Genomic DNA, 57,149 nt, shown 5'->3' on the forward strand with positions numbered 1-57,149 from the left:
AATGATGCCTATGGGCATGACACCGGCGATCAGGTGCTCAAGGTTCTGGCAGAACGCATCGCATCTGCCGGTGGAAACGGACAAAACACCATCGCCCGGCTTGGCGGGGACGAATTCGTCATCGTGCTCGAAGACCAGACCTCCAGAATGGCTCTGCGGCAGTTGGCCCGCAAGTTGATCGCCAGCATCGGCAGCCCGATAGAATCCAACACGCGCGTCTTCCGCATGGGATGCAGTATCGGCATCGCCATTGCCACCGGAGACAGGGCCGGCCGCCGCGACATTCTGGTTGATGCCGATGTCGCAATGTACCACGCCAAGAGCCGCAAACCGAAACGCAGCGACTACGCCTTCTTCCGGCCGATCATGCTGGATGAACTCAACAGCCGCCGGAATCTGGTTGCCGCGTTGCGGACAGCCGTCTCGGAGCAGAAGTTCGAGCTGCACTACCAGCCCCGCTTTTGCACCATGACGCGCCGGCTGATTGGCTTCGAAGCGCTGTTGCGCTGGCGCAACCAGCACAACCGTCCCGTTCCGCCAAGCCGGTTCATTCCCATTCTGGAGGAAACAGGCCTGATCGATCAGGTCGGCGAATGGGTGCTTGCGGCAGCTTGCGAACAGGCCAGGTCATGGCCAGGTCATCTCAGCGTGGCCGTCAACGTCTCGCCGGTCCAGGTCGGCAATGCACGCTTTGCGCAAAAGGTCACGGATATCCTGGCACGGACCGGTCTGCCGGCACAGCGGCTGGAGCTGGAAATCACGGAATCGGTGTTTCTGGACAACGAAAAGGCTGCCGTGGAGCGGCTCAACGAATGGCGGGCCCTTGGCGTGCGGGTGGCGCTGGACGACTTCGGCAAAGGCTACTCGTCATTTGAGTATCTCAGCTGGGTGCCGGTCGACATTCTCAAGATTGACCGCAGTTTCATCGCCCGTTTTGATCCCAATGAGCCGAACCTGCGCGTCAAGGAGATCATGCGCAGCATCATAGACCTTGGAAAATCTCTCGGCATGCTGGTGATCGCCGAGGGTGTCGAAAGAGAAGACCAGATGGAGCTTTTGCGCAGCATTGGCTGCCCGCAGGTGCAGGGCTATCTTCTCGGCCAGCCCATGCCGCTTTCCGATGTTCTTCTTCTGCTGAACAGGACGTCTGCGCCAGTCTGCAGCCACCAGGCCGGATGATCACGCGGGCCGGTCCACAACGGGATTACGGCGCGCTGCCTCCCCGCACAACACGCCCTCTCAACTTTCGTCATGCCACGACCTGATCGTGGCATCCATTCCCTGAATTCACCGCACGGGGACAGGCGCGGATGGAAACCTGCAAGCTGCGCCGTATCGAGACGCAACGGCATGGGTGCCACGGTCGAGCCGTGGCATGACGGAGTGATGGTTGAGCGCTCTGCTCACCTCAAGCCTTGCACCGGGATCCCCGCCTCCATCGGACAATCCCCCGCCGCGCTGCCTCCCCGCACGGCACGCCCTCTCAACTTTCGTCATGCCACGACTTGATCGTGGCATCCATTCCCTGAACTTGCTGTCGGGGACAGGCGCGAATGGAAACCTGCAAGCTGTGCTGTATCGAGAGGCAACGGCATGGATGCCACGGTCGAGCCGTGGCATGACGGAGTGATGGTTGAGCGCTCTGCTCACCTCAAGCCTTGCACCTTGCACCGGGATCCCCGCCTCCATCGGACAATCCCCCGCCGCGCTGCCTCCCCGCACGGCACGCCCTCTCAACTTCCGTCATGCCACGACTTGATCGTGGCATCCATTCCCTGAGCTCGCCGCACGGGAACAAAACACGAATGATGCGCTGTGTGGAGAGGCAACGGCATCGATGCCTCCGTCGAGCCGTGGCATGACGGGGATGGGTTGAGCGCACTGCCTCCCCGCACGGCACGCCCTCTCAACTTTCGTCATGCCACGACCTGATCGTGGCATCCATTCCCTGAATTCACCGCACGGGGACAGGCGCAGATGGGAACCTGCAAGCTGTGCCGTATCGAGAGGCAACGGCATGGATGCCACGGTCGAGCCGTGGCATGACGGAGGATTGGGGTGAGCACCCAGTCCATATCCCCCCAATACAAATCAGGCCCCCGGTTTCCCGGAGGCCTGAGAGGATCTTGCGGTGCAGTCCGGGTCAGGCCGTGAAGGGCCGGGTGCCGGAGGCGTCCTTGATTTCGGTCGGCAGGCCGATGCGGTTGAGGATGGCGAGGAAGGGCTTGGGGTCAAGCTCCTCGACATTCTTCATCGTACCCACGTCCCAGGTGCCATCCGCGATCAGCATGGCAGCGGCGACCGGCGGCACGCCGGCGGTGTAGCTGATGCCCTGCGAACCGACTTCATTGTAGGCTTCCTTGTGGTCGGCCACGTTGAAGACGAGCACTTCGGCCGGCTTGCCGTCCTTCTTGCCCTTCACCAGCGTGCCGATGCAGGTCTTGCCGGTGTAGTCGGGCGCGAGCGAGGACGGGTCCGGCAGCACGGCCTTGACCACCTTCAGCGGCACGACTTCCACGCCTTCCGCCGTCTTGACCGGCTGTTCGGACAGGAGGCCGAGGTTCTTCAGCACGGTGAAGACGTTGATATAGTGGTCGGAGAAGCCCATCCAGAAGCGCACGTCCGCCTGCGGATAGTTGGCCGAGAGCGAATGCACCTCGTCATGGCCGGTCATGTAGGTCTGCTGTTCGCCGACGACCGGCATGTCCCAGACCTTGCCGACCTCGAACATCTTGTTCGACTGCCAGGCGCCCTGCTGCCAGGAATAGACCGTGCCGGTGAACTCGCGGAAATTGATTTCCGGATCGAAGTTCGTGGAGAACCAGCGGCCATGGGAACCGGCGTTGATGTCGATGATATCGATCGACTCGGGCTCAGGCACATATTCGTCGATGGCAAGGCGCGCATAGGCGTTGACGACGCCCGGGTCGAAGCCGACGCCCAGAATGGCGGTGACGCCCTTCTCAGCGCAGCGCTCGCGGCGCTGCCATTCGTAATTGCCGTACCAGGGCGGCGTCTCGCAGATCTTCTTCGGGTCTTCGTGGATGGCCGTGTCCATATAGGCGGCACCGGTCTCGATGCAGGCTTCCAGCACGGTCATGTTGACGAAGGCAGAACCGACGTTGATGACAATCTGCACGCCGGTCTTGCGGATCAGGTCCGCAACGGCGGCAGTGTCCATCGCATTGAGGACATGGGCTTGAAGAACGCCCTCGACCTTCAGGCTGCCTTTTTCGCGGACGCTGTCCAGAATCCGCTCACACTTCGCAACGGTGCGCGAAGCAATATGAATGTCGCCGAGCAGGTCGTTGTTCTGCGCACATTTATGCGCGACAACCTGCGCTACGCCACCGGCGCCGATGATGAGTACGTTGCGCTTCATTTCGCCCATAGTCCTCCTTGGGTCTCTAAGGGTTGTACAGCCTCAGTGTGAGGCTGAAATCACGACAGGGCCGCCGTGAAATCGTCATAGGTGAAGTCGCGGGCAAGGCGCACGGAGCCATCCAGCTCCTTCACCGCAATCGCCGGCATCTTCACGCCATTGAACCAGTTCTTTTTGACCATCGTGTAGCCAGCCGCATCCTGAATGGAGAGCCGGTCACCGGCAGCCAGCGGCTTTTCAAAGCGGAACTCGCCGAAAATGTCGCCCGCAAGGCAGGACTTGCCGCAGACCATCCACTCGTGATCACCCGCATTCGGCTCGACCTTGGCGCTCTGCCGGTAGATCAGCAGATCCAGCATATGCGCCTCGATGGAGCTGTCGACGATGGCAAGGTTCTTGCCGTTGTGCAGCGTATCCAACACGGTCACTTCCAGCGTGGCGGACTTGGTGATCGCCGCCTCGCCGGGCTCCAGATAGACCTGCACTTCGTTTTCGCCCGCAAAGCGCTTCAGCCGCTCGGCAAACTTCTCCAGCGGATAGCCCTCGCCGGTGAAATGAATGCCGCCGCCGAGGCTGATCCATTCCATCTGGCGGATGAGGAAGCCGAAGCGCTGCTCGATATGGCCAAGCATGCCGTCGAAACGGTCGAAATCGGCGTTCTCACAGTTGTTGTGGAACATGAAGCCGGTGATCTTGTCCGCGACCTTTGCGATCGTCTCCGGATCGTGCTCGCCAAGGCGCGAGAACGGGCGGGCCGGGTCAGCGAGATCAAAGTCCGAGGTCGAGACACCCGGATTGACGCGCAGGCCGCGCACATGGTTCGCCGACTGGCTCTCGAAACGCTCCAGCTGGCCGATGGTGTTGAAGATGATCTTGTCGGACGAGGCAATCACCTCGTCGATCTCATCCGGCGCATAGGCCACCGAATAGGCGTGCGTCTCGCCGGGGAATTTCTCCCGGCCGAGCTTCACCTCATAAAGCGAGGAAGAGGTTGTGCCGTCCATGTAGTTCGACATGAAATCGAACACGGACCAGGACGCAAAGCACTTGAGCGCCAGCAGCGACTTTGCGCCGGAGGCCTCACGCAGCCATGCGATCTTCTCCATGTTCGGCAGAAGCTTCGACTTGTCGATCAGATAATAGGGGGTGGAAATCATCTCGTGCCCTTTGCGGATCCGGTCCTGAGGACAGGGACAAAACCTGTTGGGGGGCTGTTACCCCCTTTGGGCGCAACACTCAATGAAAATCGGTACCCGGCGATGAATTACGCGCCTTTTCCTTGCCCTGGGGCAAATAGCAGCAACATCAGCGCAAGGCCTCACACCGGAGGCCTTGGTAAAAAAGAGAAAGCTGCGGCAGCTGCAACGCAAGAAAAATTCAAAACTGATTTTCAACACATACCGCAGCACAGGGCTGCAGGCAGCGGCGATGCAGCAAAACGAACGGGTTTCAGAAGGTTACAAAAGCAGCGGCCGCGTTTTTCTTGAGCCAGCCAATGAAACCGGTGCGAGCCTTCCGGCACAACAGGAGGAGCGGGCGTTGAAAAGCTCACCGTCAGGCCTTGCGCTCCCAGCCGCCGCCATCGCGCTGCTGCCAGTAGGTGACCTCGGCCCCCTGCCCCTTGAACAGCTTCCAGTGCTGGCGCGCATCCGCCAGAGCCTCATGATCGTTGCCATCGAACAGGACGACGACGCGGCCATAGCCCTCGATGGGCGGCGGCGCGGCCCGGTCCACCAGAAAGCGCACCTCGGCCCCGTTCGGATTGTCCGGCCCTGTGGTCAGGAACACCGGCTGATGCTCGGGGAAGCCGTCGGCGATGGTACCGTGGGGCAGAAACTCATGATCGGAGAAACTCCACAGATGCGCATCCAGTGCGGCGCAGCGCTCATCCGAGCCGCATTGCACCACGACTTTCCAGTCCCGTTCCAGGCATTTCATCAACAGGCCCGGCAGCACGTCTTCCAGCGGCTGACGGGTCAGGTGGTAGAACAGGACTTCCGTGCTCACTGATGATTCCTCACATGATTTCCGGTGCGCTTGCGGCCTTCCGCGCAGCGCGGTGAAAAGTTGCGGGTTATCCCCGGCAGCGCCCCAGCCTGCCATGCTTGCGCCACGTTTGCAGACCTTTTTGCCCCGCCCGCCGCGCAGGCGCCCCATTGGTGATGCGCAGGTGCAACATCACCGGGCAATAAGCGCAAAACGTGCTGTGCCGGAATGGACATGCGGACAGACATCTAGCATTAACCGCTCGCAAATGCGCGGCCGGTATGGTGAAGCAACCGGAAAACATTCAGGTCGATTCTGAATGAACCGGCGCAGAAGTGTCAGGGCCGTTTGCGGCCATTTCCCCGGGGGTTTTCATGCTTGTTCGCGTTGCGTTGTTCTTCACCATGGTCATGGGTCTGGCCGGAGCAACGGCAGCACTGGGTCTTGTGGTGACGGAGAACACCACGCAGTGCCAGACCTACAAGGCCTGCTGAGCCCCTGAACCGGGCATGACGCGGGTCTGCAGACCTGCTGCATCCTGTGAAGAAGCGTTTTGATAACCCGCCGGAAAACCGGCGGGTTTTCTGTTGAGATGCTGTGGATAACGCGTACCGCCTTTGACCTGCGGCGCCGTTGAGATTGGATCCTGAAGACCCTCACTCCCCGCTCTTCCGGCGCATTGCAGCAGCAAGGTGATCAACGCCGCGTGCGGCAAATTCCTGCGCGACGGCTTGGCGGTTTGCCTCGGGATGGTTCTGGTTCAGCTTGGACTTTGCCTCGATCCGCAAGATGGAGATTTCCAGCGCAACGATCTTGCTGATCATGTCCTCAAGATAGTCGGCCGGGGCATCGCCCATCTTCCAGGCGCCCTCCCCGTTCAGCGGTTTCTCGAAGCGGCTGGTCAGAAGGCTGACGATCCGGCGCTTGGCCGCCGCCTCCCGCAGCCAGCGAATATGGCCGTGGACATGCACCACCTGATAGTTCCAGGTCGGCACCGCCCGGTGCGTCTCGGCTTTGCTGGGGTACCAGTTGGGGCTGACATAGGCATCGCCGCCCCGGAAGATGGCCAGCACCGGCGCACCGTCCGGCACCTCTTCGTGCATCGCATTGGCCAGCGCCACATGGCCGGCGAGCCTGTCCCCGGACAGCAAAAGCGGCAGATGGTTGGCGCAAAGTCCGCCCGGCGTGTCAGCCACCACCGCCGCCAGCGGAAATGTGCTGATCAGGCGTTCGATTTCATCGGGATCGGCTTCGGCAAAATGCGCGGGCGTATACATCGCGTCCCCCGGCGGAAGTGGAACCGGGGCGGCAGCAGCTGGGCCGCCGCCCCAAAACAGCTAGGAGCTGTGTCAGCCTTCGTAGTGGTCGCGCACCAGCTGGTCGAGCAGGCGCACGCCGAAGCCGGACGCCCAGCCCTGGCTGATCTCGTCCTTGACGGAGCCCATCGCCGTTCCCGCCACATCCAGATGCGCCCAGGGCACATCATTGACGAAGCGCTGCAGGAACTGTGCTGCCGTGATGGAGCCAGCGGTGCGCCCGCCGGTGTTCTTCACATCGGCATTGGGGGTGTCGATCAGCTTGTCATAGGCCTTGGACAGCGGCAGGCGCCAGACGCTTTCGCCGGTCGTCTCGCCAGCGGCAAACAGGCGCTGCGCCAGTTCGTCGTTGTTGGAGAAGAGGCCTGCATTCTGGTTGCCGAGGGCGATGATGACGGCGCCGGTCAGGGTGGCCAGATCAATCATGAACTTCGGCTTGAAACGCTCCTGCGTGTACCAGAGCGCATCGGCCAGCACGAGACGGCCTTCGGCATCGGTGTTGAGGATCTCGATGGTTGTGCCCGACATGGCACGCACGATGTCGCCGGGACGCTGGGCGTTGCCGTCCGGCATGTTCTCGACGAGGCCGATGATGCCGATGACATTCACCTTGGCCTTGCGGGCCGCCAGCGCATGCATCAGGCCGGTGACGGCAGCTGCGCCGCCCATGTCGCCCTTCATGTCTTCCATGCCGGCCGCCGGCTTGATGGAAATGCCGCCGGTGTCAAACACGACGCCCTTGCCGACGAAGGCGACCGGGGCTTCATCCTTCTTGCCGCCGTTCCAGCGCATGATGACAAGGCGCGGCGGGCGGACGGAGCCCTGGGCCACGCCAAGAAGCGCTGCCATCTTCAGCTTCTTCATTTCCTTTTCGGTGAGGATCTCGATCTCCACACCCAGCTTTTCGAGCTTCGCAGCGCGGTCCGCGAACTCCACGGGTCCGAGCACATTGGCCGGCTCATTGACCAGATCGCGCGCCAGCAGCACGCCGTCACCGACAGCTTCCGCATCGGCAAAGGCCTTCTTGGCAGCCTTGGACTCCGGGCCGATGATGTTGAGCGTCAGCTCGACCGGCTGGCCGTCCTCATCCTTCTTCGTCTTGTAGGCATCGAAGCTGTAGGAGCGCAGCTTTGCTCCAAGCGCGAACTGGGCGGCGGCCTTGGCGCTCACCTCGCCGCCGCCGGGCAGCTCCAGATAGACGATGGCATCGGCAGCACGGGCGCCGGCCAGCGCCGCCTGCACGGAACCGCCCAGCTTCAGCCAGTCGGTATCCTGCATGTCCTGCGCCTTGCCGAGGCCGAAGACGAAAAGACGGTCGAGATCAAGCCCGCCGGGCGCCACGAGATCCAGCTTCGAGCCGCGCTTGCCCTTGAAGCCGCCGGCACTGGCCGCACGGGCAAGACCACCCGGCAGCGCATCCAGCAGGCCTGCGGCCAGCGGACCGGCGGCCAGAGAATCGTCAGCCAGAACGACAGCGGCAGGAGCCGGCGCAGCGGAGGCCTTGCCGAATTGGATTTTCGTAAGCTTGTTCATTTTTCCATCTTGGGTTCACTCGCCCGTAAAAGACGGGCCAGGATGCGGTAAATTCCAGCAATGTGGCCTGATATGCCTTGTGCAGCAAGCCTTTGCCGAATAAATCTGCAATCGGGCAGTCTGCTGCAGTCCGGCATCCGGCGGCTTTGAAAGGCCATGATCGGGTGGAACAGGTCTGCGGTTGAACCGCGTTGCAGTCCGGCAGAGAGCATGAAGACACTCGAACGTTACATCATCCGCCGGTCCGTTTTCGTCTTTACGATGACCCTCGCGGCCATGACCGGCGTGGTGTGGGCGACCCAGGCCCTGCGCCAGCTCGATCTGGTCACGTCCAAGGGCCAGACCATTGTCCAGTTCATCTCCATCACGATGCTGGCGATGCCGTTTCTGGTCGTCATCGTGGCGCCTTTCGCGCTGATGATTGCCCTGATCCTCGTTCTCAACGCCCTGTCGAGTGACAGCGAGTTGATCGTCATCAATGCCACGGGCGGCTCCCGTTATCTGGTGCTCCGGCCAGTTCTCATCTTCGCGCTCGGCATCGCCCTCTTGACGGGCGCCATGTCGCTTTACGTGGCGCCGGAGGGGCTGGCACGGCTGCGCGATGAAATCACCCGCGTGCGGGTCGATCTTGTGGCGAATATCGTCAAGCCCGGCCGCTTCATTTCCATGGCCGATGGCCTGACATTCCATATCCGCAACCGCTCCGGTGATGGTGCGCTGGATGGGCTGCTGCTGCATGACACACGCGATCCGGCCACGATCTTCACCTATGAGTCCGAGGTCGGGCACATTGTCGAGGTGCAGGGGCTAACGCTGCTGGTGATGCAGAACGGCACGATCCAGCGCCGTCCGAAGACGAGCGGCGACATCTCGATCGTCCGCTTCCAGTCCTATGCCTTCGACCTGTCGAGCCTTGTTCCGGAAGCGGTTGAGCCAGTCTACAAGGCCAGCGAGCGCTCCACATGGGCTCTCATCAGCAATCCGGCGCCTGACGAGTTTTCACAGCGGTATCCGGAGCGGATCGCGGCGGAACTTCACAACCGTTTCAGCCAGCCGCTTTATGCCATTGCCTTTGGCCTGATCGTCTTTGTCTTCCTTGGCCAGGCCCGCACCACGCGTCAGGACCGCGGGCTTGCGCTGCTGGGAGCGCTTGGCGGCTGCATCCTGCTGCGCACGGCAGGCTTTGGCGCGACATCGCTTGCAAGCGGCTCGGCTGCGATCATCGCGGCCTATTATACCGTGCCGGTGCTCGGCATCGTGCTGCCGGCCTGGTTCATTCTCCAGTCCGACACGGGGGCGGCCCCCCGCTGGCTTGCAAAGCTGGTTGAACGCATGACAGACTTCGGCGAGCGCCTGCAGAACCGTCTCAGCCGCCGCCTGTCGAAGGGAGCCTGACCGGAATGCTTGGGCCGACCCTCTCCCTTTATTTCTCCCGCCGGTTCCTGCGGTCCATCCTCGGACTGTTCCTGCTGGCTGCGATCCTGATTTTCCTGTTCGATGTGCTGGAACTGCTGCGCCGTGCCGGTGAGCAGGGTGATATTTCCGTGCTGCGTGTCAGCATCATTTCACTGCTGCGCGTGCCGCTGCTGCTGGAACAGGTCATCCCCTTTGCCGTCCTTTTCGGCTCCATCTCCGCCTTTGTCACCCTGAGCCGCGGCCTGGAGCTGGTCGTCACCCGGGCGGCGGGCATTTCGGTCTGGCAGTTCGGCGCACCGGCCGCTCTGGTGGCTCTCGTGCTCGGCGGCCTGTCGGTCGTGCTCTACAATCCGGTCGCCGTATGGATGCAGCAGCAGTCCGACAGGGTTGCCGCGGGTCTTTTCGGCGGTGAGGACAGTTTCCTGCTGCAGACGACCAACGCGGTGTGGATGAGGCAGGATGGTCTTGACGGCGAATCAGTGCTCAATGCGGAGCAGCTGCTGGCACAGGGCACGACGCTGCGCGGCGTCACCGTCTTCACATTCAACCGGCAGGGGCGCTTCGATGAGCGGATCGAAGCCCGTGAAGCGGAGCTGAATGACGGCTATTGGGTGCTCAAGGACGCGGTTGTCTACCGCACCAATGCCGATCCGCAGCGCCACAACACCTATCAGGTCAGCACATTCCTGACGCCGACGGAAGTGCGCGAGAGCATTGGCTCACCCGAATCAATTTCATTCTGGAACCTGCCGCGCTTCATTGAACTGGCCAGCCGCGCCGGTCTTCCGGCCTATCGGTATACGCTGCAATATCAAACGCTTCTGGCTCGTCCCCTGCTTTTATTGGCGATGGTGCTCATCGCAGCAGCAGTTTCTTTAAAGGTTTCGCGCTTTGGTGGTCTCGGAAAGATGATTCTGGGTGGAATCGCCGCCGGGTTCGTGCTTTACGTTCTCTCTGAGCTCGCACGCGATCTCGGAGGGGCCGGTATCGTCCCCCCAGTGATCGCTGCTTGGGCCCCGGGAGTGTTTGGAGTTCTCATGGGTTTGACGATCCTGCTCAATCAGGAAGACGGCTAGATGGCGAACAAGATGCGTCTCAAGCCGGGCCTCCTGAATTCGGGTGCCTGTGCCCCGGTTCGCGGACTTTTCATCCGCGGCCTTGGTACCGTTATTGCCTGCTCACTGATCACCGCTCCCTGGGCCGCGCCTGTGGTTCTGGCGCAGTCGCCCGCGTCTGCGTCCGTCTCTGCCAACGTGAATCCCAACGCGGAGATGCTGCTGGAAGCGGATGATCTCACCTATGACTACGACCGGGACAAGATCCTGGCGCGCGGCAAGGTGCAGATCTTCTATGACGGCTACACGCTGGAAGCGGACGAAGTCATCTTCGACCGCGGATCCGGGCGTATGTTTGCCAAGGGCAACGTCAAGATGGCGGAGCCGGATGGCAACATCGTCACGACGCAGGAAATGGAACTGACGGACAACTTCGCCGAAGGTTTTGCCCGCTCATTGCAGGTGGATTCGCCCCAGCGCACACGGTTCATCGCGGAAAGCGCGAACCGTGAAGGCGGCAACGTGACCACCTTCAACAACGGGCTCTACACCGTCTACACCCGCCAGCCGGCTGAAAAACCGCCGCTATGGCGCCTGCGTGCCCAGAAGATCGTCCACAATCAGGAAGAAAAGGTTATCCGGTTCGAGGATACCCAGCTGGAGTTCTTCGGCACCCCGATCGCCTATGTTCCCTACCTGTCGATGCCGGATCCTTCGGTCAAGCGGAAGTCCGGCTTTCTGACGCCCTCGGGCTCGGTCTCGTCCAACCTGGGTTACGGCCTGACCGTTCCCTACTACTGGGCGCTTGATCCCCATTATGATCTGACCGTCTCCGCGACCGGCTTCACCAAGCAGGGGGCGCTTGGAACTGCCGTTTGGCGGCAGGAGCTTGAGGGAGGCAAGTACCTTATTTCAGGTGCGCTGATTTCGCAGCAGGATCCTTCGGCCTTTACGACATCCAGCGGCAACCGGCGCTGGCGCGGCGCCTTGCACACCGAGGGCAACTATGTGCTCTTTGACAGCTGGTCGCTGGGGTGGAACCTCACCTACAAGTCCGACCGGGCTTTCCTGTCGGACTATTCGCGCGCAGAGCTTGGCAGCACCAGCGACGTTTCGCAGGTCTCCATCAGCCGGTACAAGGACCGGAACGCTGCCAGCATCTATGCCTACGCCTTCTCGATTTCGCAGGAAGATTACAACACCACGACAAACGCACCGATTGGTCAGTTTGCGAAGGTGGGGTCGAAGCTGCAGGACAAGCAGCCGTTCGTCTTCCCGGTGGCTGATGTCAATTACGTGTTCGACCAGCCGATTGCGGGCGGCGAACTGTCTTTCGACAGCAACTTCACAAGCCTGACCCGGGCTGAGACTGACGCCTATTCCGTCAACGGCGTGAACCGCTACCGTGGTGTGGACGGCACATTCTCGCGCTGGAGCGTGAACACCCAATGGCGGCGGACCCTGATCGATCCGATCGGTCAGATGTTCACGCCCTTCGCCTATGTACGCGGCGACCTGTTCTTCCTCGGCTCGCAGGACAAGAACGTGACCCCGCTGACGGATGAAGCCTTTGTGGGCCGCGTCCTTCCTGCCGTCGGCATGGAGTACCGCTATCCGTTCATTGCCAGCTTCAACGGCGGCAACCAGATCTTCGAACCGATCGCGCAGATTATCGTGCGGCCGGATGAGCAGAGAATCGGAGAGCTGCCGAACGAAGACGCCCAGAGCCTTGTCTTCGATACGACCACCCTGTTCGAATATGACAAGTTCTCGGGCTATGACCGTGCGGAAGGCGGCACCCGTGCGAACCTTGGCTTCAGCTACAAGCTGCAACTGGACAGTGGCGAGTATCTGAGCACCCTGTTCGGCCGGTCCTTCCATCTGTCGGGCCGGAACTCCTTTGCCAAGGCAGATCTGTTCGGCTCTTCGCTGGATTCCGGTCTTGATACACGCCAGTCGGATTATGTGGCCGGCTTTGCTCTGGACACACGGCGCGGTGTCACGCTTGGATCACAAGCACGCTTTGACAGTGATGATTTGTCCTTGCGGCGCCTTCAGATGCAGGCAACGGGATCCTATGGCCCGGTTGTCAGCACTCTGGCCTATGCCTTCCTCGACAAGCAGCCCAATCTTGGCATCGACAAGAAGCGGGAAGAGATCCTGGCCTCCAGCAGTCTGCGGATTGCAGAGAACTGGCGGCTGTTCGGCGGCGTGCGCTATGACCTGAAGAATGAGAACATTGTTCAGGACTCCGGCGGCCTTGGCTATGATGATGAAGGCTTCTCCATGTCGCTTTCCTATCAGCAGGACCGCAGCCGCAACAATGGCGAGACGGTGAACCGGACATTCTTCTTCCGGTTCGGCCTGCGCACGATTGGTGACACGCAGGTCTCCAGCAGCGGCGGCCTGTAAACCATTCAGGGCAGCAGGTTTCTGCTGCCCTGCAAGCTTGTCCATGACGTGGCATTTTTCGTCTTGATGCGTTCACGAAATGGTGGCCAGCACTTGCGTAAACGGCTCAATTTGGCCATTGTTTCAGGGCATTGCGTGGATAAAAGCATTGACCGTGACTGACTAAGCCTTGTTACGGGTCAAATTCATGTCCACGACGTCATAAGGGAGACGCCGGGAGCACGTGCCGGCTGGGATGAGATGAAAAAATCACTGATGATCGCCTGCGCCGCCCTTTGCCTTGTGGCGGCAACTCCTGTCGGCGTGTACGCCCAGTCTGCCATCAAGGTGGTTGTGGATGATCAGGCCATCACCTCGTTCCAGATCGGGCAGCGGGCCCGCCTTATTTCCCTGACCGAACGCAAGAGCGGCGCTGCGGCCACCAAAGCGGCTCAGGATGAGCTCATTGACGAGGTGCTGAAACTCAAGGAAGCCAAGCGCTACGGCATCTCGGTTTCCAAGAAGCAGGTCGACGATGCCTTTGCAACGATTGCGTCACGCGTCAAGCTGACCCCTGCCAACTTGTCCGCAGCCTTGCGCCAGAGCGGTGTTGATCCTCAGACGCTGCGCGATCGCCTGCGCACGGAAATCGCCTGGTCACAGATACTTCGTCAGCGTTTCCAGGGCCGGGTCTCGGTCAGCGAATCCGATATCGCAGCTCAGTTGCAGAAGCTGAGGAACGAGAAGGACCAGCCTCTCAAGAGCATCGAATACAGGCTCGAGCAGGTGATCTTCGTCGTGCCCGAAAAGGCTTCGGGCAACTTCAAGGCGCAGCGCAAGAGAGAGGCCGACCAGTTCCGCCAGAGCTTCACCAGCTGCGAACAGGCTGCTGAGAAGGCACGGGCCTTCAATGAAGTCGTCGTCAAGACTGTTGGCTTCCGTCTGGAGACCGAGCTTCCGGGTGACATGAAGGACGTGATTGCCAAGACGGAAGTTGGCCGCCTGACCCCGGCCCAGGTCACCCCGCGCGGGCTTGAAATGATCGCCGTTTGCGGCAAGCGTGAGCTGGCGTCTGATGTGGCGGCCCGCACCGAGATCGAGGACGAGCTGCGCCAGAAGGAAGGCGAGCAGCTGACCCGGCGCTACATCCAGGATCTGCGCCGCCAGTCGGTGATTTCCTACAGGTAACAAACCGGGCAAGGCTCCGCCGATGGCTGACATCCGTCTTCCGCTTGCCGTGACAAGCGGCGAACCCGCAGGCATCGGACCGGATGTCACCCTGCAATGCTGGGCAGAGCGGAGCCTTATGGCGCTGCCGCCCTTTTATGTCCGGACAGATCCCGAACTTTTGCGCAGCCGAGCCGCGCGGCTCGGCCTTGACGCGCCCATCATCGAAGTTGCCCCGGAAGATGCCTGCGAAGCCTTTTCCAGCGCGCTTCCTGTGGTTGCGGACGGTCACAGCATGGCTGATCTGCCGGGAACACCGGATCCAGCCACCGCCGCCGCCGTCATCGCCTCGATTGACGCCTGTGTTGCCGATGTGCGCGAAGGCCGGGCTGCGGCCGTCGTCACCAACCCCATCGCCAAGAAGACGCTCTATGACGCCGGCTTCCGCCATCCCGGCCATACCGAATATCTGGGAGAGCTGGCCGGACAGTTTGGGGCCGGTCCCCATACGCCCGTGATGCTGCTGGCGGGGCCCGAACTGATGGTGGTGCCCGTCACCGTCCATATCCCGCTCAGTGCCGTTCCCGCCACGCTGACGGCTGACCTCATCCTCGAGACCGCACGCATTGTGGACAGGGACTTCCGCAAGCGCTTTGGCCTTGCAAGGCCACGCATCGCCGTTGCCGGGCTTAACCCGCATGCTGGCGAAGGCGGCAGCATGGGACGGGAAGATATCGATATCATTGCCCCTGCCCTTGAGCAGCTGCGGCATGAGGGCATGGATGTCAGCGGTCCCTGGCCGGCCGATACGCTCTTCCATCCGGAGGCCCGCAAGACCTATGACTGCGTACTCGGCATGTATCACGACCAGGTTCTGATCCCGGTCAAGACCATCGCCTTTGACGACACGGTGAACGTGACCCTCGGCCTGCCCTTCGTGCGCACCTCGCCCGACCATGGCACGGCTTTCGATATCGCAGGCACAGGCAAGGCAAGGCCGCAGAGCCTTGCGGCCGCGTTGCGCATGGCCGCCGTCCTGGCTGAGCCGGAGAATCTTGAATGAGCCAGATCGACGGCCTGCCGCCCTTGCGCGAGGTGATCCGTACGCACGGCCTCGACGCGAAGAAGTCGCTCGGCCAGAATTTCCTGCTCGACCTCAACCTGACCTCGCGCATTGCCCGTTCCGCCGGAGACCTGTCCGCCTGCACCGTGGTCGAGGTCGGCCCCGGCCCCGGTGGCCTGACCCGGGCGCTGCTCGCCAATGGCGCACGCAAGGTGGTGGCCATCGAGAAGGACAGCCGCTGCCTTCCGGCCCTTGCCGAAATCTCGGCGCATTATCCGGGCCGCCTCGAGGTGCTCGAAGCCGATGCGCTGACGATTGATCCGGCCGCGTTGAGTGAAGGCTATCCGGTCAAGATCGTCGCCAACCTGCCCTATAATGTCGGCACCCAGCTCCTGCTCAACTGGATCACCTCCCCCACCTGGCCGCCATTCTGGGAATCGCTGACGCTGATGTTCCAGAAGGAAGTGGCCGAGCGCATCGTGGCGACGGTTGAGGATGATGCCTATGGCCGGCTGGGCGTGCTGGCGGGCTGGCGGACGCGGGCGAAGATCCTGTTTGACCTCAATCCGCAGGCCTTCACACCGCCGCCGAAAGTCACCTCGTCGGTGGTGCATCTCACGCCCAATCCCGCGCCCCTGCCCTGTGATCTGAAGGATCTGGAGCGGGTGACGGCGGCTGCCTTCGGTCAGCGCCGCAAGATGCTGCGTGCCTCGTTGAAGGGGCTGAAGGCGGATGCGGAAACGCGCATCAATGATTGCGGCCTTGCCCCGACGGCACGGGCGGAAGAAATTGATATCGCCGGTTTCGTGGCTCTGGCCCGGCGCTTTGCCGAGGCCTGAGCGAGACGCCTGATCAAAAGCTGAGCGGTCAGCCGAGCAGGCGCCGGGCACCGCGCCAGATGAGCCACTGGCGCCGCAGCTGGGACAGGGAGACCTCGGAGCGCAGCGGATCATACCCCTTCTGCTCCATCTTCCCCAGAAACGCCTCGACGAGCACAACCGGCAGGAAGGCGGGCACGATACCAGGCGTGCAGACCGTTTTCAGGCTCTTCACGCGGCCGAGATGATGGCGGATATGCTCACGCATTTCGGCCAGAGCTGCTCCCAGTTCCGGCGTCGCCTCGCCCCGGAACAGGGTTTCCCGGTCCACCCCATGCCGGTCCAGCACATCGGCGGGCAGATAAAGCTGCCGGCGGGAGGCATGCCAGGGCAGAGCCCGCAGCAGCCCCGTAAGGCCGTAGGCAACACCGGCGTGTCCCGCAAGGTCACAGGTGCCGGCCTCATCCCCGCCCGCCAGAATGATCGAGGCCAGCTGCATCAGCGCCGAGGACGTCTCTCCGGTATAGCCCTCCAGATCATGCAGGGTTGGCATGGGATCGTCGTAAAGATCAAAGACCCGCGCATCGATCAGCCCCTGCAAGGCCTCGACAGGCAGCCGGTAGCGCTCGATGGTGCTGGCAAGGGCAGCGGCCACCGGATTGGCATTGGCATCACCATGCGCACTGCCTGCAAGAAAATCCCGCCACCACTGCAGGCGGACCTCGCCGGGCAGAGGATCGCGCACCAGTTCACGTACCCGCGCCACTTCCATGTTGAAGGCATAAAGGGCCATCAACCCGCCGCGGTGCTCTTCCGGAGCGAGCAATGCCGTCAGATAACGGTCCGGATCGTGCTGGCGCACCAGTTCCTGTGCGTGGCTAAAATTCGTCTGCATTCTTGCCTAAATAGGCCTCTTTCCAGCGTGGACCAGAGCGGTGAACTGCGGATACCTCAAGGGCTCGGTGTCAGGGAACTGGCCTGGCCTTCAGGTCAGTCCACCGCAATCAGCGCTGCCGCGGCGGCACGGTCTTCGGAGAGGAGAACGTTGAGCGTCCGGACGGCGGCGCCGGTGGACATGGGCTCGGCCTTGATCCCGGCCTCGCGGAACAGGGCGCGCAACTCACTGCCAAGAGGCTTGAGCTCCGCGCCGGTGCCAATCAGCAGCACTTCGATGTCCTCTGCCTGCTCCAGCACCCTGGAAAACACGTCTGGCGAGAGATCCCCAATGCCCGTCACATCCCAGCCGTGGATCCCGCTCGGCAGGCACAGGATCGAACCGTGATGGGACATGCCTGCAAAGCGGAACCCGCCGCCTCCATAAGAGTCGACGGGTGCACGTCCGGGAAAATGCGCCTTGCGGATTTCCATGAGACCGCCTTCAGGCCGTCTTGGCCGGTGACTTGCCGTCCTTGGCGCCATCCTCTTCCTCACCGCCGCCGGTACCGCGCAGGTTGAACAGGATGAGCAAGGGAGCCGCCAGGAAGATCGACGAGTAGGTGCCGATCACCACGCCGATGATCATGGCCAGCGTGAAGGACTGGATGACCTCACCGCCGAAGGTGTAAAGCGCCAGCAGGGCGATCAGCGTCGTCACCGAGGTCATGGTCGTACGCGCCAGGGTCTCGTTGATCGACAGATCCAGAAGTTCGGCCAGCGGCATCTTCTTGTAGCGGCGCAGGTTCTCGCGGATGCGGTCATAGACCACCACCGTGTCGTTCAGCGAATAACCGATGATGGTCAGGATGGCCGCGATGCTCGACAGGGTGAAGTCGAGCTGCAGAACCACGAAAAGGCCGATGGTGACGATCACATCGTTGAGCGTCGTCAGGATGGCGCCCACGGCAAACTGCCATTCAAAGCGGAACCAGACGTAGAACAGGATACAGATCAGCGCCACGGTCACGCCAATGGTGCCGGCTCTCGCCAGTTCACCGGAGACACGCGGGCCGACGATCTCGACGCGGCGGAACTCCACCTGCCCCTCGAAGGTCTCGCGGATGTTGTTGATGGCCGCCTGCTGGGACAGCTCTCCCCCATCCTGCTGCTCGATGCGGATCAGCACCTCGTCGGGATCGCCGAACTGCTGAACCTGTACGTCGCCGAGATTGAGGGCCGAAAGCTCACCGCGGATGGCGGCAAGGTCTGCTGGCCCTTGCGTCTTCAGCTCGATCAGGCTGCCGCCCTTGAAGTCGATGCCGTAGTTGAGACCCACGGAAAAGAACAGGCCGAAGGACACGATGGCGATGACGATGGACAGCGGATAGCTGACCGTCCTGAACCACATGAAGCGGTATTTGGTGTTGTCCGGAAAGAGACGGAGCAAAGCCATGACGTTTTTCTCCCGGATCAGAGCGCAAGCTTCGTCGGCCGGGCCCTGCGGACCCAGATCGCGACAAGAAGCCGAGTGAAGGTGAAGGCGGTGAACACCGTCGTCAGGATGCCGATGGCCAGCGTCACGGCAAAGCCGCGCACCGGGCCGGAGCCGAGCTGGAACAGCACGAGCGCTGCAATCAGCGTCGTCACGTTGGCGTCCACAATGGTGCTGAACGCGCGGGAGAAACCTGCGTCAATCGCCGAAATGGCCGAGCGTCCGTTGCGGTATTCCTCGCGTATGCGCTCATAGATCAGCACGTTGGCATCCACCGCCATACCGATGGTGAGCACGATACCGGCGATACCGGGCAGCGTCAGCGTTGCTTGCAAGAGCGTCAGCATGGCGAAGATCAGCGTCACGTTCACCGCCAGGGCAATGTCCGCGAACAGGCCGAAACGGCCATAGGCGAGCAGCATGAAAATGATCACCGCTGCGGCACCGATCATCGAGGCAAGACGGCCGGCATCGATGGAATCCTGACCAAGGCCGGGGCCGATGGCCCGCTCCTCGATCACTGTGAGCCTTGCCGGAAGCGCACCGGCGCGCAGCAGCACGGCCAGATCATTGGCGGTCTGGACGGTGAAATTACCCGAGATCTGCCCCGCCCCTTGCGTGATCGGCTCATTGATGCGCGGGGCGGAAATCACCTCGTTGTCGAGCACGATGGCAAAGGGACGGCCGACGTTCTGCGTGGTGACGGTCGCAAACTTGCGCGCGCCCGCCGTGTTCAGGCGGAAGCTCACGACAGGCTCGTTGGTCTGCTGGTTGATCGAGACCTGCGCGTCGGACAGATCCTCGCCGGTCATCAGCGGCACTTCATCGACGAGATACGGCATCGGAGGATCATCCACCGAGCTGATCACCACGGTACCTGCCGGCGGGCGGCCCTGCATGGCCTGTTCGGCGGGCATGGTGGTGTCGACGAGGTGGAAGGTCAGCTGCGCCGTCTGGCCGATCAGCGACTTCAGGCGCTCCGGGTTCTGCTCGCCCGGCGCTTCCACGAGAATGCGGTCGGTGCCCTGGCGCTGGATGTTGGGCTCAGTCGTGCCCAGTTCATCCACGCGGCGGCGGATGACCTCGATCGACTGCTGCACGATTGAAGCCATGCGCTGGTTGAGGCCGTCTTCGGTGAAGGTAAAGCGGACGAGGCCGTCGTTATCCACCGAGAGGGCAAATTCATTGACCGAGCCGCCGCCGAACAGGGAGTTCACCAGCGGATTGACCAGCGGCTGCAGGCGCTCGCGCACATCGTTCAGGCGGTCCATATCGCGGATGCGCAGCTGCACGCTCTCACCCTGGATGCCAAGACCGGTGTAGCCGATGCGCGGCTCCTTGCGCAGTTCGCTGCGGATCTCACCTGTCAGCGTCGTCAGGCTCTTCTGGATATAGTCCTGCCGGTCGATCTCATAGAGCAGATAGGCACCGCCCTGAAGATCGAGACCAAGCACAATCTGGCGCTGGGGAAGCCACTTGGGCCAGGATGCAAGTGTCGATGCCGGCAGAAAGTTCGGCAAGACGGACACAATGCCCGCAAGAATCACACCAATGATCAGTGCGATCTTCCAGCGTGCGAAATAGAGCATGTCGAAACGCCTGTATTAAGGCCCGGCACAAGGGGCCGGGCCAATGGGATCCGCAGGGATGGGATTATTCGCCGTCCTTGACCGGCTCGGACTTGGAACGCACTTCCTGCACCATGGAGCGCACCAGACGCACGCGCACGCCTTCAGACAGTTCAACCTGCACTTCCGAATCGTCAACCACCTTGACCACCTTGGCGATCAGACCGCCAGCCGTGATCACCGTATCACCGCGGCGCAGGTTGGCGACCATTTCCTGGTGCTTCTTCACCCGCTGACGCTGCGGGCGGATGATGAGGAAATACATGATGGCAAAGATGGCCACGAAGGGCAGCATCTGGATCAGGAAATCGGGGCCACCGGCACCGGTCTGGGCATAGGCAGGGGTAATCAACATCAAGCTCTCCTCGCAGAAGGGCGATTCTCACCATTGGCGGATGGCACCACCAGTTTATTTCTGGTTTCGCCTTCATCAGATTGCGCGGACTATACCGAGGGAGCCCCGCAATTCAAGCCATGCTGCAATATTGAGCGTACCGATCCAGCCAAAACCGGCATTTCGGCCCCCTTCCCCACATGCTAAGCCTGACGAAGACGCGTTTCCTCGCGCCATATAGGCACTCAGACCGCGAGTTACACCTGCAAGATGACCCAAGGCGCCAAAGATTTTCCACAAATCAACCCGGACTTCCAGTTGCTGTCGGCAAAGCTCGACACACTGATCAGCCTCATCGCCCGGGCTGTTCCCGCTGAGCCGTCTGCTCCGGACTTTGCCGCTGCAGACGCTTTTGTCTGGCAGCCTCACCCGGGCGAACTGTCGCCCGTGCCGAAGGTCAACCGGGTGGACCTGGACCTTCTGTGCGCCGTCTCCCGCGTGCGGGATCTCCTCTTTGAAAACACCATGCGCTTTGCCAAGGGGCTTCCGGCCAACAACGCCCTGCTGTGGGGCGCCAGAGGCATGGGCAAATCGTCGCTGGTGAAGGCCGTTCACGGGGCCATCAATTCTGACGGCGGCGTGCCCGCGCTGAAGCTGATCGAGATCCACCGCGAGGATATCGACACCCTGCCCGCCCTGATGAAGATCATCAAGGGCGCCCCGCACCGCTTCATCATCTTCTGCGACGACCTGAGCTTCGATCACGATGATACGTCCTACAAGTCGCTGAAGGCGGTTCTGGAGGGAGGCATCGAGGGACGGCCCGAGAATGTCATCTTCTACGCCACCTCCAACCGCCGCCACCTGCTGCCGCGCGACATGATCGAGAACGAGCGCTCGACCGCGATCAATCCGGCCGAAGCGGTGGAGGAAAAGGTCTCCCTGTCCGACCGTTTCGGCCTGTGGCTCGGCTTCCACAACTGCAGCCAGGACGACTATCTGGAGATGGTCGGCGGCTATGTGCGACATTTCGGGCTGGAGATCGATGCCGCAACGCTGCGGGCAGAGGCTCTCGAATGGTCCACCACCCGGGGCGGACGTTCGGGCCGCGTTGCCTTCCAGTATATCCAGGATCTGGCAGGGCGCCTCGGCAAACCATTGTCCTGAGGCAACTGCGGCACAGAATCAACAAGGCCCGGAGAGCACATGCTTTCCGGGCCTTGTTCTTCATTGAGCTTATCCGAAGCGCCGGTCAGCCCTTGGGCAGATAGCGCGTCGGATCCACCGGACGGTTGCCCTGACGCAGCTCGAAATGCACCTGCGGCTGGGTCACGTTGCCGGTGGCACCCGCCTTGCTGATCACCTGACCGCGCTGCACCTCGTCACCGCGCTTGACCAGGATCTCGCTGTTGTGGGCATAGGCAGAAACCCAGCCATCCGCGTGGCGGATCAGAACCAGATTGCCGAAGCCCTGCAGCTCATTTCCGGCATAGATGACCGAACCATCACCGGCGGCCTTCACCGGCGTGCCTTCCGGCACCGCCAGATTGATGCCGTCATTGCGCGCGCCGCCCGGCTTGGAGCCGAATTCGGAAATGATGCGGCCACGCACCGGCCAGCGGAACATCGGCCCGCCTACGGCCTCATCCGGGTCGATGGACGCGGTCTGCACCGGCTTGCCTTCACCGGCGGCAGAATTCAGAGCCTCTATGGCCGGCTTGTCATTGGCCGGCAGGCTGGAAGGCTGCACCTCACGCAGGGCGGCGATCGGGGCAGCCGGCTTCGGCTCATTCGTGCGGGTCACCGGTTTGGCCGGGGCCGGAGCATTTGCGGCCTGCCGGGCATTAGCCGGCTTGCGGTCCGGCGCTGACACGGCAGCGAGCTGCTGCGGAGCAGGCGCAATGGTCCCGGTTGTTGCAGGAGCCCCGCTGGCGGGCGGCAGCGTTGCCTGCGGAGCCGAAACGCCTGCCGTGGAATAGGTGGGAATCAGCACGGTCTGCCCGGCCTGCAGCGGGGCGTTCTTGTCGATCCCGTTGACGGCCGCGATGGCATCGGCAGGAACGCCGAAGCGCTGGCCCATGGAAGCCACGGTTTCGTTCTGGCGTGCGGTCACGCGGGTCCCGCCCGCACTCGACCAGCCGCGCCAGGACCGCTCGCCCTGTGCCTGCGAAAGAGCAGCCACGGGCTGGGCAGGTGCCGGAGCAGCAGCAACCGGCTGCGGCGCCGGAGAACCGGAAGATTGCGCCAGCGGCGGCAGCGACGAACCGGAGACCGAACCTGTCGTGCGGGGCGAGCCGCCGGAAGCAGGCAAGCCCCCATTATTGCTGCCACGCCCGGCCACCACGTCCTGATAGGTCGGCTGGCCACCGCCGGAATTTGCAAGGATCGAACGCTGATTAGGCGTGCTGCCGGTGTAAATGGGGCCGTCAGCGAAGCGCTCCATGCTGCCGCTGCACCCGGCGCCTACAGAAGCCAGTACACAGATTGCTGCGACCCGCAAACGCAGGGAGCTGCGATACTCACGCATCGGATTTGCCATCGCCCTACTCTGATCCACAGTTGAAAACCACTGGCAATCATTAGAAGCGAGTAAGGTTGACAAAGCCTAAACGCCGCATCAACAAAAGGTAAACCCCTTGATTTGCGGGCGTTTAGAGCACCTGTGCGATCCCATCGCGCAAGGAGACCAGCCGGACTTCGCCAACTTTGCTGCTCTGGTATTCACCATCCACCTTGCGCATGCACATCAGATCCTGCTGCTGTCCCGCAGGGCCGACCGGGGCGAGAAGAATGCCATCCGGCGCAAGCTGCAGGCGCACAGAATCAGGGATGGCCGGAACCGAACCTGTCAGGATGATCCGGTCATAGGGGGCTCTCTCGCGCAGACCCGTCAGCCCATCGGCATGATGAAACTCGACATTCTGGATCTTCAGCGCAGCAATGCGCTGGCGGGCCAGATTGATCAGCGTCTGGTAGCGGTCTGCGGTGAAGACATATTGGCTCAGGTGGGAGAGAATCGCAGTCTGGTAGCCTGACCCGGTGCCGATCTCCAGCACCCGGTGGTTTGGCGCAATCTCCAGAAGCTGCACCATCCTGGCCACCATCGACGGCGCACTGACCACCTGACCGCATTCGATCGGCAGCAGCGAATCCTCATAGGCAAAGCGGTGGTGGCGGGCAGAGAGGAACAGCCGGCGCGGCACCCGCTCGATGGCGGAGAGCACACGCCTGTCGTTCAGTCCGCGGCGGCGCAGGGACAGAACCAGCGCCGCACGGGCCTCCGACTCATCCTGTGTGACCGATTCCGGACCGGTGTCGAACACCTGCGGCATGCCCCACCCCTTTCATGCCCCTCGTTGCATCCCGCAATCAGGCCAGATGCTCTGCCACCAGCCCGACCAGATCATGCGCGGTCAGATCCAGGCGCAGCGGCGTCACGGAGATGCAATTGGCATTGAGTGCGTTGAGATCGCTGTTGCCGACAGGATCATGCGTGCGGGCGGTAAAGCCAAGCCAGAAATACGGGAAGCCGCGCGCATCAACGCGCTCATCCACCATCAGGCCCGTCTGCTCGTGATGGCCCTGCACGGTCACCCGCACGCCCGCCACTTGATCCGCCGGACAGGCGGGGAAGTTGACGTTCAAAAGCGTGTAACGCGGCAGCCTGAAGTCCAGCAGCTTGCGGAACAGCGCCGGGCCATGCGTTTCCGCCGTGGAATAGTCCGGGTTGCGCCCCTGCCCGTAGCCATAGGCCTGCGAGATGGCAATCGAGGGAATGCCGAGAATGGCCCCTTCCATGGCGCCTGCAACGGTGCCCGAATAGGTCACGTCATCGGCGACATTCTCACCCCGGTTGATGCCGGAGAGAATGAGGTCCGGCATATCTGGCAGCACCTTGCGGGCCCCCATGATGACACAGTCCGTCGGCGTGCCGCGCAGGGCAAAGTGCCGGTCGTTCACCTGGCGCAGGCGCAGCGGCTCGGACAAGGTCAGTGAATGGGCAACGCCGCTCTGGTCGGTTTCCGGCGCGACGATCCAGACATCGTCGGACAGGGTCTTCGCAATCCGCTCCAGGGCATAGAGCCCCGGAGAATGAATGCCGTCATCATTGGTGATGAGAATGCGCATGGCTCACCCGATCTTTTCGAGGCCGCCCATATAGGGGCGCAGAACCTCCGGCACCGTGATGCTGCCATCGGCGTTCTGGTAGTTTTCCATCACCGCAATCATCGTGCGGCCAACAGCCAGCCCCGAGCCGTTGAGCGTATGCACGTAGCGCAGGCCCTTGGCCGCCGGATCGGACGGGCGCAGGCGCGCACTCATGCGGCGGGCCTGGAAGTCGCCGCAGACCGAGCAGGACGAGATTTCGCGGTAGGTGTTCTGTCCCGGCAGCCAGACCTCGATGTCATAGGTCTTCTGCGAGCCGAAGCCCATGTCGCCGGTGCACAGGGTCATGACGCGGTAGTGCAGGCCAAGCTTCTGCAGCACCATCTCGGCGCAGGAGAGCATCCGCTCCAGCTCGTCCAGCGAGGTTTCGGGCGTTGTCACCGACACCAGCTCACATTTCTGGAACTGGTGCTGGCGCAGCATGCCGCGCGTATCGCGGCCAGCCGAACCGGCTTCCGAACGGAAGCAATAGGTCAGCGCCGTGACGCGCAGCGGCAGCATGTCTTCCGTCAGGATTTCGCCCGCCACCAGATTGGTCAGCGGCACTTCAGCCGTGGGCACGAGATAGTGGTTGTCACCGGCCTTGAAGAGATCTTCCTCGAACTTCGGCAGCTGGCCGGTGCCATAGAGGGTTTCGGAATTGACGAGCAGCGGCGGCGACACTTCGGTGTAGCCGTTCTGGGTCGTGTGCAGGTCGATCATGAACTGGCCGAGCGCCCGTTCAAGCCGCGCCAGCTGGCCCTTGAGCACAACGAAACGCGCGCCCGACAGCTTGGCCGCAACGGCAAAGTCCATGCCGCCGTTGGTCTCGCCCAGCTCGTAATGCTCCTTCGGCGCAAAGCCAAGGCTCAGCTCCGGCTTCTCACCCCAGGTGCGGTAGACAACGTTGCCGCTTTCATCCTCGCCATAAGGCACATCGTCCAGCGGCAGGTTGGGGATGACGCAGAGCGCCTTGTCGAGCGCCTCGTTCAGGCGGCGCTCTTCTTCCTCGCCCTCCTGAATGAAGGTCTTGATCTTGGCGACTTCATCGATCAGCGCCTGGGCCGCTGCCTCATCCTTCGTGGCCTTGGCCTTGCCGATTTCCTTGGAGGCCGCATTGCGGCGCTCCTGGGCTTCCTGCAGGCGGGCGATGTGGCTGCGGCGCGCATCGTCGAGGGCGATGAGACGGGCGGATGCCTTGTCGAGGCCACGGCGTGCGAGGGCTGCGTCGAAGGCGTCGGGATTGTCCCGGATCCACTTGATGTCGAACATGTCAGGCTTCCGCTGAAAGACAGGAAAAGCGGCCCGGACAGACCGGCGGAAGGGGCAAAGGCAAGGAAGGCTGGAGGCGGTTCACTCCGCCGCGTCTTCCTTTTCCTTTTCGGCCCGCTTGCGCTCGATCATCCGCACCGAAAGAATGGACACTTCGTAGAGAAGCAAGGTCGGGACCGCAAGGCCGATCTGACTGATGGGATCGGGCGGGGTCAAAACGGCGGCCGCGATGAAACCCACCACGATCGCATATTTCCGCTTTTCCTTGAGCGTCTGCGACGTCAGGAAGCCGGAGCGGCCCAGCAGCGTCAGAACCACCGGCAGCTGGAACACGAGGCCGAAGGCGAAGATCAGGGTCATGATGAGACCGAGATATTCACTCACCTTGGCCAGATGCTGGATGGCCACCTTGCCCTCGCCGCCCGTCTGCTCCATCGACAGGAAGAAGCCCATCGCCATCGGCATGACGAAGAAATAGACGAGGCATGCCCCCATCAGGAACAGGACGGGCGTGGCCGCCAGGAACGGCAGGAAGGCCCGCCGCTCGTTCTTGTAGAGCCCCGGCGCCACGAACATGTAGATCTGCGAGGCAATCACCGGAAACGCCAGGAACAGGGCGCCGAACAGCGCCAGCTTCATCTGGGTGAAGAACCACTCCTGCGGCGCCGTGAAGATCATCTCCACAGGCTTGGCCGATCCCACTGCCTTCAGATAGGGCACCGTCAGGATGTTGTAGATGTCCGTCGCGAAGTAAAAGCACACGACAAACATGATGATGAAGGCGATGACCGACTTCAGCAGGCGGGAGCGCAGCTCGATCAGGTGCTCGATGAGCGGCGCCTTGGAGGCGTCGATGTCGTCCTGGCTCATGCTGTCTTGTCCTGGGAAGCGGGTGCAGCCTGTGCTTCTGCGGGAGCGGCTGGAGCAGGCTCAGACTTGGGCTCAACCACGGGTTCGGGCGGTTGAGGCCCCGTCACGGGCACCGCCAGCGGCTGGTCCTCCGTCGAGCTGGCGGCGGAAACGGGCACCGGCGGCGAAACGGGTGCCGCTGCATCAGTCGCTGGAGCCGGAGAGGCGGCTTCCTTGCCGGCAGCACGGTCCCCTTCAATCGACTTCTTCAGGTCCCCCAGAGGATTGAAGTTGGCAGCAGCGTCAGCCGCCTTGCGCATGTCGTCGATGTCGGCCTGACGCTCAGCCTCGCGGATGGCATCATTGAAGGTCGACTGGAACTCGTTCGCCATACGCCGCGCCTTGCCGACGATCTGACCGAAGGTCCGCAGCATCCGCGGCAGGTCTTTCGGGCCAACGACAATGATCGCCACGCAGGCAATCACCATAAGTTCAGCCCATCCGATATCGAACATGAATAACCGCCATCCCTAGCGACAAAGCGACTGACGGATCAGCCAGCCTTGGACTGGTCCTGTACCTTGTCGGCAGCAACCGGATCGGCCGGCTTGTGTTCGATGGTCTTGGACGCTTCGGGAGCCTTCTCGGCCGTGTCGTCCTCAGCCATGCCCTTCTTGAAGCTCTTGATGCCTTTGGCGACGTCGCCCATCAGGTCGGAGATCTTGCCACGCCCGAAGAGCAGGATGACGATCACTGCGATGATCAGCAGCTGCCAGATACCAATACTCATTCCCTGAACTCCCAATATGGGTCAGATACGCAATGCCCTGCCCTCGTGCACCCTTGCCCCTGGCGCAGGACGCTTTTCCAGGAAGCGCCGCGCCCGATAGATGTGGGACCCGGAACACGGCCCCGCAAGCTCCTTCTAGTCGGTTACGGCCTCTTTGGCAAAGGCAAGTACATCCCGTGGATCAAGCTCCACACTCACATCGGAACCTGCAGTAAGGCCCTCATCACCGCGCAACCGCGCCTTCAGGGGCTGGGACAGTCCTTCCACGTCCACAAGCACCAGGTCTGCCATGCCGATGAAGCGGCGGCTGAGAATGCGCCCCTTGCAGCCTTTGCCCTCTGCGCCGGAAAGAATCACGCCTTCCGGGCGCACGCAGATGTCCAGTTTCGTGCCGGCAGGCAAGCAGCGCTCCGGCTCCAGCGCCAGCCGCCCCAGGGCGCATTCCAGCCCGTCTGCCGTGGCCACGCCCTCCAGTTCATTGACCTCGGAGAAGAAACGGGCGGCAAACCGGCTTGTGGGCTGGAGATAAAGCTCCCGCGCCGTGCCGAACTGCACCAGCCGTCCGCGCCGCATGAGGGCGATCCGGTCGCCCATGCGCATCGCCTCTTCCGGGTCGTGGGTCACCATGATGCAGGTCGCCCGCGTCTCGCGCAGGATCATCAGGGTTTCCTCCCGCACATCGTCGCGCAGGCGCCGGTCAAGGCCCGAAAAGGGCTCATCCATCAGCAGGATGCCGGGGCGCGGTGCAATCGCACGGGCCAGCGCCACGCGCTGCTGCTCGCCGCCGGACAAAGAATGGGGATAATCATCCGCGTAGCCCACAAGCCCCACACGCGCCAGCATCTGCCCGGCGACCGAGCGGGCCGCATCCCGGCTCAACTGCGTCAGGCCGAACATCACGTTTTCAAGGTTGGTCAGATGCGGAAACAGCGCATAGTCCTGGAACATCAGGCCCACACCGCGCTTTTCCGGCGGCAGGAAGCGGGATGGCCCGGCAACTTCCTCGCCATTGATCAGCACGCGGCCGGACGTTTGCGGCTCGACACCGGCCGCAATGCGCATCAGCGTTGTCTTGCCGCAGCCCGAATGGCCCAGAAGGCAGAGAATTTCGCCCGGCTCGATGCTGAGGCTGACACCGTGCAGCGTCGGCACCCCATCATAGGCATGAAAGACATTCTCAAAGGCCAGACCAGCTGCGAAAGCCGCCCCCGCCGTGCCGCGAGCCCCCCAGCCGGGGGTATCACCGCTTTCGGGCCGTTCCTTTAGGGCGGTTGCGCTCATTGCTGCGGTTCCTCTTCTTCAAGCTCCTCGAAATCGAACAGTTCCCCTGTCTCCAGCGGATCTTCATCCGGGGCAAGGGCATCCGAGTCGTCAGGCATCGGCACATGGAAGCTGGCCGGGATGGCACTGTCGAGCAGCCCTGCCCCCTTCAGCTCCTCAAGGCCCGGCAGATCGCCGATGACCTCCAGCCCGAAATGGTCGAGAAAGGCATCCGTGGTGCCGTAGGTGACCGGGCGGCCCGGTGTCCTGCGGCGGCCGCGCATGCGGATCCAGCCGGTTTCCATCAGCACGTCCAGCGTGCCCTTGTTGGTCGAAACGCCGCGGATTTCTTCCACCTCGGCGCGGGTCACCGGCTGGTGATAGGCGATAATGGCGAGGGTTTCCAGCGCCGCCCGCGAGAGCTTGCGCTGTTCCACCGCCTCGCGCTGCAGCAGATAGGCCAGATCCTCGGCGGTGCGGAAGGCCCACTTGCCGGCCACCCGCACCAGATTGACGCCGCGCATGGCATAATGGCGCTTCAGCTCGGACAGGAGCCCATCCACATCCATGCCCTGCGGCAGCCGGGCGGCAATGTCGTCCCGCGCCAGCGGCTCGGCAGAGGCAAAGAGCAGCGCCTCCACCATGCGCAGGCCATCCCGGTCGATCTCATCCGCCATCGCGGGAACCCTCCTGCCGTTTTCTGATATAGACCGGCTCGAACGGGCCGGACTGGCGCAGCTCGATATGCCCTTCACGGACCATTTCAAGGCTGGCGGAGAACGTGCTGGCGAGCACGGTCGCCCGTTCCTGATCGTCCATCAGATAATCCATCAGATAGGAATTGATCGGCGCCCAGTCCGCCATGCTGCCGACAAGGCGCGTGAGGATTTCGCGCGCCTCCTGCAGTGACCACACGGTCCTGAGCCGCACCCGCACGTGGGTGACCGACTGCCGCTGACGCTGCGCCGCATAGGCGGTCAGAAGCTCGTAGATGGTTGCCGTCCAGACGCTCTTGCGCTGCACGGCCAGCTGCTGCGGCGCGCCGCGGGCAAACACATCCCGGCCCAGCCGGTTGCGCGCCATCAGCGCAGCAGCGGCATTGCGCATCGCCTCAAGGCGCTGCAGGCGGAAGGCAAGCGCTGCGGCCAGTTCCTCGCCCGTCGGCTCATCTTCGTTCTTCTGCTCGGGGATCAGCAGGCGCGACTTCAGATAGGCGAGCCAGGCCGCCATCACCAGATAGTCGGCCGCCAGCTCCAGCCGCATCTTGTGGGCTTCCGAGACGAAGGCAAGATACTGCTCCACCAGCGCCAGAATGGAAATGCGGGTGAGATCCACCTTCTGACCGCGTGCCAGCGTCAGCAGCAGGTCGAGCGGGCCTTCAAAGCCGTCCACATCCACGACAAGCTGCGGATCGGACACCGCCCGCTCGCTGTCGATGGGCGGGCCTTCCAGAAAGTCCGGCTGTGTCACCATCTGCCGTTTCCTTCACGCGCTGGTTCCGGGCCACACAAATTCAGGCAAGCCCTGCTCCGCCCAGCAATTCGTCCATTTCCGCCCGCGCTGCAAGCGTATCAAAGCCCGTTTCCGGCATCCGGCGCGTGGCAAGGGCCCGCGCGCAGCGGTCAAGGCTGGCGCCTTGCAGCACCGGCGCAACTGCCGCCACCTGCCGCATCTCTTTGAGATCCCCGTTGCAGTGAAGCGCAAGATCGCAGCCCGCAGCAAAGGATTTCGCAGCCCGGCTGCCAATATCGCCGCCCAGAGCCTCCATGGAAAGATCGTCACTCATCAACACGCCGTCAAAGCCGATCTGGCGGCGGATGACCTCTTCAATGATGATCTTCGACTGGGTGGCCGGATGGTCCGGATCGATATCCTCGAACAGCAGATGACAGGTCATGCCCAGCGGCAGATCCGCCAGCTTGCGGAACGGCAGCATGTCCACCGCTTCCAGATCAGTGCGTGGCGCCCGCACGCGCGGCAGCTCCAGATGGCTGTCGACTTCTGCCCGCCCGTGGCCGGGGAGATGCTTGATCACCGGGAGAACGCCGCCCGCCAGCAGACCGTCACAGGCGGCCCGGGCAAGCGCCGCCACCGTCTCCGGCTCATCCGCATAGGCCCGGTCGCCGATGGCATCCACGGTCTGCGGAAACAGCACGTCCAGCACGGGCATGCAGTCCACGGAGATGCCGAGCTCGGCCAGATCATGGGCGATCAGCCGCGCGCCGAGAAAAGCGGCGCGCAGGCCCTTCTCCCGGTCCTGCTCATAAAGCGCTCCGAAGCGGCGCGCAGCCGGATAGGACGGGGCGAGCGGTGGGCGCAGGCGCTGCACCCGCCCGCCTTCCTGGTCGATCAGCACGGGCGCATCGCTGCGGCCAACTGCCTCACGGAAGGCGGCTGTCAGCGCACCGATCTGCTCGCGGCTCTCGCAGTTGCGGCGGAAGAGAATGAGCCCCCACGGGTCTTCGGCAGCCAGAAAGGCGCGCTCATCCTGCGAAAGTTCCAGCCCCGCACAGCCCGTGATGAATGCCTTCGTCATCAAACACCTTTGCGGGCGTCCTTCCACAGGAACCACCCGGATCTGTCAGGCCGCACAAAGGGCTGATTTGCACCCTCTGTGCGCCTGGCTCATAAACATGCCCTGAGACCCATGTGCCAATCACAGGATGCCATCATGCGCAAGCGCCACGACACACCCAAGGGAAGTCTTCACAGCCTCACGGTCGCAAGCCCCCTGCTGGCAGCCAATCTCCTGGGCGATCCGGCAGAGCGCGAGGTCATCGTCTACGTGCCCCACGGCCATGATGGCAAGGGGCTTCCGCTTCTCGTCGATCTTGCGGGCTTCACCGGATCGGGCCCCGGCCACGCCGCATGGAAGAATTTCGGCGAGAACCTGCCCGAGCGGCTGGACCGGATGATCGAAGATGGCACCCTGCCCCCGGTTGTCATTGCCATGCCCGATTGCTTCACCCGGCTGGGCGGCAACCAGTATGTCGATTCGGCCGCCATGGGCCTGTGGGCGCAATATCTCACCGGCCCGATGCTGGAGGCGGTCGAGGGCCGCTTCGGCTGCGGCGGCAAGGGCAAGCGCGGGCTTTTCGGCAAGTCTTCCGGCGGCTATGGCGCCATCATGCATGCCATGCGGCACGCGGATGTGTGGTCGGCGGCCGCCTGTCATTCCGGCGACATGGGTTTCGAGCTGTGCTACCTGCCCGACATGCCCAACGTGCTGCGCACGCTGGCGCGCAAGGGCGGCTCGGTGGAGCGTTTCATCACCGACTTCGAGGCAGGACCGAAGTTCTCCGGCGCCGACATGCATGTGCTGATGTCCCTCGCCATGGCCGCGAGCTATGATCCGGACCCGGACAGTTTCTGCGGCATCCGTCTGCCGGTCACCTCCGGCACATGTGAGCTCATCCCCGAACGCTGGGCCAACTGGCTGGCACATGATCCTGCTCAGATCGTCACGCAGCACCTGGACGCACTTGCAAGCCTCAAGGCGCTGTGGATCGATTGCGGCGATGTGGACCAGTACAATCTTCTCTACGGCGCCCGCCGCCTGCACCAGACGTTGACCGCAAGGGGCGTCGCGCATGTCTATGAGGAGTTCCCGGACAACCACTCCTCCATCGACTACAGGCTGGAGCGCAGCCTGCCGCACCTTGTGAAGGCATTGATGTAAGATATTGCCTTTAAAAGAAAAACGCCGGTCACGTGACCGGCGTTTTTCGTCTCTGGCTGTCCGTCTCAGTTGCGGCGGACGAAGCAATCGCCGCCGGCGGACTGCAGGCTGCCGCAGAGCGCGTCGGCTGCGTCCTTGGACCCGGCCGGAATGCGCACGCGGTAGAACGTGCCGCGGCCTTCGATCTCGATCGGCTCGATCACCGGCGTCTGCCCGCCCAGCACCGAGGGATAGCGGCGCTGAAGGGCGGCGTAGGCGGTCTGCGCCTGTTCCTGGCTGCGCTGAGACGTCACCTGCACCACATAGGTGCCCGGCGCAATCGAAGACGCGGCCGGAGCGGTGGCCTGCGCCTGCTGCACAGGCTGAGCCGCAACCGGCTGGGGTGCCGCCGGCTGAGTCAGGTTAAGCGGGCCGGAGTTGACAGGCTGCGGCGTGGAAGGCTGGGCCGGAACCGGCTGCGGCTGAACAGCCGCAACCTGCGCGCCCGGACCCGGCTTCACCCGCGGTGTTGCACCGTTGAAAATCGCATCCGCAGCCCGCTGTTCTTCCGGCGTTACCGGCGTCAGAGGCCCTGCGGCCTCCTCGGCGCCCGGCGCCGGCGTCAGGGCCGCAACCGGAGCCAGTGCACCGGCTGCGCCGGGCATGCCCGGCGTTTCCAGTGCCGGGGTCTGCGCAACCGGCGTGGGCGAAACGGTCCGTACTGTCCCTGCCCCGGCCGTATCAGCGCTCGAAGCGCCGTTGATAATCGTGCCGTCGGGCCGCACCACGAGCGTGCGCACCCGCTTCGGCGCCCCCGGCGTCAGATCCGATGCAGAACCATCCACCGGTGCGGGGGGAAGTTCGGCCGGCTCCGGGCTGTCCTGCACGACCATGCGCTCACCATCGGCCGGCTCTCCGCCAACACGGTCATAGATGAGTTTGGCGGGCTGGCTGGCGCCGCTTTCGGCCGGTTCGGGATAGGTCTTCAGCGGCTCTTCGAGCCCTGCAATCACCTGCGGCGGGCCATCCGGCACGGACGAGCCGCCAGATCCGAGCAGCGCAAAGGCAGCCCCTCCGACAACGGCAACGCCAAGCACGGCGGCGGCAATCTTCAGGCCCCGGCGGCTGTTGCCCGAATGCGGAGCTGCCTGCTCTTCATAGGCGGAATGGGGCGGAAGGATACCGGCGCCCGCAAGCGTCGGATCACTCTCCTGCATGGCACGGGCCACCGCATCAAGGTCATAGCCACCGGGAGGGGGCGGTGCCTCGTCCTCATCATACAGCAGCGGCAACTGCTGAGCCTGCGGACGGCTCTGGGCAAAGATATCGGCAATCTCGCCCTCAGACAGGTCATCCTCGACAGGACCGGCATCCCGCGGAAGATTGCGCAAGGCGTCCGGCCAGGCCATGTCATCGATATCGGCAGGATCAAGGCCGGAGGACTTGCGCTCCGGCTCATTGCCCCGCTGCAGTCTTTCATCCTTGAACAGGGACCCGACCAGATCATCAAGCTCGGCAAAGCTGGCCGAAGCCTCCTTTGCGCTGCGCACGGCTGCATCGGACGCCAGCGATGGCCAGGGCTGCGTGGCATCCGGCACAAAGGGAACGGCAGCGGTCGCCGCCTTGCTCGGCTGGGGCGCCGCAGCCAGGGCCTCGGGGTCATAGCCTCCGTAGGACGGCGCACTGGCGGCCTTGTTCGAAGGCTCGGCCTTGGCCTGAGGCATCTGGGGTGTTGCGCGCGGCTTGAAGGTCCGTTCCGCAGATTTTGCCCCGGCCGGAGAAACCTCTTCGCTCAGCGCAGACACCAGCGACCCGGCAAGAGCGGCCGAAAGACTTGCCGCCATGGATCCCGTCTCCGGGCCATGAGCGGAAGGAGCACGCTCCTCCTCGCCATATCCAGCGAAGGAAGAGGCCGGCTGTACCCGGGTCTGTTCCTGAAGCCCTGCCTCGAAGGCGCCCTGCAGTTCATCCTCCAGCCCCTGCTCCAGGCTGGCAGCAAAATCAAAACCGCTTCCCCGATCCAGAGACCCGCGCAACGCGCCCTGATCCCCGGCGTCATACCGGCTGCCAGCCGCCGTCAGATTGCCAGCGTAGTCCTCAGCCGGATAAGCCTCTTCCGTATAGGCTTCTTCTGCCGGGTAAGCGCCATCGTCTGCGTAGCCCTCGTCAGCATAGGCCGATGCGCCATAAGACTGACTTGTGTAAACCTCGCCGCCGGTCATGGCGGCATCATCCTCCGGATAGCCCGCGAGCTCTTCCGGATCGAGAGACAGGTTCAGGCCCGGGCGCAGGCCAGCAACAGCCTCGTCCTCAGCGCTCTCGCCAGCGTAATAGTCCCCCTCACCGGCAGCCAGAGAAGAGGCGAAGGCATCTTCGTCCAACTGAAGGCCGGACGAGCCGCGCAAGCCATAGCTCTCCACTGACGGGGCATACTGCGCCGGCTCTGCCTCTTCATAGCGCAAGGGATCACCGCCGCCGCGCAGATCCGGTGTCACGAAAGGCTGCGACACGACCTCAGGGTAGCCGCTCTCCTCGCTGCGGGGAGTGCCATAGGGGTCTTCCAGATGGAAGTCCTCAGGCAGGGCCACGGCCGGAGCGCCATAGTCCGGCTGGTCCGGATAGGCTTCGTACGGCTCATCCGCATAGGATCCGGCGCCGGAATAAGCCTCTTGGCCAGCATAGCTCTCCGGCTGGCCGTAAGCGCCGTGGCTCTCGTCAACACCGTAGCCGGCAGGCAGGGAAACCGGGGGCTGCCCCACCGGCTCCCGCAGCAGATCATCCTGATCCAGTGCTGCGAAGTAATCACTGCCAGATTCTGAAGATGCGGGACGGTTGCGGTTGACGATGCGCGCCAGCTGAACCAGCGGATCCTCAGCGCCCAGCTGATCGTCCGTATGCCGTGCGGCAGCATCTGCCTCACGGAAAGAATCGGATCTGGGAAAGTCAGAGCGTTGAGACATATTCGTGTTGCGTTCCACCGATGGCATCCGGCCAGGCCAACTGGCTATCCGGGATCACCCGGCCGGACACACTCTCCTGCCTCAGCGCATTTCCTGGGGGGCGTCGACTCCAAGAATTGCAAGCCCAGAAGCAAGAACCAAAGATACTGCCCTCACAAGAGCAAGACGCGCGAGAGTCAACTCTGTATTTTCAGGGTTAATAAAACGTAATTGCGGCATTTCCTTGCCACGGTTCCAGTGCGCATGCAAGGAACTTGCCAAATCGTGCAGGAAAAACGCGATTCTGTGCGGCTCATGCGCTTCGGCTGCGGCATCAACCATCTTCGGCCACATCGCAAGCTTGCCGATCAGCTCCAGTTCGCCAGAATCACTCAGGCCTTCGTAGCTCACCGCAGCCAGTGCAGCGTCCGACAGATCCCGCCCCTTCAGTTCCTCAGCCGCCTGGCGCAGCACCGAGCAGCAGCGGGCATGGCCATACTGCACGTAGAAGACGGGATTGTCTTTCGACTGCTCCGTCACCTTCTGGAAATCGAAGTCAAGCGGTGCGTCATTCTTGCGGAACAGCATCATGAAACGGACCGGATCCCGGCCCACTTCTTCCACCACATCGCGCAGGGTGACGAAATCACCGGCACGCTTGGACATGCGCACGGGCTCGCCCGCCCGGAACAGCTTCACCAGCTGGCACAGGCGCACGATCACTTCGGACGAACCGCCGGAGATGGCCTTGCCGACCGCTTCCAGACGCTTCACATAGCCGCCGTGGTCGGCGCCCAGCACATAGACCATCTCCTTGAAGCCGCGCTCGTATTTCGACAGGAAATAGGCAACGTCGGCGGCAAAGTAGGTGTAGGAGCCGTCGGACTTCTTCAGCGGCCGGTCGATGTCATCGCCAAAGCCGGTGGCGCGGAACAGGGTCTGCTCGCGGTCCTCCCAGTCTTCCGGCAGCTGGCCCTTCGGCGGCGGCAGGGTTCCCTCATAGACGAGATCACGGCCGCGCAGCACGTCCAGCATCCGGTCGATAGGCGATTCTCCGCCGTCGTTGCGCTCATGCAGGGTGCGCTCGGAGAAAAACACATCGTGATGCACGTTGAGGAGCTTCAGATCGCCGCGGATCAGCTCCATCATGCCCGAAATCGCAGCTTCCTTGACGATGGGCAGAGCCGCATCCTCGCCCATGTCGAGCAGCGCCTTGCCATGAGCCTTGGCCAGTTCCTCGCCCACCGGCTTCAGATAGTCGCCCGGATAGAGGCCTGCCGGGATTTCGCCGATCTCCTCACCCAGAGCCTCGCGGTAGCGCAGGAAGGCGCTGCGGGCGAGCGTGTCGATCTGCGAGCCTGCATCGTTGATGTAGTATTCGCGGGTCACCTCATAGCCGGCATAGGCCAGCAGGTTGGCCAGCGCATCGCCGAAGACCGCGCCGCGCGTATGGCCCACATGCATCGGGCCCGTCGGATTGGCCGAAACATACTCCACATTGACCTTGGCGCCGCCGCCCAGTGCGGAGCGGCCGAAGTCAAGGCCGCCGCTGACGACAGCCTTCAGGATCCGCTGCCACACCACAGGCTTGACGCGCAGGTTGATGAATCCGGGACCGGCAACGCTGACCTCTGCAACTTCGGCATCCCTGGCAAGGGCTGCGGAGATCTGGTCGGCCAGATCGCGCGGCTTCATGCCGAGCGGCTTGGAGAGAACCATGGCCGCGTTGGTGGCAAGGTCGCCATGGGCCGGATCGCGCGGGCTTTCCACGGTGATGCGGGCAAGATCCTGATCGCTCAAGGGGCTGGGAAGATCGAGCGCCTTGACGGCAGCCTGCACCCGGGTGGTGAATTCAGCAAAGATGTTCATCGTATGGCCAATCTGGCTTGTCTTGAAAAGGGATGGCTTGAGCGCCCCGGTTTCATCCTGGGGCATGTCTGGCGGCGGGCCTAGCCCAAATCCGGTGTATCGTCAAACAGGCGCCGGTGTTCCTCGATGGCATAGCGGTCGGTCATGCCGGCGATGAAGTCGCACACGCGCCGCGCCCGCGCTTCCGGTGCAAGGCCGGCAGCCCCGGCCGCCCATTCGCGCGGCATGTCGGCCGGTGTGGCCATGTAATGGGCAAAGAGCTCGCGCGTGATCCGCGCCACCAGCTTGCGCACCGACAGCACATCCGGGTGCCGGTACATGCGGGCAAAGAGGAAGCGCTTCACTTCCTTCTCGGCCTTGCTCATTTCGGCGGAGAAGTCCACCACCGCATGCCCTGCCCTGCGGATGTCCTCGGCGCTTTTCGGCTGCAGCTCGCGCAGGCGGCGGATGCCCTCGCGGATCACGTCTTCCACCATGCGGGTGATCTGGCGGCGGACGATCTCATGGATACGCCGCGGCTCGTCCAGCCCCGGATAGCGGCTGTCGACTTCCTGCAGGATATCCGCCAGGAACGGCACTTCGGCGATGTCCTGAATGTTGAACAGCCGCGCCCGCAGCCCGTCATCCAAATCATGGGCGTCATAGGCAATGTCATCGGCAATGGCGGCGGCCTGCGCCTCTGCGCTCGGCCAGCTGTCGAGGCGCAGATCCTGCTTGTCCGCATAGCTGCGGATGGCAAAGGGCAGCACGCTGTCCTTGAACTTGCCAAGCGGCGCGCCGGAGGCATCCACCAGCGGGCCGTTGTGCTTCACAAGGCCTTCCAGCGTTTCCCAGCTGAGGTTCAGCCCGTCCCATTCGGCGTAGCGGTGTTCGAGCGAGGTGACCACGCGCAGGGACTGGGCATTGTGATCAAAGCCGCCGTAAGGGGCCATGCACTCGTGCATCACATCCTCGCCCTCATGTCCGAAGGGCGTGTGGCCGAGGTCATGGGCGAGCGCCAGGCACTCGGCAAGATCCTCATCGAGCCGCAGAGCGCGGGCGAGCGCACGGGCGATCTGCGACACCTCGATCGTGTGGGTCAGACGCGTGCGGTAGTGATCGCCCTCGTGATAGACGAAAACCTGCGTCTTGTGCTTCAGGCGGCGGAAGGCGGTGGAATGGATGATGCGGTCCCGGTCGCGCTGGAAGGGCGTGCGCGTCGGGCTCTCCGGCTCGGGGTGAAGACGCCCCTGCGTCTGTGCCGGGTCCTGTGCATAGACGGCCCGTGCCTGCGCCCCATAACCAAGGCTCGCTACTGTCATTCAAATCACCCCACCTGCAAGCAGACCGTACCGGACGGCATTCCTGACCTTGCGCTTCTGCAATTGACGCAGGCCCAATGCGTACATACCTATTAGTCAAGACAAGGCGCAACTGTGATGACACCCTGTGAATGGCTGGATATGGCCATTTTCCTGCAGAAATCCAGCGCCGCACCCCAAGGGAAGCCGATTTCATGAGCACAGACACCCTGGAAGCCGCCACTCCGGTCACCCTGAGCGCCCGCGCCGCCCGCCGTGTTGCAAAGATTCTCTCCGGCGAAACGCCCGGCTCCATGCTGCGCGTCAGCGTCGAAGGCGGCGGCTGCTCGGGCCTTCAGTACAAGTATGACGTGGTCACCGCCCGCGAGGAGGATGATCTGGTCATCGAGCGCGACGGCGCCACGGTTCTGGTCGATTCGGTGTCGCTCCAGTACATGGAAGGCTCGGAAATCGACTTCATCGACGATCTGATGGGCCAGTCCTTCCAGATCCGCAATCCCAACGCCGTCGCCGGCTGCGGCTGCGGCACGAGTTTTACGATCTGAGGCGCAGTCCGGCGCAGTTCCGCGTTGGATGCGCCAAGTGTTTACAATACCTCTCAATCGTCATCCCGGACGCGCGCCGCGCGATCCGGGACCGGTGAGCCGGGGCAGTTGTTGTTTGTGCCGCGAACCATATCCGGAAGGCCTTGGCTCACCGGTCCCGGCTCTCCGCTTCGCTTCGGCCGGGATGACGATGGAAGAGCTGGAGCAAGGCAAGTTGCCCACTCACACCAGCATTTCCTTGCAATCCACCTGCTGCCAATCCCCCCTCTCTGGCCATCCCCCCATGTGCCTGCTAACACTGTCAGCCGGAAAACATGAGATCGGCAGAAGGACGGGCTGCGGGGATGAAGATCGCCACCTGGAACATCAACGGGGTCAAGGCCCGCATCGACACGGCGCTGCAATGGCTTTCCGAGGCAAAACCGGACATTGCCTGCTTCCAGGAAATCAAGTCGGTGGACGAGGCCTTCCCTTCCGCGCCTTTCGAGGAACTGGGCTATCACGTCGCCACCCACGGGCAGAAGGGCTTCAACGGTGTTGCGATCCTCTCCCGCCAGCCGCTGGAGGACATCCAGCGCGGCCTGCCGGGCGATGACAGCGACGAGCAGGCCCGCTACATCGAAGCAACCGTTTCGACGGACGGCGGGGCGCTGCGCGCCGGCTGCCTCTACCTTCCCAACGGCAACCCGCTGGGCACGGAAAAATTCCCCTACAAGCTGCGCTGGATGGACCGGCTGATCGCCCATGCCCGCACGCGCCTTGCCGAAGAAACGCCCTTCCTGCTGCTGGGCGATTACAACGTCATCCCCGAGCCGAAGGATGCGCGCAATCCGCAGGACTGGCTGGGCGACGCCCTGTTCCAGCCCGAGAGCCGCAACCGCTTCCGCAGCCTTGTCAATCTCGGCTTCACCGAAGCCGTGCGCGCCTCGACGGACGCCGCCGAAACCTACACTTTCTGGGATTATCAGGCAGGCGCCTGGCAGCGGAACAACGGCATCCGCATCGACCACATCCTGCTGTCGCCGCAGGCAAGCGACCTGATGCGCGGCTGCGGCATCGACGCCCATGTGCGCGGCTGGGAAAAGCCCTCCGACCATGTGCCGGTCTGGGTCGACCTCGCCGCCTGATATGTGACGAGCCTCGTCGGCTCGCCGGTGGATCTTTCGGCCTATCCGGCCGGCTCGCGGCTCCGGATTCTGCCCAGCCACGCCAGCATGACGGCGGCGGCCTATGAAGGCTACCAACATGATCGAAAGCGGTGCCGTGACGGGCTGGTGGCCGCGTGTAAACGGCTGGTGAGCCGTCGCCATCCGGGTGAGATTAACGTAATCAGTGCCCTTGCGGCTTGAAGACCGCGCCTCCCGTGCTACGCTCAAGCCATGAAGACCTTGCGCCTGATCCCCGGGGCTCTGCTATCGGCACTGATCCCCGCCCTGATCACGGCAACTCTCCCGGCTCCTGCGGGGGCCGGCGAGAAGCCGAAGGTCAACTGCATCTGCAAGGCCAACAGTCAGGACTATCACGTGGGCGATGTGATTTGCCTGCGCGGCGTCATCGCCCAATGCGTGATGTCACAGAACGTGACCTCCTGGGACGTGAGCAAGGCCCCTTGCCCTTCGGTTGAAGCCCCGGCGCCTGAACCCGGCGAGCCCACGGATCTGGCTTATGCCAACTTCGAATGAGCTTGGCTCATCGGAAGTTGGTCAAGCCCGTGCGGCGTCTGAGCATTTTCAAGGCGTGATGCGCCGGATGTCCTTCCCGTGGCTGAATAGCAAAACGCCTGCGGCGCGGAATGGCAAAACGCCTGCGGCGCAGGCCACAGGCGTCAATTTCCACATGATGCAAAGAGATGTTACCGCAGCGTCGATGCGCTGAGCGCTTCGGCAGAAGGCGCGCGCATCGGCTCATGCTTGGCCATCCAGGCATCGGCACGGCGGGCGGCGGAGCGGCGGATATCCTCACTTGCCAGCGAGAAATACCGCTCCTGCATGTCGACGACCCAGCCCAGATCGCCAACGCCCTCTTCAGCCGCATGGGCGCGGGCAATGGTCATCCACATCAGCCCGCGTTCGCGGTTTTCCAGCGAGTCGGCCAGGTTGAACAGGGTCTCGCCCAGCAGCGCCTGCGCCCCGATATGGCCCTTGAGGGCCGCAAGGTTGAACCAGCGCACGGCCATCAGGTCGTTGTTCTCGCGGTAGATCTGACCCAGTTCATACTGGGCTTCCGCATCGCCGAAATACGAGGCGGCGTGGGTGAAGATCTGGCGGGCACGGGCCGGATTGGCCTTGACCTGCGTATTCTTGATGCCGGTCATGTAGTATTTGCCAAGCGCCACGAAGGCGCTGGAGACGAAAGGTGCCTGCGGAGAGGTGGGGCTTTCGTCGCCATAGAGGCTGACGACCTGATTGTAATACTCGAAAGCCTTGTAGTCGTCCTCGGCAACGCCGTCACCGGCCGCATACATCTGGCCCAGCTTCCAGGCAGCCATCGGCTGGCCGTTCTCGGCCGCGTAGCGCAGGGAATCAAGCGCTGCCTGCTTGTCGCCGGAATAGTATTTCCTGGCGCCAAGGCGCAGCGCCTCGCTCGCAGTCATGCGCTCCGGCGTGATCTGCTCGTTGCTGGCCGGTGTTCCGTCAAAGGCATGAGCAGGCACCAGCAGCATGAGCTGCAGGCCGGCTATCTGGACGAGATTCCGCAAGATACGCATGACTCTGGATCTCACCTTGGTGCGGACTGGCGCACCTTTTCCGGCCAAAGCTGCAGCGCGGCTGGCAGCCAGCCTGACCGCCATGCCCGTGGCGCCGTGCGGCGCTGGCCCTGTGTGAATTCGATGGAGAGAAAAATACCCCGGCATTCCGGCAGCATTTGGGCCAGCAGCGCTCCGGCCGCCGGTATTTGAGCTGGCAGCTGCGGCACCATGCGAAAAAAATCTGCGGGAGATGGAACCAAGGAAAGAGGAATGCGTTTCACCGCTGTAAAGACAGACTCGGGATGTCACCCCGTCATTCCCTGTCCTGTTCAACGCAAAGATAACGCGCACACCAAACCCCTGATCCAATGGCATACACACTGATGCGTATGCCCGCTTGACTGCCTCGCTCTTCATGCCTGCCACTCATTCCCCCAAGGGGGCGGCGGCAATTTGCTGAAGATCATTCTGCCCTTCCATGCCACAAAGGGTTGAAGCCCAATCGTGGCTGAACGGCGGCAATTCCGGCGCCACAAGTCATAGCGCATCACATCGCGTCTGACTGTTGCGGCGGCGCCACAGACTCGCGTCTGTTTTTTATTCAATCCCGCCACCCTGAGCGCCGCAAAGCTCAAGGTTTCTGCCGCGTCCTGCCGCCAGAACACCTTCCAAAAAGCAAGCCGGGCAACCATTCACGGCTGCACAGCTCCTCTTGCTGCTTCATGGCAGGGACTGGCGCGGGGCCGGACGGCCCTTGCACTCACACTGGATGAAAGCGGTTGACATTCGGTTGTCCAGACCGTTCAAAAGCGCCGTTTCGTTGGAAATCCGCGCGGTTCCGGGGCTTTCCCCTTTCGCCGCAGGCTGGCGGCTGAGACAATCGCGCCGAATCGGGCAGCAGCGAATCGGGCTCCGGCAACGGGAACCGGACATACGGCACGGCCATTTGCGTCACACGCAAGGGCCTGCCCCACAGACTATGGAACATGGAAACGGCATGAGCGCAGACGAGGATCTCTTCGCAGGATCAGCAGCAGCGGCAGGGAGTGCGCCCGCAAAGGCAGCCCCCAAGGCGGCCAGCAAAGCAGCCCTTGCGCCCGCGCCCGCCGTCCTAGCGGCCGCAACAGCACCGGCTGAAGCGGCAAGCCCCGCACCGCAGCGCAGTTCCGCAGCCGGTGAGGACTATACGGCAGCCGACATCGAGGTGCTGGAAGGCCTTGAGCCGGTCCGCCGCCGTCCGGGCATGTATATCGGCGGCACCGATGAAAAGGCGCTGCATCACCTCTTTGCCGAGATCATCGACAACTCGATGGATGAGGCGGTGGCCGGACACGCCACCTGGATCGACGTTGCCGTTGGCGCCGATGGCTATATCACCATCACGGACAATGGCCGCGGCATTCCGGTCGATCCGCATCCCAAGTTCAAGGACAAGTCCGCGCTCGAAATCATCATGACGACGCTGCATGCGGGCGGCAAGTTCGACAGCAAGGTCTACGAGGCCTCGGGCGGCCTGCACGGCGTGGGCTCCTCGGTGGTGAACGCCCTGTCGGAGGAAATGGTGGTCGAGGTGGCGCGGGCCCGCAAGCTCTACCGTCAGGTCTTCCAGCGCGGCAAGCCCGTGGGGCCGCTGGAACTCGTCGGCGATGTGCAGAACCGGCGCGGCACGCTGGTGCGTTTCAAGCCCGACTGGCAGATCTTCGGCAAGGAAGCAAAGTTCGAGCCGGCGCGCCTTTTGCGCATGGCTCGCTCCAAGGCCTATCTGTTCGGCGGCGTCGAGATCCGCTGGCACTGCGACCCGGCGCTTCTGGACGAGAAGGACAAGACACCGGCCGAAGCCGTGTTCCACTTCCCCGGCGGCCTGAAGGATTTCCTTTCCGAAAAGCTGGGCAAGGAGCGCAAGGTCATCGACGATATCTTCGCCGGCAAGCTGGGCCAGCCCGGCAAGCACGGCGCGGTGGAATGGGCCGTCACCTGGTTTGCGGGCGACGGTTTCCTCTCCTCCTACTGCAACACGGTGACGACGCCGGAAGGCGGCACGCATGAGGCGGGCCTGCGCTATGCACTGCTGCGCGGCCTCAAGGCCTATGCGGATCTCGTCGGCAACAAGAAGGCCGCGATCCTCACCTCGGAAGACATCATGACCTCGGCCGCCGGCATGCTGTCGGTCTTCATCCGCGAGCCGGAGTTTGTCGGCCAGACCAAGGACAAGCTGGCCACCAACGAGGCAACGCGCATCACCGAAAATGCCCTGCGCGATGCCTTCGACCACTGGCTGACCGCCTCCCCCACCCAGGCCAACAAGCTGCTGGAATGGGTGATCGACCGGGCAGAAGAACGCCTGCGCCGCCGCCAGGAAAAGGACGTGGCCCGCAAGACCGCCGTGCGCAAGCTGCGCCTGCCGGGCAAGCTGGCGGATTGTTCGGCCAACCAGTCGGAAGGCACGGAGCTGTTCATCGTCGAGGGTGACTCGGCCGGTGGTTCCGCCAAACAGGCGCGCAACCGCAACAATCAGGCCGTGCTGCCCCTGCGCGGCAAGATCCTGAACGTTGCCAATGCCGGGCGCGACAAGCTGGTGGCCAACCAGCAACTGGCGGATCTGATCCAGGCGCTCGGCTGCGGCACCCGCACCCACTACAAGGATGCGGACCTGCGCTACGAGAAGGTCATCATCATGACCGACGCCGACGTGGACGGCGCGCATATCGCCTCGCTGCTGATCACCTTCTTCTACCGCGAGATGCCGGAGCTGATCCACAACGGCCACCTCTATCTCGCCGTGCCGCCGCTCTACCGCCTGACGCAGGGCGGCAAGACCATCTATGCCCGCACGGACGAGCATAAGGACGAGCTGATGGCCACCGTCTTCAAGGGCAAGAGCAAGGTCGAGATCGGCCGCTTCAAGGGCCTTGGCGAAATGCTGCCGGGTCAGCTGAAGGAAACCACCATGGATCCCTCCAAGCGCACCCTGCTGAAGGTGCAGGTGGTGGCGGGCGACGAGGCCGGCACCAGCGACACCGTCGAACAGCTGATGGGCAACAAGCCGGAAGCCCGCTTCCGCTTCATCCAGGACCGCGCCGAATTCGCGCATGACCTCGATATCTGAGCGTGAAGCGCCCGCTTCAAGCTGACGGCGAAGTCAAGCTGCTGCATTTGCGATGAGAGGCAGGCGCCCGCGTGCCTGCTGATTTGCTCCCAACTGGCGGCTGTTAGCATTAACAGGGCCGTTTCAGGGTCAAAACCTCAGGAAAACATTGACAAGAGGGCCTTTAACTGTAGGGTGGCGCCAATTCCGGACCCGGGCAGAGCTTGGGTCCGTCCAGCTACAGCGACCCAGAATCGGACCTCGTTCTCAATGTCATTTGACACTCTCGGCCTCAGCGAGAAAGTACTTCAGGCGGTTACGGCTGCCGGTTACAACGAACCGACCGCCATCCAGAAGGGCGCCATTCCCCACGTGCTGGAGCGGCGCGATGTTCTGGGCATCGCCCAGACCGGCACCGGCAAGACGGCCTCTTTCACGCTGCCGATGCTCACCCTTCTTGAAAAGGGCCGCGCCCGCGCACGTATGCCCCGCACTCTGATCCTTGAGCCGACGCGCGAACTCGCGGCGCAGGTTCAGGAGAATTTCGAGCGGTACGGCGTCAACCACAAGCTGAATGTCGCCCTGCTGATCGGTGGTGTTTCCTTCGGCGAGCAGGACAAGAAGATTGACCGCGGCGCCGACGTTCTGATCGCCACCCCGGGCCGTCTGCTGGATCACGTCGAGCGCGGCAAGCTGCTGCTGCAGGGTGTTGAGATCCTCGTGATCGACGAAGCCGACCGCATGCTCGACATGGGCTTCATCCCGGACATCGAGCGGATCTGCAAGCTGATCCCCTTCACCCGCCAGACCCTGTTCTTCTCGGCCACCATGCCGCCGGAAATCCAGCGCCTGACGGAAACCTTCCTGCAGAACCCGGCCAAGGTTGAAGTTTCGACACGCTCCTCCACGTCCTCGACCATCACCCAGCATCTGGTGGCGACCGGCGGAGAAGACTATGAGAAGCGCCAGACCCTGCGCGATCTTCTCGCCCAGGCCGAAGATCTGCAGAACGCCATCGTCTTCTGCAACCGCAAGGTTGACGTGGCCACCCTGTTCCGCTCGCTGGAGCGGCACGGCTTCAATGTCGGCGCGCTGCATGGCGACATGGACCAGCGCACCCGCATGACCATGCTGGACAATTTCCGCAAGGGGAACCTGAAGCTGCTCGTCGCCAGCGACGTGGCTGCCCGTGGTCTCGACATTCCGGATGTGAGCCACGTGTTCAATTTCGACGTGCCGATCCATGCGGAAGACTATGTCCACCGCATTGGCCGCACGGGCCGCGCCGGACGCCTCGGCGTTGCCTATACGCTGGTTGACGGCGACGACCAGAAGTATCTGGGCGCCATCGAGAAGGTGATCGGCAAGAGCATCGACTGGCTGGGCGAGCCGCTGGACTTTGAAGCTGCCATTGCCGAGCGCAAGGAGCGCCGCAAGGCCGCCCGCTCCGGCGGCGCCAAGACTGAACGCCCTGCCCGCCGTCCCCGCGGCGGCAGCCGCACCCAGGAGGCTGCGCCGGACGAAAGCCCGCGCGAGGAAGCTGCAGAGGTTGCCGAGGCCAAGGCACCCGCCCGCACCCGGACACGCCGCCCGCGCAAGAGCGAGACGGCCGAGGTGCAGGATGCGGCGCCGGCCGTGATGGCGGAAGATGCTCCGCAGCCGCGCATTGCCCCGCAGCAGGCACAGCCGCAGGACACCGGCCGCGAGCGCAACGACCGGCACCCCCGCGACGGCAACCGCAATCAGCCGCAGCGCGACCGCAACGGTGGCAACAACCGCCGCGGCCGCCATCAGGATGATGACCAGCCGGTCATCGGTCTCGGCGATCACATTCCCGCTTTCCTGCTCCGGGATCCGCGCGCTAAAAAGGCGTCCTGATCCAGGTTCTGAAGTCAGGTGTGGAAGCGCCGCCGCATCTGATCAGTGCGGCGGCGTTTTGCTGTGGCAATGCAGCCTGCGCCAACTGCAGCCGGAACGTACAGGGCAATCTCTGGCCGTAACGGAAACATTGTATACAGTAGAACGGAGGGCAACCGCCCCAGATTTATGCGCAATTTAACTCAGCGTTAAATTACATACTACTAGTGTTACAACATATCGAAGCGCCTCTTTGCAAGTGGCGCTCTTTTTTGGTGGGGGCCAGGATGGCAGATGCGGAGGACTTCAAGAGAACCATCACTTATGGTGAAGCGGCGCTCTCGTATATTCGACGCAATGTGATTCCTGCGCATCCGCGCAATTACGAAACCTGGTATACATATGCAGCCGGTTTCAACCAGGCTCTCAACCGCGCGATCAACGATCTGATCGCGACGAAGGGGTCGATCTCAGCCGACGATCTGCAGCGGATCTATTCGCGCTTCCTGTCTCCCAACCGGCTTGGTGACCGGGTTGACGAGGTGGGCACGCGCGTTGCCGAAGAGGTGCAGGACCTGGTCGATGCGATCCGCATCAGCACCGATGCGACGTCTGACTTCGGGAGAGCCCTCGACAATGTTCTGGGAAAGCTGCATGAAGCGCTGAATGATGAAGGGCTGAGGGATTTGACCTCGGCCATGGTCAAGGCGACCCATGCCGCCATTGCGGCCAACCGCAATCTCGAAAGTCAGCTGCTGGAATCGAACCGGCAGATCCGTTCGCTGAAGGAGAGCCTTGAGGCGATCCGCTACGAATCCCTAACCGATGAACTGACCACGCTCAGCAACCGGCGGCATTTCGACCTTGCCATTGACCGGGCGATCGAGCTGGCTTCACGCACCGGCGAAGGCTTTGCCCTGCTGCTGACGGATATCGATCACTTCAAGAGCTTCAACGACCGGTTTGGCCATCAGACCGGCGATCAGGTTCTGCGGCTCGTGTCTCTGGCCGTGAAGCAGAGCATCAAGGGTCAGGACATTGCCTGCCGCTACGGTGGCGAGGAATTCGCCATTATCCTGCCCGAGGCGCAGATCGACGATGCCATGGAGGTGGCAGAGCAGATCCGCAAGGCCGTCATGGGCAAGGAACTGGTGAAGCGCTCGACAGGTGAAAATCTCGGCCGCCTGACCCTGTCGATCGGCGTCAGTCTGTATGAAGGCGGTGATACGAGCCAGATGATCATCGGCCGCGCCGACGCTGCACTTTATGCCGCCAAGCACAGCGGCCGCAATGCCGTCCGCAGCCTGCAGAGCAACGAGCTTGCGGCCCATCAGAACGGCAGCCGCGTCGCCTGACACCCCTCATGGACCGCGCCCTGTTCGGGCACTGTTCAGGCCCCGTCCAGCCCCATCTGCCAGAAATCAGCCTCCAGAACGCTGGCCTGCCGGAACAGATGCTCCAGCCGGGCCTTGCGTGCCGGTGTTTCATAGTCTGCCGCCAGCCGGTCCATCCAGGCGGCAAAGCCACCGGCGACGTCCTGATAGGCTTCACTGGCGTATTCACTGATCCAGCGGGCATAAGGGTTCTGCGGGTCTGAGCCGGACGGCGTCTTTGCGAGCCTGGCGCCGATCTCGGCATAGCCCAGAACGCAAGGGGCCAGCGCGACGAGGAGATCCAGCAGATCCCCCTGCCCGCCCGCATCCAGCACGAAGCGGGTGTAGGCCATGGTCTGGCGCTCTTCCCGCGCCTTTTCCAGATCCTCGCGCGAAAGACCCCAGCCAGCGCACAGCTCGACGTGAAGATCCATCTCCATGTCGAGAATGGCCTTCACTCCGGCAAGCGCGTGGCGCATGTCGCCGAGCGTCGGGCTCTTGTAGATGGCCAGCGCATAGGCCCGGGCAAACTGGATGAGGAACAGATAGTCCTGCACCAGATAATGCCGGAAAGCGGCTTGCGGCAGCGTGCCGTCCTGCATCTGGCGGACAAAGGAATGCTCGACATAGGCCGTCCAGTCCGGACCGGCGGCCTCACGCAGGCGGGCAAAGAAACTCATGGATCTGCCTTCTGAAGATTCTGGCGGAGGTGTCAGGCGAAAGACGTGTCAGGCGGAAAGCGCAGCCGGATCGGCCGCCTTGAGCGATACGGATTCGCCGCAGCCGCAGGACGACACTTCATTGGGATTGCGGAAGACGAAGCCGGAGCGGAATTTCGTCGTTTCGAAATCCATCTCGCTGCCGATCAGATAGAGAACCGCCGCCGGATCGATGAAGACCTTCGCACCATCCGCCTCGATCACGTCATCGCCCGGCTGAACGCCGTCAACGAGCGCCATGGCATATTCCATGCCCGCGCAGCCGCCCTTCTTGATGCTGATGCGCAGACCGGCCTTGGGCTCATCGGCGCCGTCCACCAGTTCGCGCACGCGCTCTGCGGCTGCCGGGCTCACCTTCATGATCTGCATCTTGCGGGCCAGTGCCATGGGCTTGTTCCTTTGCGGGGGAAATGCCCCCTTCAAATAAACCGGTGGGTATTATATGGGGATTCCGCTCAGCTTTCCAACCGGCTTGCCTCCCCTGCCCGCGCTCAATACCAGTTGAGCGCGACGCGGGCTTCCTCGGACATGCGGTCCGGCGTCCACGGCGGGTCAAACACCATGCTCACATCCACGGCGCCGATACCGGGCACCGCACTGATGGCATTTTCCACCCAGCCCGGCATTTCCCCGGCCACCGGGCAGCCCGGCGCGGTCAAAGTCATGTCCACCTTCACCGAGCGGTCATCCTCGATATCGACCTTGTATATGAGGCCAAGCTCGTAGATGTCGCAGGGGATTTCCGGGTCATAGACGGTCTTCAGCGCCGCGATGATGTCATCGGTCATCCGCGCCAGTTCCTCGGCCGGAATGGCGGAAGCCGTGTTTCCGGCGGCGGTTTCCGGCTCAGCGGAAACGTGAGCGGGACTGTCGTTCATGGGTCGATCCTCAGGCAAAGAAGTCCTGCGCCTTCTGCAGGGCGGCCGCAAGGGCGTCCACTTCCTCGAAGGTGTTATAAAGGCCGAAGCTGGCACGGCAAGTGGAGGTGACGCCATAGCGCGCCAGCAGCGGCTGGGCGCAATGGGTGCCGGCACGTACCGCGACGCCTGCCCGGTCCAGCACGGTGGCTACATCATGCGCATGGGCACCCTTCATCTCGAAGGAGATGATCGCGCCCTTGCCTGGCGCCGAGCCGAAGATGCGCAAGGAGTTGAAACCGGCGAGCTTCTCCGTGGCATAGGCCAGCAGCGATGCCTCATGCCGGGCGATGTTCTCGCGTCCGAGGCTGTCCATGTAGTCGAGCGCAGCAGCAAGGCCGATCGCCTGCACGATGGGCGGCGTACCTGCCTCAAACCGGTGCGGCGGCTTCGCATAGGTAACGATATCCTCGGTCACGTCGGCGATCATCTCACCGCCGCCGCAGAACGGGCGCAGCCGCTCCAGCGCCTCCGGCTTGCCATAGAGCACGCCGATGCCGGTCGGACCATAGACCTTGTGGCCGGTCAGCACATAGTAGTCGCAGTCCATGTCGCGCACATCGACGGGCATATGCACGGCAGCCTGACTGCCATCCACCAGCACCTTGATTCCGCGCGCGTGGGCGATGCGGCAGACGTCCTTCACCGGCACTACGGTGCCCAGCACGTTGGACATCTGGGTGATGGCGACGAGCTTGGTGCGCTCGCTCAATGCCGCCTCGAAGGCCTCCAGATCGAAGGAGCCATCCTCGCGCACATAGACCCACTTCAGCACCGCGCCGTTGCGCTCGCGGTGGAAGTGCCAGGGCACGATGTTGGAGTGGTGCTCCATGATCGACAGGACGATCTCATCGCCCGGGCCGAACGTGTCCGGGCCAAGGCCGTAGGACACGAGATTGATGGCCTCGGTCGTGGAGCGGGTGAAGACGATCTCGTCCACGGATCCCGCATTGAGGAAGCGGCGCACGGTCTCGCGCGCGGCTTCGTAGTTCTCCGTCGCCGTGTTGGAGAGAAAATGCAGGCCCCGGTGCACGTTGGCATATTCCTGCGAATAGGCCTTCACCATGGCATCGATGACCGCCTGCGGCTTTTGAGCCGAAGCGCCATTGTCCAGATAGACGAGCGGCTTGCCGTAGACTTCCCGCGACAGGATCGGGAAATCACGGCGCACGGCGGCAACGTCATAGCCGGTGGCAGGGGCAGCAGCAGTCTGGCTGGCGGTCATCATTCTCTCCAATCAACAGCAGCTAAGGATCAGCCGGCGATAGCCAGCCACTCCCGCACGCGGGTCTCCAGCAGCTCGGTCACGCTCTCGCTGCCGAATTCCTCGATGGCTTCCGACAGGAAGGCGAGGACCAGCAGCGTGCGGGCTTCCGCTTCCGGAATGCCGCGGGCGCGCAGGTAGAACAGCAGGTCTTCATCGATCTGGCCGCTCGTGGCGCCGTGGGCGCACTGCACGTCATCGGCGAAGATTTCCAGTTCCGGCTTGTTGGCCATCTCGGCATCTTCGGACAGGAGCAGCGCCTGCGTCATCATACGGCCGTCCGTCTTCTGGGCGTGCGGCCGCACGATGATCTTGCCCTGATAGACGCCCTTCGCACCGGCGCCGATCACCGTCTTGAAGAATTCCCGGCTCTCGCAGTTCGGCACCGCATGGTCCACCACCAGCGTCTGGTCGCCCAGCTGCTGGCCGCGCACCATGGTCACGCCGTAGAGCTTGGCCGTGGAGTGCTCACCGGCAAAGGTGACGTAGGACTGGTTGCGGGCAAAGTCGGTCCCGGCGATGAAGCCGAGCGTCTTCAGCTCGGCCTTCGCACCAAGATGCGAGAAGGCGGTGGAGATGTGCGGCGCACGGCCCGAGCCCACGATCAGGCGGGTTACGGTCAGTGCAGCTTCATCGGCCAGCACCTGATCGGAGACGGCGTTGACGACAGCATCCTCACCGGCGGTGACGAAGCTCTCCAGCAGGGTCAGGCTCGCGCCCTTGGCCAGTTCGGTCCGCACGCGGGAATAGACCGCGCCACCAAGCGCCAGATGCACGATTTCGACCGGCAGGTCCACGGCCGTGCCCGCCTTGACCTTCAGCACCACGCCGCCCTGCAGCAGCGCCGTATTGAGTTCAAGTGCCGGATTAACTCCGGCAATTTCCGGATTGGAAAGAAGGGCTTGCGCAGAATTTTTCACAGCATCATTGAAGTTTGAAACCTCAACGCCAGCTGCTTCCAGCTTCGCCAGATCGGACACTTCGGCCACAAGACGGCCATTGGCGAGCACGATGCGCAGGCGCTCCAGCTCCGCATAGGTCTCGGCATCTGCGAGAGCAGCCTTGACCGCCTCCAGGGAAGCCGCGGCTGCCGGGGCAGCGTAGCTCTTCAGGAAGGCGCGCAGGTCCGTGTACTTCCACTCCTCGATCCGCCGGTGCGGCAGGCCGGTCGCCCGGAAACGGGCGAAGGCGGCTTCCCGCAGGCTGATCAGATCGGCGCCACCGTCCTTGAGCGCCGCAAAATGGGCCTCAAGATCGGTTTCGGCCTGTGTCGAGACGACACGCAGGTTCGCAGTCATGGTCACTCCCCGTGGCTCAGGCCGCCGCGCCGGCGTAATCGGCGTAGCCGTTCTTCTCCAGCTCAAGCGCCAGTTCCTTGCCGCCGGTCTTGACGATCTTGCCCTTGGACAGAACGTGGACGACATCCGGCACGATATGGTCGAGCAGGCGCTGGTAGTGGGTGATGACGATCATCGCCCGCTCCGGCGAGCGCAGCTTGTTGACGCCTTCCGAGACGATGCGCAGGGCGTCGATGTCGAGGCCGGAGTCCGTCTCGTCCAGCACGCAGAGCTTGGGCTCCAAGAGCGCCATCTGCAGGATTTCCGAACGCTTCTTCTCGCCGCCGGAGAATCCGACGTTGAGCGGACGCTTCAGCATGTCCATGGTGACGTTGAGGTCGGCCGCCCTGGCCTTGACCAGCTTCAGGAAATCCGGAACCGACAGCTCCGCCTCACCGCGCGCCTTGCGCTGTGCGTTGAGGGCGGTCTTCAGGAACTCCATCGTGGCAACGCCGGGGATCTCGATCGGATACTGGAAGGCGAGGAACACACCGGCAGCCGCACGCTCGTCGGCTTCCATCTCCAGCAGGTTCTCACCGTTGAACAGGATCTCGCCCTCGGTGACCTCATAGTCTTCCTTGCCCGCCAGAATGTAGGACAGGGTCGACTTGCCGGAGCCGTTCGGGCCCATGATGGCGTGAATTTCACCTGCCTTCACGGTCAGGTCGATGCCGCGCAGGATCTCGGTGCCGTCTTCGGCGATGCGGGCGTGCAGGTTCTTGATCTCAAGCATTGAGGTGGTCCTCATTTCAGTCCGGATTCAAGGTCCGGTGTGTGTCATCAGTATCAGGAGCCGGATGCCGGGCATCTGCCCGTGTCCGGCGTTCAATTGCGTTTGGCCAAGGCCTTGCTTCCATGCTCCTCGGACTTGCCCCGAGGATCTACAGCAGTTTTCACCCGAAGGTCGGTCCAACTGACTGCAGTCATTCCACGTCCTCGCGTTCTGGCACGGCCGGTTGGCATTCTCGAACCCGTCCCATAACGCATACCTGCTGATCCAGCCTGGCAGATCCTCGGGACAAGCCCGAGGATGACGAAGGGAGAGCCTGATCATCAGGCAACGCCCCCCCCCAGTCAGATCGAAATCAACTGTCCGGCAGCTACAACGGCACCGGGTTTCATGCCTCAACACTCCCACGAAAATTCCCAGCTCCGTCATCCTCGGGCTTGTCCCGAGGATCTACAGAGCCTTCAGCACGAAGATAGTTCCGGCTAATTGTAGTCATTCCACATCTGCGTGTTTTCGTGCGGGTTATAGACATTTTCGATTTCGCCCATTCTTTCGTACAGATCGAGCCAGGTCGGGTTCAGTCCTTCAATCAGCCTGATTTTCCATTCGCGCAGATAACGCTTCAGGGATTTCTCCCGCTGTATCGCCAGAACGATATTGGGGTGGCATTCAAACCAGACGAGGCTCTTGGCCTTGTACTGAGACGTGAACCCCTTCCTTGTTCCTTCCCGGTGCTCCCAGATACGCTTCTCCAGATCGCTGGTCACGCCGGTGTAGATCACCCCTCGCGGCTTGTCGGACATCATGTAGACATACCCTGCCATGACGCCCTCCCTTGCCGCCGCAGATCCTCGGGACAAGCCCGAGGATGACGCAGTGGGTGTTCGGCTTCTCTCTTACGTTACCCCACGCTGCCTTCCAGGCTGATCGAGATCAGCTTCTGGGCTTCGACGGCGAATTCCATCGGCAGCTGCTGGATCACGTCCTTGACGAAGCCGTTGACGATCAGGGCGACCGCCTCTTCCTGCGAAAGGCCGCGGGCGAGGCAGTAGAACATCTGGTCGTCGGAGATCTTCGAGGTGGTGGCCTCGTGCTCGAAGACGGCCGATGCGTTCTTGCTCTCGATATAGGGCACCGTATGCGCGCCGCAGTCCTGCCCGATCAGCAGGCTGTCGCACTGGGTGAAGTTGCGGGCGTTGGACGCCTTGCGGTGCGCCGAGACGAGGCCACGGTAGGTATTTTCCGACTTGCCGGCGGAAATGCCCTTGGAGATGATGCGGCTCGACGTGTTCTTGCCGAGATGGATCATCTTGGTGCCGCTGTCGACCTGCTGATAGCCGTTGGAAACGGCGATCGAGTAGAACTCGCCACGCGAATTGTCACCGCGCAGGATGCAGGACGGATACTTCCAGGTGATGGCCGAGCCGGTTTCCACCTGCGTCCAGGAGATCTTGGAGTTCTTGCCACGGCAGTCGCCACGCTTGGTGACGAAATTGTAGATGCCGCCCTTGCCGTCCTTGTCGCCGGGGAACCAGTTCTGGACGGTGGAATACTTGATCTCCGCGTCATCCAGCGCGATCAGCTCGACGACAGCCGCATGCAGCTGGTTCTCGTCGCGCTGCGGCGCGGTGCAGCCTTCCAGATAGGACACATAGGCGCCCTTGTCGGCGATGATCAGCGTACGCTCGAACTGGCCGGTGTTCTTCTCGTTGATGCGGAAGTAGGTGGACAGTTCCATCGGGCAGCGCACGCCCTCCGGCACATAGACGAAGGAGCCGTCGGAGAAGACCGCCGAGTTCAGCGTCGCATAATAGTTGTCCGTCACCGGAACCACAGAGCCGAGATACTTGCGGACGAGGTCCGGGTACTCGCGCAGGGCTTCGGAGATGGAACAGAAGATGACGCCGGCCTTCTTCAGCTCGTCCTTGAAGGTCGTGACCACGGACACGCTGTCGAACACGGCATCCACGGCAACCCGGTTCTTCGGCTCGACGCCGGCAAGGATCTCCTGCTCGCGCAGCGGGATGCCCAGCTTTTCGTAGGTCCGCAGCAGCTCAGGGTCCACCTCGTCAAGGCTCTTCGGCCCTTCAACGGACTTGGGCGCAGACCAGTAGTACAACTCCTGCAGGTCGATCGGCGGATAGCTGACGCGGGCCCAGGTGGGCTCTTCCATGGTCTGGAAGCGGCGCAGCGCATCAAGGCGCCACTCGGTCATCCACTCAGGCTCGTTCTTCTTGGCCGAAAGGAAGCGCACGGTTTCCTCGGAAAGGCCCTTTGCCGCCGTTTCCGACTCGATGTCGGTGACGAAGCCATATTTGTACTGGTCGACGTCAATCGCTTTGACCCGGTCGATCGTTTCCTGCACAGCGGGCATGTCTTTGTCTCCATTCCGCCGCCCTCAGATCCGGGGCGGTCCATCTTCCCTGCCCCCGTTCTACGGCGGCAGGGTCATCTCAGGTTCAGCCCGCCGGCACAAAAGAGGCTGGGGGGCGGTTTCAGGCCCCGTTCGGGGCAATTTCAAAACCGTATCTTCAGGCTGCCTCGCCGGTTGCCGAAGGGTTGAGCGTCGCCGCCACCCGGGCCCAGACCTCCAGGAAGCGGGCAATGTCCGCCTCCTGCGTCGTCCAGCCAAGGCTGACCCGCAGCGCACAGCGTCCCAGATCCTCCGAAACGCCCATGGCGGTGAGCACATGCGACGCGCCGACCTTGCCCGAGGAGCAAGCCGAGCCGGAGGAAAGGGCGATGCCGTTGAGGTCCAGAGCCATAAGCGCCATTTCGGACGGGACGCCCGGAACGGCAAAACACGACGTGTTCGCAAGGCGGGGCGCGTCCGCGCCAAACACCACCGTTGATCCAGATATAAGGCGCAAACCCTCTTCGAGAAGCCCCTGAAGCCTTGCGAGACTTGCAAATTCCTCAAGCATTGTGGAGCCATCGCGCGCAATGGCACCGAAAGCAGCAATAGCGGCGGCATTTTCCGTGCCCGCACGCCGGTGCTGCTCCTGCCCGCCACCAATCAGCAGAGGCGCTGGTGCCAGCGCAGATGTGCGCAGCACAAGTGCTCCGATGCCCTGCGGACCGCCCATCTTGTGGGCAGACAGGCTCACCGCATCCGCCTGCCATCCGGCAATATCCACCGGCAGGCGGCCACCGAACTGCACGGCATCCACATGGAAGATGCCGCCAGCGGCCTTCACCTTTGCACCGATTTCGGCCAGAGGCTGGATGACGCCCGTTTCATTGTTCGCCGCCATCACCGACACAAGCGCGGGGCCTCCAGCGGCCAGCAGCTCGTCCAGATGATCAAGCCGCAGGACGCCGTTTTCGCCGGTGGCGATATGGGAAATCTCGCGCGCAGCAAAGCGTCCGCCCGCGCGCACGCTCGGGTGCTCAACGGCGGACATCAGCAGCCGGTCCAGATAGACCGGGCCGTCATTGCCCTGCCAGCGCGGGCTGAGGGCCAGCACATTGGCTTCCGTCGCACCGCTGGTGAAGATGACGGAGCGGGCCTTGACGCCGCACATGGCGGCCAGCGCCTCGCGCGCATCCTCGACGATGCCGCGCAGCTTGCGCCCTTCCCCATGCACCGAGGACGGGTTGCCCGTGACGCCCAGCACCTCGACCATGCGCGCAAGCGCCTGCGGGCGCAGAGGCGCGCTCGCGTTGTGATCCAGATAAAGCCGCTCGGTTCCGCCGTTCATGGCCCGGTTCCAACTCCATTCAGCCTGGTTTGCCCTCTTCGCCTGCTGGCGTTCGGACAAGGCCGGTAGCGCCTCTTTTTCAAGTCAAGTCAACGGAAAACTTGAAATTCCCCGCCCACATGATGATAAGTGCGCCAAGCGCCCGAATTCGAACCGGCACGCTTCACGCGGCTGCATTCGAATTTGAAGCATTCTAAAGAAGCTTTTAGAAACTCGGAACCTCAGAGTCAAGTTTCCTGCTCAGGGATTCCACGTACAAATTCCTCATTTTTTCCGGACCAGAAGGCCCGGAAAACGAGAAAAGGACATCGCGCTTCATGCCCGAGGTGATTTTCAACGGCCCTGCCGGACGTCTGGAAGGCCGTTTCCATCCCGCCAAAAAGCGGAACGC

The 57,149-nt window shown here is 62.8% G+C and carries 51 protein-coding genes (2 of these 51 cut by a window edge); 16 read left to right on the plus strand and 35 right to left on the minus strand.

Annotation, left to right across the window (positions count from 1 at the left end; all coding sequences use genetic code 11):
- Positions 1-1,179 carry the 3' portion of a putative bifunctional diguanylate cyclase/phosphodiesterase gene (locus tag ACVNHC_RS11840; protein WP_457167406.1) on the plus strand. 990 nt of this gene lie to the left of the window's left edge, so the window shows 1,179 of its 2,169 coding nt (coding positions 991-2,169); the start codon falls outside the window, past its left edge; the stop codon is at positions 1,177-1,179.
- 964 nt (positions 1,180-2,143) lie between these two features.
- Here the strand turns inward: ACVNHC_RS11840 and ACVNHC_RS11845 are convergent.
- The 5 genes from ACVNHC_RS11845 to ACVNHC_RS11865 form a co-directional block, all read right to left on the minus strand.
- Positions 2,144-3,382, minus strand: a complete 1,239-nt coding sequence (locus ACVNHC_RS11845; RefSeq protein ID WP_457167407.1) for a saccharopine dehydrogenase family protein — start codon at positions 3,380-3,382, stop codon at positions 2,144-2,146.
- A 59-nt stretch (positions 3,383-3,441) separates the two neighbouring features.
- Positions 3,442-4,539 (minus strand): carboxynorspermidine decarboxylase, encoded by a 1,098-nt coding sequence (locus tag ACVNHC_RS11850; RefSeq protein ID WP_174235466.1) that lies wholly within the window; start codon positions 4,537-4,539, stop codon positions 3,442-3,444.
- Positions 4,540-4,936: 397 nt separating this feature from the next.
- Positions 4,937-5,389 (minus strand): DNA polymerase III subunit chi, encoded by a 453-nt coding sequence (locus ACVNHC_RS11855; RefSeq protein WP_058899843.1) that lies wholly within the window; start codon positions 5,387-5,389, stop codon positions 4,937-4,939.
- Positions 5,390-6,024: 635 nt separating this feature from the next.
- Entirely contained in the window at positions 6,025-6,645 is a 621-nt protein-coding gene (locus ACVNHC_RS11860) for an FMN-binding negative transcriptional regulator (RefSeq protein ID WP_457167408.1), read from the minus strand.
- Positions 6,646-6,717: 72 nt separating this feature from the next.
- A complete protein-coding gene (locus tag ACVNHC_RS11865; RefSeq protein ID WP_457167409.1) occupies positions 6,718-8,217 on the minus strand; it encodes a leucyl aminopeptidase in 1,500 nt (499 codons plus the stop codon).
- A 210-nt stretch (positions 8,218-8,427) separates the two neighbouring features.
- Here ACVNHC_RS11865 and lptF point away from each other — a divergent pair, with 210 nt between their 5' ends.
- The 6 genes from lptF (at position 8,428) to rsmA (ending at position 16,148) form a co-directional block, all read left to right on the plus strand.
- Positions 8,428-9,612, plus strand: coding sequence for an LPS export ABC transporter permease LptF (gene lptF, locus ACVNHC_RS11870; RefSeq protein WP_186393380.1), 1,185 nt, complete (start codon positions 8,428-8,430; stop codon positions 9,610-9,612).
- A 5-nt stretch (positions 9,613-9,617) separates the two neighbouring features.
- On the plus strand, positions 9,618-10,709 hold the full coding sequence (gene lptG, locus ACVNHC_RS11875; RefSeq protein ID WP_050475168.1) for an LPS export ABC transporter permease LptG: 1,092 nt from the start codon (positions 9,618-9,620) through the stop codon (positions 10,707-10,709).
- Complete coding sequence (locus tag ACVNHC_RS11880) at positions 10,710-13,100, plus strand: LPS-assembly protein LptD (protein WP_058899846.1); 2,391 nt, start codon at positions 10,710-10,712, stop codon at positions 13,098-13,100.
- A gap of 240 nt (positions 13,101-13,340) precedes the next feature.
- Complete coding sequence (locus tag ACVNHC_RS11885) at positions 13,341-14,267, plus strand: SurA N-terminal domain-containing protein (protein ID WP_208977436.1); 927 nt, start codon at positions 13,341-13,343, stop codon at positions 14,265-14,267.
- A gap of 22 nt (positions 14,268-14,289) precedes the next feature.
- Positions 14,290-15,309, plus strand: coding sequence for a 4-hydroxythreonine-4-phosphate dehydrogenase PdxA (pdxA, locus tag ACVNHC_RS11890; protein WP_457167410.1), 1,020 nt, complete (start codon positions 14,290-14,292; stop codon positions 15,307-15,309).
- Positions 15,306-16,148 (plus strand): 16S rRNA (adenine(1518)-N(6)/adenine(1519)-N(6))-dimethyltransferase RsmA, encoded by an 843-nt coding sequence (gene rsmA / locus ACVNHC_RS11895; protein WP_058899848.1) that lies wholly within the window; start codon positions 15,306-15,308, stop codon positions 16,146-16,148. Before pdxA ends, rsmA begins: the two co-directional genes overlap by 4 nt.
- A 28-nt stretch (positions 16,149-16,176) precedes the next feature.
- Here the strand turns inward: rsmA and ACVNHC_RS11900 are convergent, their stop codons facing one another.
- From ACVNHC_RS11900 to yajC, 5 genes are all read right to left on the minus strand, one after another.
- Entirely contained in the window at positions 16,177-17,022 is an 846-nt protein-coding gene (locus tag ACVNHC_RS11900; RefSeq protein WP_119396635.1) for a phytoene/squalene synthase family protein, read from the minus strand.
- A gap of 95 nt (positions 17,023-17,117) precedes the next feature.
- On the minus strand, positions 17,118-17,495 hold the full coding sequence (locus ACVNHC_RS11905) for an Mth938-like domain-containing protein (protein WP_082206153.1): 378 nt from the start codon (positions 17,493-17,495) through the stop codon (positions 17,118-17,120).
- Between the two features lie 10 nt (positions 17,496-17,505).
- Positions 17,506-18,456 (minus strand): protein translocase subunit SecF, encoded by a 951-nt coding sequence (gene secF, locus ACVNHC_RS11910; RefSeq protein ID WP_050475175.1) that lies wholly within the window; start codon positions 18,454-18,456, stop codon positions 17,506-17,508.
- Between the two features lie 17 nt (positions 18,457-18,473).
- Positions 18,474-20,084, minus strand: coding sequence for a protein translocase subunit SecD (secD, locus tag ACVNHC_RS11915; protein WP_457167411.1), 1,611 nt, complete (start codon positions 20,082-20,084; stop codon positions 18,474-18,476).
- Positions 20,085-20,148: 64 nt separating this feature from the next.
- Entirely contained in the window at positions 20,149-20,478 is a 330-nt protein-coding gene (gene yajC / locus ACVNHC_RS11920; protein ID WP_050475177.1) for a preprotein translocase subunit YajC, read from the minus strand.
- Between the two features lie 249 nt (positions 20,479-20,727).
- Here yajC and ACVNHC_RS11925 point away from each other — a divergent pair, with 249 nt between their 5' ends.
- Positions 20,728-21,624 carry an ATP-binding protein gene (locus ACVNHC_RS11925; protein ID WP_050475178.1) on the plus strand — a complete coding sequence of 299 codons (897 nt, stop codon included), beginning with the start codon at positions 20,728-20,730 and terminating at the stop codon, positions 21,622-21,624.
- A gap of 85 nt (positions 21,625-21,709) precedes the next feature.
- Here the strand turns inward: ACVNHC_RS11925 and ACVNHC_RS11930 are convergent, their stop codons facing one another.
- The 11 genes from ACVNHC_RS11930 to nagZ all read right to left on the minus strand — a co-directional run bounded on the left by ACVNHC_RS11930 (position 21,710) and on the right by nagZ (position 31,310).
- Complete coding sequence (locus ACVNHC_RS11930) at positions 21,710-22,900, minus strand: peptidoglycan DD-metalloendopeptidase family protein (RefSeq protein ID WP_457167412.1); 1,191 nt, start codon at positions 22,898-22,900, stop codon at positions 21,710-21,712.
- 208 nt (positions 22,901-23,108) lie between these two features.
- On the minus strand, positions 23,109-23,789 hold the full coding sequence (locus tag ACVNHC_RS11935; protein WP_050475180.1) for a protein-L-isoaspartate(D-aspartate) O-methyltransferase: 681 nt from the start codon (positions 23,787-23,789) through the stop codon (positions 23,109-23,111).
- 37 nt (positions 23,790-23,826) lie between these two features.
- Complete coding sequence (gene surE / locus ACVNHC_RS11940; protein ID WP_186393373.1) at positions 23,827-24,585, minus strand: 5'/3'-nucleotidase SurE; 759 nt, start codon at positions 24,583-24,585, stop codon at positions 23,827-23,829.
- 3 nt (positions 24,586-24,588) lie between these two features.
- Entirely contained in the window at positions 24,589-25,875 is a 1,287-nt protein-coding gene (gene serS / locus ACVNHC_RS11945; RefSeq protein WP_457167413.1) for a serine--tRNA ligase, read from the minus strand.
- Between the two features lie 81 nt (positions 25,876-25,956).
- Positions 25,957-26,745, minus strand: a complete 789-nt coding sequence (gene tatC / locus ACVNHC_RS11950) for a twin-arginine translocase subunit TatC (RefSeq protein ID WP_122520160.1) — start codon at positions 26,743-26,745, stop codon at positions 25,957-25,959.
- On the minus strand, positions 26,742-27,239 hold the full coding sequence (gene tatB, locus ACVNHC_RS11955) for a Sec-independent protein translocase protein TatB (RefSeq protein WP_122520161.1): 498 nt from the start codon (positions 27,237-27,239) through the stop codon (positions 26,742-26,744). Before tatB ends, tatC begins: the two co-directional genes overlap by 4 nt.
- Before the next feature lie 38 nt (positions 27,240-27,277).
- Positions 27,278-27,514: a twin-arginine translocase TatA/TatE family subunit gene (locus tag ACVNHC_RS11960; protein ID WP_050475185.1), complete on the minus strand. Its 237-nt coding sequence runs from the start codon at positions 27,512-27,514 to the stop codon at positions 27,278-27,280.
- Positions 27,515-27,649: 135 nt separating this feature from the next.
- Complete coding sequence (locus ACVNHC_RS11965) at positions 27,650-28,795, minus strand: ABC transporter ATP-binding protein (RefSeq protein ID WP_457167414.1); 1,146 nt, start codon at positions 28,793-28,795, stop codon at positions 27,650-27,652.
- Positions 28,792-29,451 (minus strand): SMC-Scp complex subunit ScpB, encoded by a 660-nt coding sequence (gene scpB / locus ACVNHC_RS11970; protein WP_050475187.1) that lies wholly within the window; start codon positions 29,449-29,451, stop codon positions 28,792-28,794. The genes ACVNHC_RS11965 and scpB overlap by 4 nt, the downstream gene beginning before the upstream one ends.
- Complete coding sequence (locus ACVNHC_RS11975; RefSeq protein WP_457167415.1) at positions 29,441-30,247, minus strand: segregation and condensation protein A; 807 nt, start codon at positions 30,245-30,247, stop codon at positions 29,441-29,443. The genes scpB and ACVNHC_RS11975 overlap by 11 nt, the downstream gene beginning before the upstream one ends.
- Positions 30,248-30,287: 40 nt before the next feature.
- Positions 30,288-31,310 carry a beta-N-acetylhexosaminidase gene (gene nagZ, locus ACVNHC_RS11980; RefSeq protein ID WP_457167416.1) on the minus strand — a complete coding sequence of 341 codons (1,023 nt, stop codon included), beginning with the start codon at positions 31,308-31,310 and terminating at the stop codon, positions 30,288-30,290.
- A gap of 135 nt (positions 31,311-31,445) precedes the next feature.
- On the opposite strand from nagZ, the gene ACVNHC_RS11985 reads away from it, so the two are divergent.
- Positions 31,446-32,453, plus strand: a complete 1,008-nt coding sequence (locus ACVNHC_RS11985) for an alpha/beta hydrolase (protein WP_164477567.1) — start codon at positions 31,446-31,448, stop codon at positions 32,451-32,453.
- Between the two features lie 65 nt (positions 32,454-32,518).
- On the opposite strand, the gene ACVNHC_RS11990 is transcribed toward ACVNHC_RS11985, so the two are convergent.
- The 3 genes from ACVNHC_RS11990 to ACVNHC_RS12000 form a co-directional block, all read right to left on the minus strand.
- Positions 32,519-35,392 (minus strand): SPOR domain-containing protein, encoded by a 2,874-nt coding sequence (locus ACVNHC_RS11990; protein ID WP_457167417.1) that lies wholly within the window; start codon positions 35,390-35,392, stop codon positions 32,519-32,521.
- An 81-nt stretch (positions 35,393-35,473) separates the two neighbouring features.
- The gene (gene argS, locus ACVNHC_RS11995; protein WP_457167418.1) at positions 35,474-37,240 is read right to left on the minus strand and encodes an arginine--tRNA ligase; all 1,767 of its coding nucleotides are present in this window, start codon (positions 37,238-37,240) and stop codon (positions 35,474-35,476) included.
- An 80-nt stretch (positions 37,241-37,320) separates the two neighbouring features.
- Positions 37,321-38,541, minus strand: a complete 1,221-nt coding sequence (locus ACVNHC_RS12000; protein ID WP_122520166.1) for a deoxyguanosinetriphosphate triphosphohydrolase — start codon at positions 38,539-38,541, stop codon at positions 37,321-37,323.
- Between the two features lie 194 nt (positions 38,542-38,735).
- On the opposite strand from ACVNHC_RS12000, the gene erpA reads away from it, so the two are divergent.
- From erpA to ACVNHC_RS12015, 3 genes are all read left to right on the plus strand, one after another.
- Positions 38,736-39,086, plus strand: coding sequence for an iron-sulfur cluster insertion protein ErpA (erpA, locus tag ACVNHC_RS12005; protein ID WP_026355957.1), 351 nt, complete (start codon positions 38,736-38,738; stop codon positions 39,084-39,086).
- Between the two features lie 344 nt (positions 39,087-39,430).
- Entirely contained in the window at positions 39,431-40,213 is a 783-nt protein-coding gene (gene xth, locus ACVNHC_RS12010; protein WP_058899861.1) for an exodeoxyribonuclease III, read from the plus strand.
- 252 nt (positions 40,214-40,465) lie between these two features.
- Positions 40,466-40,768, plus strand: coding sequence for a hypothetical protein (locus ACVNHC_RS12015; protein WP_374630679.1), 303 nt, complete (start codon positions 40,466-40,468; stop codon positions 40,766-40,768).
- A gap of 170 nt (positions 40,769-40,938) precedes the next feature.
- Here the strand turns inward: ACVNHC_RS12015 and ACVNHC_RS12020 are convergent, their stop codons facing one another.
- Positions 40,939-41,793 (minus strand): tetratricopeptide repeat protein, encoded by an 855-nt coding sequence (locus ACVNHC_RS12020; RefSeq protein WP_082206155.1) that lies wholly within the window; start codon positions 41,791-41,793, stop codon positions 40,939-40,941.
- A 395-nt stretch (positions 41,794-42,188) separates the two neighbouring features.
- Complete coding sequence (locus ACVNHC_RS12025) at positions 42,189-42,467, minus strand: hypothetical protein (RefSeq protein WP_374630681.1); 279 nt, start codon at positions 42,465-42,467, stop codon at positions 42,189-42,191.
- 305 nt (positions 42,468-42,772) lie between these two features.
- On the opposite strand from ACVNHC_RS12025, the gene parE reads away from it, so the two are divergent.
- The 3 genes from parE (at position 42,773) to ACVNHC_RS12040 (ending at position 48,072) form a co-directional block, all read left to right on the plus strand.
- Positions 42,773-44,881, plus strand: coding sequence for a DNA topoisomerase IV subunit B (gene parE, locus ACVNHC_RS12030; RefSeq protein WP_058900830.1), 2,109 nt, complete (start codon positions 42,773-42,775; stop codon positions 44,879-44,881).
- Between the two features lie 249 nt (positions 44,882-45,130).
- On the plus strand, positions 45,131-46,738 hold the full coding sequence (locus ACVNHC_RS12035; protein ID WP_457167419.1) for a DEAD/DEAH box helicase: 1,608 nt from the start codon (positions 45,131-45,133) through the stop codon (positions 46,736-46,738).
- Positions 46,739-47,004: 266 nt separating this feature from the next.
- Complete coding sequence (locus tag ACVNHC_RS12040; RefSeq protein ID WP_050475196.1) at positions 47,005-48,072, plus strand: GGDEF domain-containing protein; 1,068 nt, start codon at positions 47,005-47,007, stop codon at positions 48,070-48,072.
- Between the two features lie 35 nt (positions 48,073-48,107).
- Here the strand turns inward: ACVNHC_RS12040 and tenA are convergent, their stop codons facing one another.
- The 9 genes from tenA to ACVNHC_RS12085 all read right to left on the minus strand — a co-directional run bounded on the left by tenA (position 48,108) and on the right by ACVNHC_RS12085 (position 56,758).
- Positions 48,108-48,770, minus strand: a complete 663-nt coding sequence (gene tenA, locus ACVNHC_RS12045; protein WP_122520170.1) for a thiaminase II — start codon at positions 48,768-48,770, stop codon at positions 48,108-48,110.
- 48 nt (positions 48,771-48,818) lie between these two features.
- Positions 48,819-49,196, minus strand: coding sequence for a HesB/IscA family protein (locus ACVNHC_RS12050; protein ID WP_174235467.1), 378 nt, complete (start codon positions 49,194-49,196; stop codon positions 48,819-48,821).
- A gap of 104 nt (positions 49,197-49,300) precedes the next feature.
- Positions 49,301-49,687 (minus strand): SUF system Fe-S cluster assembly protein, encoded by a 387-nt coding sequence (locus ACVNHC_RS12055; protein WP_019965736.1) that lies wholly within the window; start codon positions 49,685-49,687, stop codon positions 49,301-49,303.
- Between the two features lie 10 nt (positions 49,688-49,697).
- Positions 49,698-50,954 carry a cysteine desulfurase gene (locus ACVNHC_RS12060; protein ID WP_082676048.1) on the minus strand — a complete coding sequence of 419 codons (1,257 nt, stop codon included), beginning with the start codon at positions 50,952-50,954 and terminating at the stop codon, positions 49,698-49,700.
- A 26-nt stretch (positions 50,955-50,980) separates the two neighbouring features.
- Positions 50,981-52,288, minus strand: a complete 1,308-nt coding sequence (gene sufD, locus ACVNHC_RS12065) for a Fe-S cluster assembly protein SufD (protein ID WP_457167420.1) — start codon at positions 52,286-52,288, stop codon at positions 50,981-50,983.
- A 16-nt stretch (positions 52,289-52,304) separates the two neighbouring features.
- On the minus strand, positions 52,305-53,060 hold the full coding sequence (gene sufC, locus ACVNHC_RS12070) for a Fe-S cluster assembly ATPase SufC (RefSeq protein WP_058899867.1): 756 nt from the start codon (positions 53,058-53,060) through the stop codon (positions 52,305-52,307).
- Positions 53,061-53,539: 479 nt separating this feature from the next.
- On the minus strand, positions 53,540-53,881 hold the full coding sequence (locus ACVNHC_RS12075; protein WP_457167421.1) for a GIY-YIG nuclease family protein: 342 nt from the start codon (positions 53,879-53,881) through the stop codon (positions 53,540-53,542).
- Between the two features lie 77 nt (positions 53,882-53,958).
- Entirely contained in the window at positions 53,959-55,431 is a 1,473-nt protein-coding gene (gene sufB / locus ACVNHC_RS12080; protein WP_122520174.1) for a Fe-S cluster assembly protein SufB, read from the minus strand.
- 157 nt (positions 55,432-55,588) lie between these two features.
- Positions 55,589-56,758: a cysteine desulfurase family protein gene (locus ACVNHC_RS12085; RefSeq protein WP_457167422.1), complete on the minus strand. Its 1,170-nt coding sequence runs from the start codon at positions 56,756-56,758 to the stop codon at positions 55,589-55,591.
- Between the two features lie 317 nt (positions 56,759-57,075).
- Between ACVNHC_RS12085 and ACVNHC_RS12090 the strand changes: the two genes are divergently transcribed.
- Positions 57,076-57,149 carry the 5' portion of an alpha/beta hydrolase gene (locus ACVNHC_RS12090; RefSeq protein WP_050475203.1) on the plus strand. It continues 646 nt past the right edge of the window, so the window shows 74 of its 720 coding nt (coding positions 1-74); its start codon is at positions 57,076-57,078; its stop codon lies beyond the right edge, outside the window.

This window comes from Pannonibacter sp. Q-1 (assembly GCF_054073275.1).

Excerpts from the sequence above, each read along its gene's own strand:
- tatB (WP_122520161.1), bottom strand. The coding sequence starts at position 27,239 with ATGTTCGATATCGGATGGGCTGAACTTATGGTGATTGCCTGCGTGGCG.
- surE (WP_186393373.1), bottom strand. The coding sequence starts at position 24,585 with ATGCGCATTCTCATCACCAATGATGACGGCATTCATTCTCCGGGGCTC.
- sufB (WP_122520174.1), bottom strand. The coding sequence starts at position 55,431 with ATGCCCGCTGTGCAGGAAACGATCGACCGGGTCAAAGCGATTGACGTC.
- ACVNHC_RS12020 (WP_082206155.1), bottom strand. The coding sequence starts at position 41,793 with ATGCGTATCTTGCGGAATCTCGTCCAGATAGCCGGCCTGCAGCTCATG.
- ACVNHC_RS12000 (WP_122520166.1), bottom strand. The coding sequence starts at position 38,541 with ATGACAGTAGCGAGCCTTGGTTATGGGGCGCAGGCACGGGCCGTCTAT.
- ACVNHC_RS12035 (WP_457167419.1), top strand. The coding sequence starts at position 45,131 with ATGTCATTTGACACTCTCGGCCTCAGCGAGAAAGTACTTCAGGCGGTT.
- lptF (WP_186393380.1), top strand. The coding sequence starts at position 8,428 with ATGAAGACACTCGAACGTTACATCATCCGCCGGTCCGTTTTCGTCTTT.
- ACVNHC_RS11930 (WP_457167412.1), bottom strand. The coding sequence starts at position 22,900 with ATGGAGCGCTTCGCTGACGGCCCCATTTACACCGGCAGCACGCCTAAT.
- parE (WP_058900830.1), top strand. The coding sequence starts at position 42,773 with ATGAGCGCAGACGAGGATCTCTTCGCAGGATCAGCAGCAGCGGCAGGG.
- ACVNHC_RS11860 (WP_457167408.1), bottom strand. The coding sequence starts at position 6,645 with ATGTATACGCCCGCGCATTTTGCCGAAGCCGATCCCGATGAAATCGAA.
- ACVNHC_RS12025 (WP_374630681.1), bottom strand. The coding sequence starts at position 42,467 with ATGGTTGCCCGGCTTGCTTTTTGGAAGGTGTTCTGGCGGCAGGACGCG.
- tatC (WP_122520160.1), bottom strand. The coding sequence starts at position 26,745 with ATGAGCCAGGACGACATCGACGCCTCCAAGGCGCCGCTCATCGAGCAC.
- ACVNHC_RS11975 (WP_457167415.1), bottom strand. The coding sequence starts at position 30,247 with ATGGTGACACAGCCGGACTTTCTGGAAGGCCCGCCCATCGACAGCGAG.
- lptG (WP_050475168.1), top strand. The coding sequence starts at position 9,618 with ATGCTTGGGCCGACCCTCTCCCTTTATTTCTCCCGCCGGTTCCTGCGG.
- sufD (WP_457167420.1), bottom strand. The coding sequence starts at position 52,288 with ATGACTGCGAACCTGCGTGTCGTCTCGACACAGGCCGAAACCGATCTT.
- nagZ (WP_457167416.1), bottom strand. The coding sequence starts at position 31,310 with ATGACGAAGGCATTCATCACGGGCTGTGCGGGGCTGGAACTTTCGCAG.
- ACVNHC_RS12015 (WP_374630679.1), top strand. The coding sequence starts at position 40,466 with ATGAAGACCTTGCGCCTGATCCCCGGGGCTCTGCTATCGGCACTGATC.
- serS (WP_457167413.1), bottom strand. The coding sequence starts at position 25,875 with ATGTTCGACATCAAGTGGATCCGGGACAATCCCGACGCCTTCGACGCA.
- secF (WP_050475175.1), bottom strand. The coding sequence starts at position 18,456 with ATGGCTTTGCTCCGTCTCTTTCCGGACAACACCAAATACCGCTTCATG.
- erpA (WP_026355957.1), top strand. The coding sequence starts at position 38,736 with ATGAGCACAGACACCCTGGAAGCCGCCACTCCGGTCACCCTGAGCGCC.
- ACVNHC_RS11985 (WP_164477567.1), top strand. The coding sequence starts at position 31,446 with ATGCGCAAGCGCCACGACACACCCAAGGGAAGTCTTCACAGCCTCACG.
- ACVNHC_RS11900 (WP_119396635.1), bottom strand. The coding sequence starts at position 17,022 with ATGCAGACGAATTTTAGCCACGCACAGGAACTGGTGCGCCAGCACGAT.
- ACVNHC_RS11960 (WP_050475185.1), bottom strand. The coding sequence starts at position 27,514 with ATGAGTATTGGTATCTGGCAGCTGCTGATCATCGCAGTGATCGTCATC.
- ACVNHC_RS11965 (WP_457167414.1), bottom strand. The coding sequence starts at position 28,795 with ATGAGCGCAACCGCCCTAAAGGAACGGCCCGAAAGCGGTGATACCCCC.
- pdxA (WP_457167410.1), top strand. The coding sequence starts at position 14,290 with ATGGCTGACATCCGTCTTCCGCTTGCCGTGACAAGCGGCGAACCCGCA.
- ACVNHC_RS12050 (WP_174235467.1), bottom strand. The coding sequence starts at position 49,196 with ATGGCACTGGCCCGCAAGATGCAGATCATGAAGGTGAGCCCGGCAGCC.
- ACVNHC_RS12055 (WP_019965736.1), bottom strand. The coding sequence starts at position 49,687 with ATGAACGACAGTCCCGCTCACGTTTCCGCTGAGCCGGAAACCGCCGCC.
- xth (WP_058899861.1), top strand. The coding sequence starts at position 39,431 with ATGAAGATCGCCACCTGGAACATCAACGGGGTCAAGGCCCGCATCGAC.
- sufC (WP_058899867.1), bottom strand. The coding sequence starts at position 53,060 with ATGCTTGAGATCAAGAACCTGCACGCCCGCATCGCCGAAGACGGCACC.
- secD (WP_457167411.1), bottom strand. The coding sequence starts at position 20,084 with ATGCTCTATTTCGCACGCTGGAAGATCGCACTGATCATTGGTGTGATT.
- tenA (WP_122520170.1), bottom strand. The coding sequence starts at position 48,770 with ATGAGTTTCTTTGCCCGCCTGCGTGAGGCCGCCGGTCCGGACTGGACG.
- ACVNHC_RS11925 (WP_050475178.1), top strand. The coding sequence starts at position 20,728 with ATGACCCAAGGCGCCAAAGATTTTCCACAAATCAACCCGGACTTCCAG.
- ACVNHC_RS12040 (WP_050475196.1), top strand. The coding sequence starts at position 47,005 with ATGGCAGATGCGGAGGACTTCAAGAGAACCATCACTTATGGTGAAGCG.
- rsmA (WP_058899848.1), top strand. The coding sequence starts at position 15,306 with ATGAGCCAGATCGACGGCCTGCCGCCCTTGCGCGAGGTGATCCGTACG.
- ACVNHC_RS11935 (WP_050475180.1), bottom strand. The coding sequence starts at position 23,789 with ATGCCGCAGGTGTTCGACACCGGTCCGGAATCGGTCACACAGGATGAG.
- ACVNHC_RS11905 (WP_082206153.1), bottom strand. The coding sequence starts at position 17,495 with ATGGAAATCCGCAAGGCGCATTTTCCCGGACGTGCACCCGTCGACTCT.
- yajC (WP_050475177.1), bottom strand. The coding sequence starts at position 20,478 with ATGTTGATTACCCCTGCCTATGCCCAGACCGGTGCCGGTGGCCCCGAT.
- ACVNHC_RS11865 (WP_457167409.1), bottom strand. The coding sequence starts at position 8,217 with ATGAACAAGCTTACGAAAATCCAATTCGGCAAGGCCTCCGCTGCGCCG.
- ACVNHC_RS12060 (WP_082676048.1), bottom strand. The coding sequence starts at position 50,954 with ATGATGACCGCCAGCCAGACTGCTGCTGCCCCTGCCACCGGCTATGAC.
- ACVNHC_RS11880 (WP_058899846.1), top strand. The coding sequence starts at position 10,710 with ATGGCGAACAAGATGCGTCTCAAGCCGGGCCTCCTGAATTCGGGTGCC.
- ACVNHC_RS11990 (WP_457167417.1), bottom strand. The coding sequence starts at position 35,392 with ATGTCTCAACGCTCTGACTTTCCCAGATCCGATTCTTTCCGTGAGGCA.
- ACVNHC_RS11845 (WP_457167407.1), bottom strand. The coding sequence starts at position 3,382 with ATGAAGCGCAACGTACTCATCATCGGCGCCGGTGGCGTAGCGCAGGTT.
- ACVNHC_RS11850 (WP_174235466.1), bottom strand. The coding sequence starts at position 4,539 with ATGATTTCCACCCCCTATTATCTGATCGACAAGTCGAAGCTTCTGCCG.
- ACVNHC_RS11885 (WP_208977436.1), top strand. The coding sequence starts at position 13,341 with ATGAAAAAATCACTGATGATCGCCTGCGCCGCCCTTTGCCTTGTGGCG.
- argS (WP_457167418.1), bottom strand. The coding sequence starts at position 37,240 with ATGAACATCTTTGCTGAATTCACCACCCGGGTGCAGGCTGCCGTCAAG.
- ACVNHC_RS12075 (WP_457167421.1), bottom strand. The coding sequence starts at position 53,881 with ATGGCAGGGTATGTCTACATGATGTCCGACAAGCCGCGAGGGGTGATC.
- scpB (WP_050475187.1), bottom strand. The coding sequence starts at position 29,451 with ATGGCGGATGAGATCGACCGGGATGGCCTGCGCATGGTGGAGGCGCTG.
- ACVNHC_RS12085 (WP_457167422.1), bottom strand. The coding sequence starts at position 56,758 with ATGAACGGCGGAACCGAGCGGCTTTATCTGGATCACAACGCGAGCGCG.